This window comes from Paraburkholderia jirisanensis (genome assembly GCF_054782355.1).
The window spans coordinates 1,121,142-1,178,812 of sequence record NZ_BAAGSQ010000033.1; the positions used below are offsets into that span (position 1 = coordinate 1,121,142).

At 61.1% G+C, this 57,671-nt stretch carries 50 protein-coding genes (2 of these 50 cut by a window edge); 16 read left to right on the forward strand and 34 right to left on the reverse strand.

The features are described from left to right. The 14 genes from ACYVNQ_RS37020 to ACYVNQ_RS37085 all read right to left on the reverse strand — a co-directional run. Window positions 1-373 carry the start of an amidase gene (locus ACYVNQ_RS37020; RefSeq protein WP_460910648.1) on the reverse strand. It extends 1,178 nt beyond the left edge of the window, so only the first 373 of its 1,551 coding nucleotides appear in the window; it begins with the start codon at window positions 371-373; the stop codon falls past the left edge of the window. A 118-nt stretch (window positions 374-491) separates the two neighbouring features. Next, window positions 492-1,142, reverse strand: a complete 651-nt coding sequence (locus ACYVNQ_RS37025; protein ID WP_460910651.1) for an ANTAR domain-containing response regulator — start codon at window positions 1,140-1,142, stop codon at window positions 492-494. A 1-nt stretch (window position 1,143) separates the two neighbouring features. Further along, window positions 1,144-2,298 carry a transporter substrate-binding domain-containing protein gene (locus ACYVNQ_RS37030; RefSeq protein WP_460910654.1) on the reverse strand — a complete coding sequence of 385 codons (1,155 nt, stop codon included), beginning with the start codon at window positions 2,296-2,298 and terminating at the stop codon, window positions 1,144-1,146. A gap of 94 nt (window positions 2,299-2,392) precedes the next feature. Next, window positions 2,393-3,379 carry an acetamidase/formamidase family protein gene (locus ACYVNQ_RS37035; RefSeq protein ID WP_460910657.1) on the reverse strand — a complete coding sequence of 329 codons (987 nt, stop codon included), beginning with the start codon at window positions 3,377-3,379 and terminating at the stop codon, window positions 2,393-2,395. A 13-nt stretch (window positions 3,380-3,392) separates the two neighbouring features. Beyond that, window positions 3,393-4,100: an ABC transporter ATP-binding protein gene (locus tag ACYVNQ_RS37040; protein ID WP_460910660.1), complete on the reverse strand. Its 708-nt coding sequence runs from the start codon at window positions 4,098-4,100 to the stop codon at window positions 3,393-3,395. After that, window positions 4,097-4,807 (reverse strand): ATP-binding cassette domain-containing protein, encoded by a 711-nt coding sequence (locus ACYVNQ_RS37045; RefSeq protein ID WP_460910662.1) that lies wholly within the window; start codon window positions 4,805-4,807, stop codon window positions 4,097-4,099. Before ACYVNQ_RS37045 ends, ACYVNQ_RS37040 begins: the two co-directional genes overlap by 4 nt. Further along, window positions 4,804-5,880 (reverse strand): ABC transporter permease subunit, encoded by a 1,077-nt coding sequence (locus tag ACYVNQ_RS37050; protein ID WP_460910665.1) that lies wholly within the window; start codon window positions 5,878-5,880, stop codon window positions 4,804-4,806. The genes ACYVNQ_RS37045 and ACYVNQ_RS37050 overlap by 4 nt, the downstream gene beginning before the upstream one ends. Before the next feature lie 8 nt (window positions 5,881-5,888). Then, window positions 5,889-6,758, reverse strand: a complete 870-nt coding sequence (locus tag ACYVNQ_RS37055; RefSeq protein WP_460910668.1) for an ABC transporter permease subunit — start codon at window positions 6,756-6,758, stop codon at window positions 5,889-5,891. A 63-nt stretch (window positions 6,759-6,821) separates the two neighbouring features. Next, window positions 6,822-8,057 (reverse strand): urea ABC transporter substrate-binding protein, encoded by a 1,236-nt coding sequence (locus ACYVNQ_RS37060; RefSeq protein WP_460910671.1) that lies wholly within the window; start codon window positions 8,055-8,057, stop codon window positions 6,822-6,824. Window positions 8,058-8,318: 261 nt separating this feature from the next. Continuing rightward, window positions 8,319-9,125, reverse strand: coding sequence for a hypothetical protein (locus ACYVNQ_RS37065; protein WP_460910674.1), 807 nt, complete (start codon window positions 9,123-9,125; stop codon window positions 8,319-8,321). 69 nt (window positions 9,126-9,194) lie between these two features. Then, window positions 9,195-9,908: a DUF2894 domain-containing protein gene (locus ACYVNQ_RS37070; RefSeq protein WP_460910676.1), complete on the reverse strand. Its 714-nt coding sequence runs from the start codon at window positions 9,906-9,908 to the stop codon at window positions 9,195-9,197. Window positions 9,909-9,914: 6 nt separating this feature from the next. Then, on the reverse strand, window positions 9,915-10,562 hold the full coding sequence (locus ACYVNQ_RS37075; RefSeq protein ID WP_460910679.1) for an OmpA family protein: 648 nt from the start codon (window positions 10,560-10,562) through the stop codon (window positions 9,915-9,917). Then, entirely contained in the window at window positions 10,559-12,940 is a 2,382-nt protein-coding gene (locus ACYVNQ_RS37080; protein WP_460910682.1) for a DUF802 domain-containing protein, read from the reverse strand. Before ACYVNQ_RS37080 ends, ACYVNQ_RS37075 begins: the two co-directional genes overlap by 4 nt. A 21-nt stretch (window positions 12,941-12,961) precedes the next feature. Next, window positions 12,962-13,912: a DUF3348 family protein gene (locus ACYVNQ_RS37085; RefSeq protein WP_460911260.1), complete on the reverse strand. Its 951-nt coding sequence runs from the start codon at window positions 13,910-13,912 to the stop codon at window positions 12,962-12,964. A 168-nt stretch (window positions 13,913-14,080) separates the two neighbouring features. Here ACYVNQ_RS37085 and ACYVNQ_RS37090 point away from each other — a divergent pair, with 168 nt between their 5' ends. The 3 genes from ACYVNQ_RS37090 (at window position 14,081) to ACYVNQ_RS37100 (ending at window position 16,414) form a co-directional block, all read left to right on the forward strand. After that, on the forward strand, window positions 14,081-14,737 hold the full coding sequence (locus ACYVNQ_RS37090; RefSeq protein WP_460910686.1) for a cysteine hydrolase family protein: 657 nt from the start codon (window positions 14,081-14,083) through the stop codon (window positions 14,735-14,737). A 331-nt stretch (window positions 14,738-15,068) separates the two neighbouring features. Beyond that, window positions 15,069-15,821 (forward strand): SDR family oxidoreductase, encoded by a 753-nt coding sequence (locus ACYVNQ_RS37095; protein ID WP_460911262.1) that lies wholly within the window; start codon window positions 15,069-15,071, stop codon window positions 15,819-15,821. Window positions 15,822-15,964: 143 nt separating this feature from the next. Then, window positions 15,965-16,414, forward strand: coding sequence for an ester cyclase (locus ACYVNQ_RS37100; RefSeq protein ID WP_460910688.1), 450 nt, complete (start codon window positions 15,965-15,967; stop codon window positions 16,412-16,414). Between the two features lie 112 nt (window positions 16,415-16,526). Here the strand turns inward: ACYVNQ_RS37100 and ACYVNQ_RS37105 are convergent, their stop codons facing one another. Further along, a complete protein-coding gene (locus ACYVNQ_RS37105; protein ID WP_460911264.1) occupies window positions 16,527-16,784 on the reverse strand; it encodes an RNA-binding protein in 258 nt (85 codons plus the stop codon). Window positions 16,785-16,856: 72 nt separating this feature from the next. Beyond that, window positions 16,857-17,873 (reverse strand): BamA/TamA family outer membrane protein, encoded by a 1,017-nt coding sequence (locus ACYVNQ_RS37110; RefSeq protein ID WP_460910690.1) that lies wholly within the window; start codon window positions 17,871-17,873, stop codon window positions 16,857-16,859. 448 nt (window positions 17,874-18,321) lie between these two features. Between ACYVNQ_RS37110 and ACYVNQ_RS37115 the strand changes: the two genes are divergently transcribed. Both ACYVNQ_RS37115 and ACYVNQ_RS37120 read left to right on the forward strand, forming a co-directional pair. Beyond that, window positions 18,322-19,761 carry a DUF3300 domain-containing protein gene (locus ACYVNQ_RS37115; protein WP_460910692.1) on the forward strand — a complete coding sequence of 480 codons (1,440 nt, stop codon included), beginning with the start codon at window positions 18,322-18,324 and terminating at the stop codon, window positions 19,759-19,761. 11 nt (window positions 19,762-19,772) lie between these two features. Further along, window positions 19,773-20,690 (forward strand): DUF2950 domain-containing protein, encoded by a 918-nt coding sequence (locus ACYVNQ_RS37120; RefSeq protein WP_460910695.1) that lies wholly within the window; start codon window positions 19,773-19,775, stop codon window positions 20,688-20,690. A gap of 58 nt (window positions 20,691-20,748) precedes the next feature. Here the strand turns inward: ACYVNQ_RS37120 and arcC are convergent, their stop codons facing one another. The 4 genes from arcC to arcD all read right to left on the reverse strand — a co-directional run bounded on the left by arcC (window position 20,749) and on the right by arcD (window position 25,579). Continuing rightward, window positions 20,749-21,690: a carbamate kinase gene (gene arcC, locus ACYVNQ_RS37125; protein WP_460911266.1), complete on the reverse strand. Its 942-nt coding sequence runs from the start codon at window positions 21,688-21,690 to the stop codon at window positions 20,749-20,751. A gap of 89 nt (window positions 21,691-21,779) precedes the next feature. Beyond that, window positions 21,780-22,790 (reverse strand): ornithine carbamoyltransferase, encoded by a 1,011-nt coding sequence (locus ACYVNQ_RS37130; protein ID WP_460910698.1) that lies wholly within the window; start codon window positions 22,788-22,790, stop codon window positions 21,780-21,782. A gap of 57 nt (window positions 22,791-22,847) precedes the next feature. Continuing rightward, the gene (gene arcA / locus ACYVNQ_RS37135) at window positions 22,848-24,101 is read right to left on the reverse strand and encodes an arginine deiminase (protein ID WP_460910701.1); all 1,254 of its coding nucleotides are present in this window, start codon (window positions 24,099-24,101) and stop codon (window positions 22,848-22,850) included. A gap of 20 nt (window positions 24,102-24,121) precedes the next feature. Beyond that, window positions 24,122-25,579 (reverse strand): arginine-ornithine antiporter, encoded by a 1,458-nt coding sequence (gene arcD, locus ACYVNQ_RS37140; RefSeq protein ID WP_460911268.1) that lies wholly within the window; start codon window positions 25,577-25,579, stop codon window positions 24,122-24,124. A 693-nt stretch (window positions 25,580-26,272) separates the two neighbouring features. On the opposite strand from arcD, the gene ACYVNQ_RS37145 reads away from it, so the two are divergent. Continuing rightward, on the forward strand, window positions 26,273-26,857 hold the full coding sequence (locus tag ACYVNQ_RS37145; protein WP_460910703.1) for a BPSL1445 family SYLF domain-containing lipoprotein: 585 nt from the start codon (window positions 26,273-26,275) through the stop codon (window positions 26,855-26,857). A 74-nt stretch (window positions 26,858-26,931) separates the two neighbouring features. Here the strand turns inward: ACYVNQ_RS37145 and ACYVNQ_RS37150 are convergent, their stop codons facing one another. The 7 genes from ACYVNQ_RS37150 to ACYVNQ_RS37180 form a co-directional block, all read right to left on the reverse strand. Further along, window positions 26,932-27,180, reverse strand: coding sequence for a hypothetical protein (locus tag ACYVNQ_RS37150; protein WP_460910706.1), 249 nt, complete (start codon window positions 27,178-27,180; stop codon window positions 26,932-26,934). Between the two features lie 214 nt (window positions 27,181-27,394). Next, window positions 27,395-28,816, reverse strand: coding sequence for a DUF2252 domain-containing protein (locus ACYVNQ_RS37155; protein WP_460910709.1), 1,422 nt, complete (start codon window positions 28,814-28,816; stop codon window positions 27,395-27,397). A 43-nt stretch (window positions 28,817-28,859) separates the two neighbouring features. After that, window positions 28,860-30,602, reverse strand: a complete 1,743-nt coding sequence (locus ACYVNQ_RS37160; protein ID WP_460910712.1) for a SulP family inorganic anion transporter — start codon at window positions 30,600-30,602, stop codon at window positions 28,860-28,862. Between the two features lie 299 nt (window positions 30,603-30,901). After that, window positions 30,902-31,576, reverse strand: a complete 675-nt coding sequence (locus tag ACYVNQ_RS37165; RefSeq protein ID WP_460910714.1) for a VIT1/CCC1 transporter family protein — start codon at window positions 31,574-31,576, stop codon at window positions 30,902-30,904. Window positions 31,577-31,624: 48 nt separating this feature from the next. Further along, complete coding sequence (locus tag ACYVNQ_RS37170) at window positions 31,625-33,376, reverse strand: SulP family inorganic anion transporter (RefSeq protein ID WP_460910717.1); 1,752 nt, start codon at window positions 33,374-33,376, stop codon at window positions 31,625-31,627. Window positions 33,377-33,382: 6 nt separating this feature from the next. Then, window positions 33,383-33,772 carry a hypothetical protein gene (locus ACYVNQ_RS37175; protein ID WP_460910720.1) on the reverse strand — a complete coding sequence of 130 codons (390 nt, stop codon included), beginning with the start codon at window positions 33,770-33,772 and terminating at the stop codon, window positions 33,383-33,385. A 26-nt stretch (window positions 33,773-33,798) separates the two neighbouring features. Continuing rightward, the gene (locus ACYVNQ_RS37180; protein WP_460910723.1) at window positions 33,799-34,275 is read right to left on the reverse strand and encodes a YMGG-like glycine zipper-containing protein; all 477 of its coding nucleotides are present in this window, start codon (window positions 34,273-34,275) and stop codon (window positions 33,799-33,801) included. Window positions 34,276-34,558: 283 nt separating this feature from the next. Here ACYVNQ_RS37180 and ACYVNQ_RS37185 point away from each other — a divergent pair, with 283 nt between their 5' ends. The 6 genes from ACYVNQ_RS37185 (at window position 34,559) to ACYVNQ_RS37210 (ending at window position 40,864) form a co-directional block, all read left to right on the forward strand. Then, window positions 34,559-35,062, forward strand: a complete 504-nt coding sequence (locus ACYVNQ_RS37185) for a hypothetical protein (RefSeq protein ID WP_460910726.1) — start codon at window positions 34,559-34,561, stop codon at window positions 35,060-35,062. Window positions 35,063-35,235: 173 nt separating this feature from the next. Beyond that, window positions 35,236-36,339, forward strand: a complete 1,104-nt coding sequence (locus ACYVNQ_RS37190) for an AI-2E family transporter (RefSeq protein ID WP_460910728.1) — start codon at window positions 35,236-35,238, stop codon at window positions 36,337-36,339. A gap of 51 nt (window positions 36,340-36,390) precedes the next feature. Continuing rightward, window positions 36,391-37,929, forward strand: coding sequence for an efflux transporter outer membrane subunit (locus tag ACYVNQ_RS37195; RefSeq protein ID WP_460910731.1), 1,539 nt, complete (start codon window positions 36,391-36,393; stop codon window positions 37,927-37,929). After that, window positions 37,926-39,053, forward strand: a complete 1,128-nt coding sequence (locus ACYVNQ_RS37200) for an HlyD family secretion protein (protein WP_460910734.1) — start codon at window positions 37,926-37,928, stop codon at window positions 39,051-39,053. The genes ACYVNQ_RS37195 and ACYVNQ_RS37200 overlap by 4 nt, the downstream gene beginning before the upstream one ends. Window positions 39,054-39,063: 10 nt before the next feature. Beyond that, window positions 39,064-40,092 carry a DUF2955 domain-containing protein gene (locus ACYVNQ_RS37205; protein ID WP_460910736.1) on the forward strand — a complete coding sequence of 343 codons (1,029 nt, stop codon included), beginning with the start codon at window positions 39,064-39,066 and terminating at the stop codon, window positions 40,090-40,092. 184 nt (window positions 40,093-40,276) lie between these two features. Next, the gene (locus ACYVNQ_RS37210) at window positions 40,277-40,864 is read left to right on the forward strand and encodes a hypothetical protein (RefSeq protein WP_460910738.1); all 588 of its coding nucleotides are present in this window, start codon (window positions 40,277-40,279) and stop codon (window positions 40,862-40,864) included. 223 nt (window positions 40,865-41,087) lie between these two features. On the opposite strand, the gene ACYVNQ_RS37215 is transcribed toward ACYVNQ_RS37210, so the two are convergent. The 3 genes from ACYVNQ_RS37215 to ACYVNQ_RS37225 all read right to left on the reverse strand — a co-directional run bounded on the left by ACYVNQ_RS37215 (window position 41,088) and on the right by ACYVNQ_RS37225 (window position 46,282). Beyond that, complete coding sequence (locus ACYVNQ_RS37215; protein ID WP_460910741.1) at window positions 41,088-44,033, reverse strand: alkaline phosphatase family protein; 2,946 nt, start codon at window positions 44,031-44,033, stop codon at window positions 41,088-41,090. A gap of 268 nt (window positions 44,034-44,301) precedes the next feature. Further along, window positions 44,302-45,609 carry a sensor histidine kinase gene (locus ACYVNQ_RS37220; protein ID WP_460910745.1) on the reverse strand — a complete coding sequence of 436 codons (1,308 nt, stop codon included), beginning with the start codon at window positions 45,607-45,609 and terminating at the stop codon, window positions 44,302-44,304. Next, window positions 45,593-46,282, reverse strand: coding sequence for a response regulator transcription factor (locus ACYVNQ_RS37225; protein ID WP_460910748.1), 690 nt, complete (start codon window positions 46,280-46,282; stop codon window positions 45,593-45,595). Before ACYVNQ_RS37225 ends, ACYVNQ_RS37220 begins: the two co-directional genes overlap by 17 nt. 595 nt (window positions 46,283-46,877) lie before the next feature. Between ACYVNQ_RS37225 and ACYVNQ_RS37230 the strand changes: the two genes are divergently transcribed. Next, complete coding sequence (locus ACYVNQ_RS37230; protein ID WP_460910750.1) at window positions 46,878-47,318, forward strand: cupin domain-containing protein; 441 nt, start codon at window positions 46,878-46,880, stop codon at window positions 47,316-47,318. A 78-nt stretch (window positions 47,319-47,396) separates the two neighbouring features. Here the strand turns inward: ACYVNQ_RS37230 and chrA are convergent, their stop codons facing one another. Continuing rightward, window positions 47,397-48,626 (reverse strand): chromate efflux transporter, encoded by a 1,230-nt coding sequence (gene chrA, locus ACYVNQ_RS37235; protein ID WP_460910753.1) that lies wholly within the window; start codon window positions 48,624-48,626, stop codon window positions 47,397-47,399. A gap of 322 nt (window positions 48,627-48,948) precedes the next feature. Between chrA and ACYVNQ_RS37240 the strand changes: the two genes are divergently transcribed. After that, window positions 48,949-50,709: a phospholipase C gene (locus tag ACYVNQ_RS37240; RefSeq protein ID WP_460910756.1), complete on the forward strand. Its 1,761-nt coding sequence runs from the start codon at window positions 48,949-48,951 to the stop codon at window positions 50,707-50,709. Between the two features lie 159 nt (window positions 50,710-50,868). Then, window positions 50,869-52,314 (forward strand): cytochrome-c peroxidase, encoded by a 1,446-nt coding sequence (locus ACYVNQ_RS37245; protein WP_460910759.1) that lies wholly within the window; start codon window positions 50,869-50,871, stop codon window positions 52,312-52,314. An 82-nt stretch (window positions 52,315-52,396) separates the two neighbouring features. Here the strand turns inward: ACYVNQ_RS37245 and ACYVNQ_RS37250 are convergent, their stop codons facing one another. From ACYVNQ_RS37250 to ACYVNQ_RS37260, 3 genes are all read right to left on the reverse strand, one after another. Beyond that, window positions 52,397-52,714, reverse strand: a complete 318-nt coding sequence (locus ACYVNQ_RS37250; protein ID WP_460910762.1) for a hypothetical protein — start codon at window positions 52,712-52,714, stop codon at window positions 52,397-52,399. Between the two features lie 22 nt (window positions 52,715-52,736). Next, entirely contained in the window at window positions 52,737-53,054 is a 318-nt protein-coding gene (locus tag ACYVNQ_RS37255) for a hypothetical protein (protein WP_460910765.1), read from the reverse strand. 529 nt (window positions 53,055-53,583) lie between these two features. Beyond that, on the reverse strand, window positions 53,584-53,760 hold the full coding sequence (locus ACYVNQ_RS37260; RefSeq protein WP_460910768.1) for a hypothetical protein: 177 nt from the start codon (window positions 53,758-53,760) through the stop codon (window positions 53,584-53,586). 538 nt (window positions 53,761-54,298) lie between these two features. Here ACYVNQ_RS37260 and ACYVNQ_RS37265 point away from each other — a divergent pair. Next, window positions 54,299-57,671: the 5' portion of an SIR2 family protein gene (locus ACYVNQ_RS37265; protein ID WP_460910771.1), read on the forward strand. It continues 251 nt past the right edge of the window; 3,373 of the gene's 3,624 nt are visible here — the first part of the coding sequence; the start codon lies at window positions 54,299-54,301; the stop codon falls past the right edge of the window.

Genomic DNA, 57,671 nt, shown 5'->3' on the forward strand with positions numbered 1-57,671 from the left:
CCACCACGGGCGCATCGCGCTCCGGCATCAGGTCGACGCCGCCGGTCTTGCTATAGAGCTTTGCCCATCCCGCGGTAGTCGGAAACCCCACCATATCCATCGGGTCCTTGATCACTACCGGCATCCCGGCGAGCGGACCCAGTGTTTCGCCGGCCGCACGGCGCTCGTCGATCTTGCGCGCATCGTCGATCGCGTCCGGATTCAGGAAGATCAACGCGTTGTACTTCGTGTTGTAGCGTTCGATCCGCTCGAAGCACGCACGCGCCAGTTGCTCGGCCGTGAACGCGCCGCTTCGGAAACCCTGCTGAACCGCTTCGACGGTGAGCTCGCCCAGATCGAGATTCAGCTCAGCGTGACTGCTTTCCGTGTTCATCGCACCCGCTCCTTCCATTCGAAACCCCTGTTGAGTTGACGAGCGCAGCCGAGCTGCACGCGAGGCGTGAGCAGCTGCATCCCGATGCAATTACCGATGAAATAACTGTGTCGAAGCGCTAATCTTCTTCGCAGCCAACCGGCGGCGCCGCGCCGCGTTTGAGCTGCAATACCTCGCCCGCCTGAATGACCGAGTGACAGATATCGTCGATGGTTACGCGCTTTTCCATCGCTTGCGCGCGCAGCATGTCGTACGCCTCGCGTTCGCTGACGCGATGCATCGCCATCAGGATGCCCTTCGCTTCCTGCAGATGACGGCTGTCGAGCAGCTTCTGTTCGAGCTTGGCGATACGCTGCGCGTGCTGACGCGCACGCTTCGCGTGATGCAGGGCCATCACGACCGTGGACAGCAGCCCGGATGCGCGAATCGGTGTCGTCACGATGCCGTCCGAGCCCATCTTGATCGCCTGATCGATGAAGGTCGGATTCTCGTACGCGACCACGCAGATCACCGGCGGCGCATCCGGCCCGGACCACTCGCCGGTCGGCGCGCGCTCCTCCGGCAACAACGCGCGAAACACCAGGTCGGTGCGCTCGGGTAGCGTTTCGGTCGGCGGCCAGCAGCGTTCCACCTGGAAGCCCATGCGTCGCAGATGGTTGGTCAACGTCAGCCCGTCGTCGTCGTCCGGATGAAACACGACCACGCGCGGATTGCGCTCCAGGATCGAACTTGTCAGGCTGCGCTGGCCTCTTTCTCCTCGCGTGCTCACGTCAGTAATCCCGCGTGCTCAACTTCGTGACCCAATCCCCGAGCGTCTGCCGCGTCATATACGGATCGGGGCCGACGGCCACCTTCGATTCGCGCAGGATGCTGAACTGGCCATCCGCATTGGCCCGGCCGATGCGCGGATAGAGCGCCATATGATGGTTGACCGGATCGATGCGCACGCGGCCTTGCGGCGCGACGAATTCCGAACCGAGCAGATGAGGCATGATCGTCGCGATCTCGTCCGAGCCTGCACGCGCGCAGGCTTCCGCGAACATATGCATCTGGTAGTACGCGGCTTCCCAGTTCATGTCGGTGGTGCTGTCCGCACCGAAGCGCGCCTGATGATGCCGCACCGCGCGATGGTTCTCGGCCGTGTCGATGCTCTGGAAGTAAGGTGCCGCCGTGTAATGCCCTGCCGCGATACCGCGCTGCATCGCGTGGATCTCGGTTTCGGACGTGTTCAGGCTGCCGATCGGCATTCTGGCCGGATCGAGATCTGCATGCGCGTACGCGTCGTAGAGGTACGGTACGGTTGCCCCGATCACGGTGCAGAAGATCCAGTCCGGCGACTTGCGCTTGATATCCGCAACCACCTGCGTGAACTGCTCGCGCGTCGCGTCGAGCGGCACATAGCGCTCGCCGAGAATTGCTCCCTCCGGATGCTGAAGCAGCAGCTCCTGCATCGTGCGGTTGCATTCGTACGGATAGACGTAGCGCGAGCCGACAAAGTAGACACGCGCGCCGAAGGTCTCCGTCATGAAGTCGGCGAGCTGTACGCCGTTCTGATTCGGCGACGCGCCGCTATAAATGATGTTGTCCGAGTACTCGAAGCCCTCGTATTGCTGCGAGTAGATCAGCAGCCGGTTGTGCTTTTCGACCACCGGCAGCATTGCCTTGCGGCTGGTGGACGTGTATCCGCCAAAGATGACGTTCACGCCGTCCTTGACGATCAGCCGCTCGGCCAGCTCGCGAAACGCGGCCGGATCCGAGCTCGGATCGTAGTGAACGGGGACCAGCTCGCGTCCGTCGATGCCGCCGCGCGCATTGATCTCCTCGATCGCGAGGCACGCACCGCGCCATTGCGATTGTTCGAGCAACGCGGTCGACCCGCTCGTCGAACATAAAAGGCCCACTCGGACAGGATCGGACAAAGCCATGTGATGAAACGCTCTCGAGTGCGCGCGGGGCGAAGCCCCGCGCCTGGATCGTGCTGCTGCTCAGTGCTGCCTGCTCTGTGCTGCCTGATTCTTCCTACTTGAGGTAATGCTTGGCGACCATCGCGCCGACCGTATATTTTGGATCGACAAAATTGCCGAGGCGAACCTTGCCCACCTGGCTGAGCATCATGTACGCGTCCCATTTGTCGAAGCCGTAATCCGCGGCCATCCACAGTACCAGTTCGCGATACGCAATGCGCGTCGCGTCTTCCAGCGGGCGCGCGCTGCCGATGCTCATCAGCGCGTCCTCGTTCTCGAGCCGTGGCCAGTCGATCTTCCACTTCTTGATCAGGTCCACGCGCACCGTGGTCGTGCTCTGATACTCGACGGCCGTGCCGCACACTTCGCCGTCGCCCTGGCAAGCATGCGCATCGCCGATAAAGAGTCGCCCGCCCGGCGAGCGGACCGGCAGGTACGTGATGCTGCCCGGGCCCATATCGGGCACGTCCATATTGCCGCCATGCGAATCCGGCGTCAGCGAGTTGATCGAGTCGATCTCCGGCGAAAGGCTCAGCGTACCGATATGCGGCTTGTACGGCAGCGTGTTGCGTTTGCTCCAGTACACGTTCTCTTCGTCGATCTTGATCTTGCGTACGATTTCCGGCAAAGGCTCATTGAGCAGCGCCGTGTAGTCGGTGCCGGTCAGCCCGCCGAAGTTGGGGATCATGCAGCAGAAACCGTGCGGATCCGGCCCGCGCGGCGCCATTTTCTCGATGTAGACGGCGACCACGTCGCCCTTTTCCGCGCCTTCGATCATGATCGGGCCGTTCTGCGGATTCAGAAACGGCACCTGCAGCACCTTGGAAGGCAGGTCGGTTTCTTCCTTGATCTTGCCTTCGAACGCATCGCGCGTGTCGACTACCACGCGATCGCCCGGCTTTACGTGCAGAACCGGCTGCGAGTACGGCCCGATCGTGTAGTGAAAGGTCTTCTGCATCTCCTCGGTAAGATGATGCTCGACCGCCTCACGATCGGCACCGACGCCGCGCTTCATCATGATCGATTCTTCAAGCCATTTCATGTCTCGCTCTCCGTCACAGTGCCAGATACTGGCGAATCAGTTCTTCGTCTCCTAGCTGAGCGTGGCTCAACGTGTCGACGATACGCCCCTTGTCCATCACGCAGCAGCGCGTCGCGATGCGCTCGACCATCCCCATGTCCTGCTCGACCAGCACCACGCCGATGCCGGTTTCCTGCGCGATCTGCAGCAACGTCTCGCCGATCAGATCGACGATCGACGGTTGAATGCCTTCTGAAGGCTCGTCGAGCAGCAGCACTTTGGGCGAGCTGATCAGCGCGCGCGCGATCGCGAGCTGCTGTTGCTCGCCGCCGCTCATCGTGCCGGCTTTCTGTTCGTAGCGTTGCTTAAGGATAGGAAAGTAGCCGACCACTTTCTCTTTCATTTGCGCGGCCCGCGCGCGATTGGCCTGCGCGCCGACCTGCAGGTTTTCGGCCACCGTCAATGCGCCGAAGATCTCGCGGCCCTGCGGCACATAGCCGATGCCTTTTTGCGCACGCGCATAGGGCTTGGCCGCGCCGATCGACTCGCCGTCGAGTTTGATGTCGCCTGCATCGAGTTTGACGAGGCCGATCAGCGCGCGCATCAAGGTGGTTTTGCCCACCCCGTTGCGGCCGATCAGCGCGAGCACTTCGCCCTTCTCGATGCTGAACGACACGCCGTTGAGCACGCGCCCGCCGCCGTAGCCGGCTTCCACGCCCGACACTTCCAGCAACGAGCTCATTTCTTCTTCCCCAGATAGACTTCGGCGACGTCGTCGCGCGCGAGGATTTCGTCGAGCGGTCCATCTGCGAGCAGCGCGCCGCCATGCAGCACCGTCACGCGCGACGCGATCTGCTTGACGAAGGTCATGTCGTGCTCGACCACCATCATCGTCAAACCTGCCGCCGAAAGACGCTTGATCAGTTCGCCGGTCGCATGCGTCTCTTCGATGGACATGCCCGCCACCGGCTCGTCGAGAAACAGGAGTTTCGGGCGCAGCGACACCGCCATCGCGATTTCCAGCCATTGCTTCTTGCCGTGCGACAGATTGCGCGCGAGAACATGCTCCTCGTCCTCCAGCATGAAGCGCTGCAACAATTCGTCGAGGCTTTCGGGGCGGTCGTCCTTCGCGCGATGCAGCGACAACTGCAGATGCTGGCGCACGCTCAGATCCGGAAATACGCCGGGAATCTGGAACTTGATGCTCATGCCCATGCGGATGCGTTGATGCGGCAACACATGGCTCATGTCCTGACCGAGAAACAGCACGCTGCCCTCGGACGGCCGATGCTCGCCGGTAATCAGCTTGAAGAAGGTGCTCTTGCCGGCGCCGTTCGGCCCGATCACGCAACGGATCTCACCCGCATCGATCTTGAAGTCGATGCCGTTGATCACGTGTGCGCCGCCGAAATGCTTTTTGAGCCCGCGGGTTTCCAGCAGCGTGGTCATGATTTGCCCTCCTCCTGCTTGAAGCAGGCGCTACTGCTGCCGTGACGCGTTCCAGCGCCCGCGCGAGGCGCAAGACGCCGCAGCTGTCGCGTGACGAACGGCAGCAGCCCTTCCGGTGCGGCCAGCACGACGACCAGCAGGATCGCGCCGAGCAGGATCAACGCATACTGGCTGCCATACACCGCGAGGTTTTGCGAAAGCCACACCAGCAACGCGGTGCCGATGATGGTGCCGCCAATCGTCTTTTTGCCCGACGTCGCCACCCAGATCACCGGCATCGCGGCGGCGGTGAGGCCCATCGTCGACGGCGTGATGTAGGAACCCCAGATCGTGTACAGCGCCCCCGACAAACCACCCAGCGTGCAGCCCAATACGAATACGAGCCACTGATGGCGGCGGATATCGACGCCCAGCATCTCCGCGCGTTGCGGGTTCTCGCGAATCGCGATCAGCGTCAGGCCGAAGTTGCCGTCGAGCAATCTGCGCATCACCGCATAGACCACCAGCAGCAGGATCAGCACCAGGTAATAAAAGCTCTTGTTTTCCAGCGTGAGCGGACCGCCTGGCCACGGGATCGTCAGCTGCGGCATGCCGCCCATGCCGTTGTAGCCGTTCAGCCGCGCCTCGCCGATCGCCCATTGCGGCCCCGCGGTTTGCGACATGAAGGTTTCGAGCACGAGCGTTACCGATAACGTAACGATGCCGATGAACACGCCTTTGATACGCCCGAAGAAAATCATGTAGCCGATCAGCGCCGCGGCCACCACGCTTACCACCAGGCCCGCGCCGAGACCGAGCCACGAATCGAACCAGCTGTCGCCGTAGTTGAGCGTGAAAATGCCGTAGCTATAGCCTGACAGCCCGAAGAAGGCGGTCTGCCCAAACGACAGGATCCCGCCATAGCCCCACATCGCCGCGAGGCCGACCGCGCCAAACGCCCATAGCAGGCAGTACGCGAGATTGCCGCTGGTGGTCGCGTCGACGATCAACGGCAGACACAGCGCCACCAGCCATGGCAGGTAGCGCAATGTGCGCGTCGCGGCGCTGGTTGAAGGCAGATTGCTTTGCTTCACGTCGGCTCCTAGCGCAAGCGGGTGAAGAGATTGCCGAGCCCTTGCGGCATCAGCCTGATCACGACGATCACCGTCACCAGCAGGCCGATCTGCCCGAACAGCTGGCCATACGACGCCGTGAGCGCGGTCTGGATGATCGCGAGCACGCCCGCGGCCGGGGTGGTCCCTGCAATCACGTTGGCGCCGCCGACCACCACCGACACGAACGCCTGCACGATGAAGTTGCTGCCCATCGTGGGCACTGCCGTCATGGTCGGCGCATAGAGTGCGCCGGTGAGTCCGGCCAGTCCGGCACCGAGTGCGAAGGTCAGCGTATAGAGCCGGTCCGTGCGCAGCCCGAGGCACTGCGCGATGTTCGCGTTCTGGATCGTGGCACGCGCACAGACGCCGTAATCCGTCTTGAAGAACAGCAGATAAAGCCCGAACAGAATCAGCAACGCGATGATGGGCAGTACCGCGCGATACGTCGAGAACGAGTAATCGCCAATCGAGAAAGAGCTGAACGGCGTGCCGATACCCTCAAGCGACGGCCCGGCAACCAGCAGCATGGTCTGCTGCACGATCAGGCTGATCGCCCATGTCGCCACCACCGAATCGAACAGCCGGTCGTACAAATGACGAATCACCAGCCGTTCGATAATGACCCCGGCGATGGCCGCAGCCAGCGCGCCGAGCAGCATCGCGAGCGGCAGCGGCACGCCGTGCTTGGCCGTGATGATCGTCACATACGCGCCGCACATGATGAACTCGCCATGCGCGAGATTGATCACGCCCATCATGCCGAAGATCACCGCCAGCCCGAGCGCCGCGAGAACCAGATAGGCGAAGCTGTCGCCGAACTGATAGATGACCGAGTAAAGAACCGACAACGTGGCCATGCTTGCTCCACTTTCATGAAGCCGGCGCGCTGGCTGGCTGAGCCGGCAGCGCGCCGGCCTGGATCAGGATTTCTTGGGCAGACTCGACGGCGTGTACTGACGATGGTCCGGCTTGTTGGGCAGATCGCAGCCCACCTTGCCGAGCCAGTACGGCTGCACGTCGTCCCATACCTTCGGAATCTCGACCGAGTGATCTTCCTTCACATGCACGAGGAAAATCGTGTGGCTGGCATGATGGCTCTTCGGATCGATACAGACCTTGCCCTGCGCGCCTTCCGTGCAGATCCCACCGCTTTCGAGCGCCTTGCGCACGGCATCCTGATTGGTCGACTTCGCCTTTTCAGCCGCGGCCTTGTACAGATAGATCGCGTCGTAGGCGTTCGCTGCCTCCTGGTTGATGTACGGCTCGTTCGGGAACTTCGCGTGAAAGCGCTTCTTGAAGTCGTTGCTGGCCGGCGTATCGACCTCTTCGACGTAGTTCGCCGTCACGTACATGTCCTTCAGTGCTGGCGGTTTGAAGCGCTTGTGCTCATACGCCTGACCGACGTTCACCGAACTCGCCATCGGCAGATTCAGATGCGACGAAGCCTGCTGCTCGTAATACGAAGCCTGATTCGCGCCGACCAGCAGCGTCACCACGAAATCGGGCTTGGCTTTCTGGATGTTCTGGATGGTCTGGCCGAACTGCGACACGGACAGCGGAATGAATTCCTCGCCGACCATCGTGCCGCCGTTTTCCTTCACGATATTGCGCACCCATTCGGCGGAGATCTGGCCGAAGTTGTAGTCGGCGGCGATCGTGTACACCTTCTTGCCGTACTTCTGCATCATCCACGGAATCAGCGTCGAGAACTGCTGCTCCGGTACCGCGCCGGTGACGAAGGTGTTGCTGTCGCAGACGCCGCCTTCATACTGGTTGTCGTACCAGTAGAGCTGATGCGCGCGGTCCATGATCGGGCGAATCGCTTCGCGCGACGCGCTGGAGAAGGCGCCGAAGATCACATCGGGTTTGTCGGTCTGAACCAGGCGGCGGGCCAGTTCCTGAAACTTCGTGTTGTCCGATTGCGTGTCGTACGCGATCAGCGTCACGGGGCGGCCGAGAATGCCGCCCTTCGCGTTGATTTCGTCGACCGCGAGTTGGGTCGCGTGAATTTTCGGAATGGTTGCCAGTGCGAAGTTGCCGGAGGCGTCTTCCAGCAAGCCGATTTTCACGGGATCAGCGGCGCTGGCCGTGAACGAAGTGACTGCGAGTCCTGCGATGAGGGCCAGACGCATCCAGGCCGACGGCTTCAGCAACATGCGGAATCTCCAGAAGTGGGCGCTAGGTCAAGGGAAAAGCCAGGGGGAAGGTCAACGGGAAATACGGACAAAAAAAGCCCCCTGACGAAACAGATTCGTCAGGGGGCTTCTGTGCCGGGTCCCCACGCGGACATCATTGTCGGGCGATGAGGGATGGCTGGAGTCTAAGGCGCCGTATTTTTGCTTGTCAACTACGATCAAAAATCGGCGCTACAACGGTAGGGTTCCTATACGTTGCGCGTTGACGTTACTTTATAACGCTTACTGCGGCTTCGCGTCTTCCAGCTTCCAACCCTTGCTTGCGGCAAGTCGGGTTTGCACCGAGACGAGTTGATCATCGGTGGTCGCCACCAGCCATAGACGCGCATGATCCGCGATCTGGCGGTTGTGGTCCTTCAATGGGCCCATCGCGGCAGCGGCTTTCCAGACCACCGGGCCGATCTTGCTCTGCCTTCCCGACGGCCCGCCTACCAGCAAACAATAAGGCCCCAACGGCAGCGATACAAACGGCAGTGCCGGGCTCGCGCGCACGCGCCAGTCGATGAATGGCGTGTCGCTGATCACGAGCGGCGTCGGCAAACCGTAAAGCACGCTGAAATCGTACAGCGCCAGTTGCTCGCGCATGCCGACGTAAGTGCGCCGGATGTCGTCGACTACCGCTGCGCGGATCTCGTCGTCGAACATCGGCTCCTGCGCATAGCGAGCCAGTGCTTCGCGCGCCTCCGGTTGATAGGCGCTGAAGAGGCCGAGTTCCACGCAGTCTTGCACCGCCCGCTGAACCTCGGCGACCGAGCCGGCTTCCTCTGGCTTGCCCAGCTGCGCAGCCCGCAAAAAGCGCGCAAGTCCTGCTTCCTGGATCGCAGGGCCTTCTGCAGAGGCATCGGCTGTACCGTCCTTGTCGAGCGGCACGTAGGTATACGTCTCGGCGGCGAAACGCGATTTCTTGCCTTCATCGAACCTGAGTGCGCCATCGACGTAGTCGAGATAGCGCGTGCCAACCCGGCCGTGCTCCCAGACCCAGTTTTTCAGCAGTGGACGCAGTGGATGAAGTCTGTCTTGATCGGTCATTGAAACCTCCAGGTGCCCCAGTATAGTTCCACGTTGCCGATTATCCGGCATGCGTTTGCGCGCGCGCGTTCAGCTTCCCTTCGCCTTGCGCCTGATGGTTTGCTTTGCAGCTTTGGCGTTCTTCACGCGCGGCGTGTTGTCGGTGCCCGGCGTGCCGGATGTGCCCTGCTGCGCCCGGGGCGGCTGGATGCCGGCGCCCAGTTCGCCGAGTGCGGACAGCGTTTCGACATACACCAGAAAATGCTGCAGATACTCGGGCGACAGTTCGTTCATCAGCGACAGCGCGCGATGCACGAGGCGGCTTGAATTCAACGGCCCCGCGTTGCCCGGCACCTGCGCGAGCGACTGGCGCAATTGCCGGCCTGCGCTCAGCTTCGACCACATTGCGTGGAAGTACTGGAGGGTGTCGGCGAGCGTCTCGATGCGATCGGAGCGATCGGTGAGCGATGCGGCCAAGGTGGCGAGCGAGGTGCTACGGTGTGCGTTTGCCGATTCCGTTTGCGATCGCTGTGCGTCGACTTCATCGCGCTTCTTCTCTTCGACGTCGCGCGCATAGGCGGCGATCGACGCCGCGAGCCGTTCATCGAGCAGGCGCCGCGATTCGCCTTCCGATCGCAGCGTCGCGATGCGCCGCGCCAGCGCGTCGATCATCGCAAAGCGCAGCGGGTCGATGCGATCCGCGCCCGCCTTGCGCCATGCTTCGAGCGTCGCACGCGGGTCCTCGGATGCCGCATCGCCCGGCGCTGCAAGATAGACAGACGGCTGTTCGCGTTGATCGCTCATCGCATGTCACTCACGCTTGCCGCCGTTGCTCGCTGACTGACGCGGCACCGGCGCGATCTCGACGCGGCGGTTCTTCGCGCGGCCTTCGGCGTCTGCGTTCGAACTGACCGGCTGCTCGGAGCCGAACGCGGCCGCGAACACCGACGCGGCCGGCACGCCTTCGTCGATAAACGCGCGCGTCACGGTCAGTGCGCGCTGCGCCGATAGCTCCCAGTTATCCGCAAAACGCCGGTTGCCGGCGCGCACCTGCTGGTCGTCCGAGAAACCGCTGACCATCAGGATCTCGTCGTTGACGCGCAGATACGCGGCAAGCGGCCCCGCCAGCGACTTCAACAGTTCGCGCCCCTGCGGCTGCAACTGATCCGAGTTGAGCGCGAACAGCACATTGCCGCTGATGCCGATGCGCCCGTTGACCAAGGTCACGCGCCCCGCCGCGAGCGGCGCGGCGAGCGCCTGCTCCAGCGCCTGACGCCGATCTGCCTCGGCCTTGTGCTGCTGCACTTCCTTCTGCAGCCGGCTCGACAGTTCGAACTGCACGCCGATGATGCTCACCAGAATCAGCACGAACGCGCCGACCAGCACCGACATCAGATCGCCGAACGCAGCCCAGATCGGCGCGCCCGGCTCGACGCCGACATCGATGTCGTCGCTCATGACGCGCGCGCTCCGGCCAGTTGCTGCAGGTCTTCCATGATCTGCTTCTGCGACATCACGCTGAGGTCGATCACCTCGCGCGCCTGTGCGACGTAGTACGCGAGCTGCTCGTCGCTACGGGCGAGCGACTGGTCGAGCGCGCGTTCGATGCGCTCGAGATGCGTGATCAGCTTGCCGTTCGATTCGCCAAAGGATGCGACGGCCGCGCCGAATGCATCGCCCATGCTCGCCATTTCGATCGCGCTGGTTGTGACTTGCGCGGCAGCGATATCCAGCTTGCGGGCTTCGGTTTCGACCTTGCCAGAGAACTGCTCGCCGACGCGCGCGAGCAGATCGGCGGATGTCGACACGAGACCATCGATTGCCGCGCGCTGTTCGGTCGACGCGTGGTTGACCGCATCCAGCAGCGTTTCGAGCGTCTGCAGCAAACGTGTGCGCTCCTCCAGCATCGCGGTATCGCGAACCATGCTTTCGGACAGGCTCTTGCGCAATTCCACGATCACATCGGCGGCGGCCTTCGGCGCTTCTGCGGCCGCGTTCAGCAGACGGCCGATCTCGTCGAGCGTGCCGAGCGCCTCGGCCTGCGCGCGTTCGGCGATTTGACGTGCCGTGTCGGCGAGCGTGTCGCAGATCTTCTGCTGACGCGCGGCGTGCTGCGCGCCGCTTTCGGACCATTCGCGCGACAGCGCCGACGCGGTCTGTTCGAGCGTCGCAGCCCATGCGGCGAGGCGCTTTTCGTCGGCGGCGGCGAGGGTCGTCTGCAACGCGGTATGCGATGCATCGACGCGCTCGACGAGCACCGCCGCGCGCGCATCGATGCTCGCTGCCGCGGCGGCGGTCGCGGCCTCGAAGCCTGCGGTGGCCGCTTTCAACGCCGCTTCGTGACGCTCGGCCTGCACGTTCTGCGTCTGCCCGTGCTGCGCGAGCGCATCGGCCCATGTCAGCGATAGCTGCTGCGCCGACCCGGCGAGTTGCGCGGCAACGTCGTCGAGCAGCTTCGCGGCGCGCGTGTCGGCGCCTGCCGCGAAACGGTCGAGCGTCGCGCCCACACGTTCGGCGTGCGCGTCGTTCGATGCGCGCTGCGCGTCCAGCGTGGCGCTCATGTGCCCGGTTAGCGCGTCGTTCGTTGCGTGCTGTGCGCCGAGCGTCGTGCTTATGCGTTCTGCGAGCGCGTCGTTGGATGCGCGCTGTGCGTCGAGCGTCGCGCTCATGCGTTCGGCGAGCGTGTCGTTGGATGCGCGCTGTGCGTCGAGCGTCGCGCTCATGCGTTCGGCGAGCGTGTCGTTGGATGCGCGCTGTGCATCGAGCGTCGCGCTCATGCGTTCGGCGAGCGCCTCGTTGGATGCACGCTGCCCGTCGAGCGCGCCGCTCCACGTCGCCGCCACCTGTTCGGCGGTCGACGAGAAACCGCGCGACAGCCCTTCCATCTGCTGCTGCGTGCTCTGCGCGACGTGTTCGTACAACGCGGTCGTATCGCGTGACAGGCTGGCGAGCGTTGTCTCGATGGCGGGCTGGATCGCCGCGCTAACCGCGCGCGCATGTTCGCCGACGCTCTGCCGCAACGACTGTTCGACCGCGTTCGCGAGACGCGTGTACGCCAGTTCGGTCTTCGCGTGAAATGCCTGCTGGCTTGCCAGTTGCTGCTCGCTGGTGGTTGCACTGTGCTGTTCGAGCGTGCCCATCAGTGAGCGCAAACCGTCGATCAGCGCGGGTACGGCTTCGGCCTGGCGCTGCATCAGGCGAAAGGTTTCCTCACGCTGATGCGCGGGCGAAAACACGCGCAGCACGGTCGCGATTTTGGTGTCGAGCCGCTGGGCAATCTTGATGCGGTCGCGCCGGCACAGCGCGGACAACAGGCCGAGCATCGCGGAGGTCGCCACGCCCGCGATCGACGTGCCGAATGCGAAGCCCAGACCGCGCACCGGCGCCGCAAGCGACGCGCGCACCGCTTCGAGATCGGTCGCGCCGTCGAGCGCCGCGCCGGTGCCGCGCAGCGTGGCCGCCATGCCAAGCAGTGTGCCGAGCATGCCGAGCAGCACCAGCAGCCCCACCAGATACGGCGTGAGCGCGGGACCGGGCAGCCCGACCCGCTCGCCTTCGACGCGCAACCGCACCGCGCCGCGCACGCCCGGATGGACCCGCTCGAGCCACGCGCCGAGTTGCGGCGGGGTCGCTTCGAGTTGATCGACGGCGGTAATCAGCGTGTCGGTGGCCTGCTGGTAGCGGTACAGCTCGACGGCGCCCGTGACGTAGCACGCGCCGATCAGCAGCGCGATGACAAGCGCGAGCGGGTTGGTCGTCGCGTAGCTGATGGCGACCCACAGCACGGCTGCGAGGCCAACGACGAAGACGGCAAAATGGATTCGATGTCTGAACATGGTGTCCTGCAGAGGTCCGTGTTAGCGGGCGCGCAAGGCCGCAAGCAGCCCTTCGACCGGTTGAAAACGAACGTCGAGTTCGGCGAGCAGCACCGCGTGCATGTCTTCGCGGAATGCGTCGAGCCACGCGCTGGCGGGCGGCGCGGCCGCGGTGTTCTGGCCGCGGACGGTGGCTTTTTCCGCGGCTTTTTCTGTGACTTTTTCTGTGGCTTTGTTCGCAGCTTCGCTCATAGCTTCGTTTGCAGCTTCGTCGGCGCGTCCGTTTTCGGCTTCGTCGGCGCTTGGGTGTGCCGCTTCGTCGTCGCGCGCTTGCGTCGCGGCTTCTTCCGCCGCGATCGCCGTGTCGCGCAGTCGCACGAAATGCGCTTCGAGCATCGACGGTACCGTGCCGAGCAACGTACGCTCGCGGGCATCGAGCGCGCGCGCCATCGTCGCATCGACCAGCGCGAGGCGCGCGTGAGCCTCGCCTCGCGTGGCGAGCATCGCCCTCAGCCGGTTGCGCAATTCGTCGATGGCGGTTTCCATCGACTGCTGCTGTGCCTGGTATTGCTGGCCGAACGGCGCAAAACCGATCGCGCCGGCGTCTGCTTCGACGCCGGTTTCGATGCGGGTTTCGACGCGATTGCGCGTCGCGACGTCTCGCCCGCCGATCGATGCGCCGCCGCGCCGTATCTTCGCGCCGGGCCGGCAGGCGTCGATCGCGTCAGTCAGCGTGGCACGCGCGCGCGCGCACAGCGCCGCCTCCAGGGTGGCCACCGTGGCATCGCCGCGTGCTGTCTGAGCGCCGGCAGGCGCGCTCGCGCCCGCGTCGAGCGCGCTGGACAACGCAATGGCGTCGGTCCAGCCGAGCCACTGGCTCAGGCGGTCCGGCAAGGACACATCGGAAGCGGGCACGCCGGTCTGCGCCAGACGCGCCAGCACGCGGACGAGCGCCGCGCCGCTGTAAGGGCTGCGCTGCGGAAGCTGCATGATTTCCTTGCGCAAAAACCGGGTAGTTTACACCGGCGGCGGGCGTCGGCCGGGTGAGCGCGGCCGGCGAAAAGCGGGGCATGAAGCCGGAGGGTCATTCGAGGCCTGGCTGGATGGCGCCCGTGGTAGAGTCGACCATCTTTTTTGTCGCGTCGCCCTGGCGTCGCCCTCATGTCGCCACGCCTCGAATCTGCGCCGGCAGGCCCGGCCGAGCCGCCTCCGGACACGGCAAGCGCCGCCGCGCCGCAGCGCGTCAGCACACCGGTTCCAGCGCTCGTGCCGGCGCGGACCGCGCTGCTGGTCATGCATTATCAGACTGACATCGTCGGGCTCTTTCCATCCGTTGCGCCTACCTTGCTCGCGAATACGCGCAAGCTGTGCGACGCGGCCCGGGACAAAGGCGTCGGCGTCTATTTCGCGCAACTCCACTTCAGCCCAGGTTATCCGGAAGTCAGCCCGCGGAACAAGAACGGCCAGGGAATCAGGCAGCTCGGCCTGTTCATCGACGATGCGATCTCGCCGGAACTCGGCAGGCTCGACAGCGAACCGCTGATCCTCGCGCATCGCGCCAGTGTGTTCTTCGGCACCGGTCTGCAGGCGCGCCTCGCCGCAGAGGGCATCGACACGCTGCTCATGGTGGGTATCGCGTCGACGGGTGTCGTGCTGTCGTCGGTTGCCTACGCGAGCGACGCGGACTTCCGCCTGTTTACGGTCAAGGATTGCTGCTACGACCCGGATCCGGTCGTGCACGATCATCTCTTTTCGACAGCCTTCGATTCGCGCACCACGGTACTCTCGCTGGTCGACGCGTTGGCGTTGCTGGCGTAGCGCGCAGCTACGCGGCGTTCATGTGTGCCAACATCGCGCACCGGCAGCGGCATCGTGCTGCCTAACGGCGCGCAACCGGACGACACATACGGATGGCTCGCCGCCGAAGATCACGCTCCATGCAGCCGCGCCCGCTCACGGCAGCCTCACGGACACACAAAGCGGAAACGACGCGCACAAACGGATCGTACTCGTCGCACTCGCCATTCTTTGCTCTTATCGGCGCGGCATGATTCTTCCACAATAGTCCCACGCGATGCGACGGCGGCGCACACTTCCCCATGCGCGCTACGCATCCGCGTCAACTGTTTTTCTTTCTGGAGAATCTGCCATGAAGATCGTCGTAATCGGGGGTTCCGGCCTGATCGGGTCGCGTGTCGTCGCACTGCTCGGCGCGGCGGGACATGAGGCGCTTGCCGCGTCGCCACGTAGCGGTGTCAACGCCGTGACCGGCGAGGGACTGAGCAACGCGCTCGCCGGAGCGGACGCGGTTGTCGATGTGACGAATGCGCCGTCATGGGAGCCGCAGGCCGTGCTCGATTTCTTCCTCACCTCGGCACGCAACCTCGGCCAGGCAGAAATAGCCGCGGGGGTACGCCATCACGTTGCGCTATCGATCGTCGGATGCGATCGCTCGCCGGAGAACGCGTATTTCGTTGCCAAGGTCGCGCAGGAAAAGGCCATCGAAGCAGCGGGCGTACCGTATTCGATCGTGCGCGCGACCCAATTTATGGAGTTTATCGGCGGTATCGCCGATTTCAGCGTGGTCAACGGCACGGTGCGCCTCGGCGACGGATTGTTTCAGCCGATCGCGGCCGATGACGTTGCGGCGTCCCTCGCGCAGGTCGCGGCGGGCCCGGCGCTGAACCGCACCATCGATATCGCCGGCCCGGACCGTGCGCCCTTCGCGGAGATTGTCGGGCGTTATTTGAAGTCCGTGGGCGACGCGCGCCCGGTGGTGACGGATCGCGACGCGCGGTATTACGGTGGCCTCGTCGAGGAACGATCGCTCGTGCCGCTCGGCGACGCGCGGATTGGGCGCATCAGCCTCGACCAGTGGCTGGCGCAGGCCAGGAAAGCTTGATTTGGTGCTCCGATGTTCACGCAACGCTCTTCGAGTAACGCGGCAAGAAACGGGGGGCTGTCGACTGTTTGCGTCGATATTGTTCAGGCATGGAGCGGCGCTCGTGTTGCTCTTGTTTGACCACAGTCAATGAGGAATTCACCATGTCCAAAGAAGATGACAACAAGGCCATCGTAGGCCGCTGGTTCACCGATTTCTGGGGAAAGACCTGCAACCTTGACATTGTTGACGAACTTGCCACACCCGACATGCTTCTGCACTATTCGCTGCACGAGCCGCGCCGTGGCCGCGACGACATCAAGGCGTTCATGGCCGATTTCCGCGAAGCATTCCCGGACCTGAACTTCTGGGGTGCCGCCGATCTCATCGCCGAAGGAGATTATGTAGTCGGCCGTTGGGAAGGCGGCGGTACGCATAGCGGCGCGGCATTCGGCGATTTTCTTGCCGGATCGTTACCGGCTGCGACCGGCAGGAAGATGCACTTTACCGGCACGACGGTGCTTCGGCTCAAGGACGGCAAGATTGTCGAAGAAATCGGTCTGGATGACGGCGTGACCGCCTTGGGGCAACTCGGCCTCATCAAGGCGGCGTGATCGGAGGGGCGACGCTTTCAATGTTGCCTGGCCATGCTGAATAGATGTAGCGCCACGACGGGCCTGGGAGCAACCAGGCCCGCGTTATCAACGTGACGCTTTGACACAAGCGTCAGGACTCGTCGCGTTCGGGCATCACCTGGACCATCAGCGTGCGGTTTTTCCAGAACAGGTTGTGCACGCGCGGTTGCAGGTTGCGCAGCGCATACGCACCTACGTCGTCGAATCCGAGCAGCACGGCAGGGCGCGCGCCCGTTCCTTCGACGCGTTGAATCGAGTCGAATGGCGGAAAGCCGTAGCCGCACAGAAATGTCCTGATTTCTTCGTCGCTTGTTGCGCTTTCAATATTTCCCACCCAGAGCTCTGCCATCATGACCTCCTGCTGATCGACCGTCCGTCGGCCTGACTGACGTCATGCTTCGTTTCATTGTAGGACACGGGTTCATCGCCACGGACTGCCGATCTGGATATAGAGCGCATTCTGACTCGGCCCGCGCGCGATATCGATGCCCATCGTCAGTCCGATCTTGCGCACGAGCAGATAGCGAAAACCTGCGCCGAATCCATATGCGACAGGCGCCTCGGAAAACGAGTGAAGCTGGCCATACGCGCGGCCGACGCCGGCGAACCCGAGGACCGACCAGTCCGGCGTCGTATTCCAGCGTAATTCGGCCTCGGTGGTCAACTGATTGCGGTCCTGATACTTCGCGGCGGGCACACCGCGCAGTATCACGAACGGCTGCGCGAAGAACGGGATATCCCCTTGCGAAAAACCGCTGTCGACCCGCAGGCCCAGCACCCATCGCTCGCCGATCGGCATCCAGTGAAAGGCCTTGGCTGACTGCACTTCGAAGTCCGACGTACTGCCCAATCCACCGCGTGCGAATTCGGCGACGAATTGCGCATATGTGCCTGAAGACGGATAGAAATTGTTGTCGCGCGAATCGTAACTGGTGACGAAACCGCCTTTTGCCACGCGCTGTTCGGCGACGAAATTTCCTTGATCGGTCGGTATGCCGAAGTCGAATCGCGTATGCGAATCGAAAAACGTGTACCGCGGGCCAACGTACCACCTCGAATCGCCGATCCGAAACAGCAACTCATGGAACATCGCGAAGCCATCCAGCTGATACGAGCGCGCCTGTTGCTGAATGCCGTAATAAGTCAGATGCAGACTCATCTTGCCGATTACGCCGGTATAGCGGATCCGGTCGTCGTCCCATGAATGCGTATGAAGCGCCGCGGCGCCCCAACTATGGGTTCCGGTCGCAAAGCCGGCAATCCCGGTGATGTTCGGGCGGCTTGTCTTGTCGTCGCCCGATGCGGACGGGTCGCCGTCGGTGTTGTCGGGCAGGCTGAAATGCAGCAACGCGACGCCGAGTCCATAGCCTATCGCCGGCTCGGTGATGAAGATCGGGACCGGCAATACGCCATTGCCACGCAGCAGGAAGTTGCTCATGTCCCACCCGGCGCTGGCATGGGTGGCTTCGGGCAGGCTTTCGCCGGCAATGGCGACGCTCAAAGGCGAGAGCGAGGCCGCAAGCAACGCGATGGCGGCACGCTGATGGAGACAGGACGGACGGGAACGGCGTCGCGAGCTTCCGGCTGGCATCGCAATTCCTTTGGAGAGTTAAAGCCCACCATCGGATTGATACACCATGAAGTGATTCTGGAAAAGCGAGCTCATGGTCTTTCGATGCGCACCGCTGTCGAGTGTCGCCGGCTCGATGAATATCCGCTAATCAGGCGCTGCACGTTAAAAATTTTTAACGCATGTCTTTAGCAATTCACATCAATGTTTTAATCGCCATGTGTTGGCATTTTCATCTGCATGCGAAAATCGCATCACACAATCGCGGTGAATGATCTAACATCGTATTGAGTTGAAGCCCCACCAGGGAGCGGCTATGTCCTTGCGTAATCAACGAAGGGCCAAAGCCGTGCGCATGTGGCTGCTCGTCCTGGTGACATCAGCCGCGGGTATCACGCATGCGCAAACGCCGCCCGCAGGGTCTCAGCCCGCCCAGCCGCAGCCTGCGCCACTCGCTCAGCCCGGGCAAGCCCCACAGGCCAGCCAGCCGGCTCCGTTCAAGCCAGAAGAGATCGAAGCGCTGGTCGCGCCGATTGCACTTTATCCGGACTCCGTGCTTTCTCAAGTGCTGATGGCGTCGACTTATCCGCTTGAAATCGTCCACGCCGCACGCTGGGTCAAGGCCAACCCGAAGGTGAAGGGCGATGCCGCCGTCAAGGCTGTCGAGAGTCAGCCGTGGGACGTCAGCGTGAAATCGATGGTCGCGTTCCCGCAAATCCTCGAGCCGATGAACGACAAGCTCGACTGGACGCAAAAGCTCGGCGATGCGTTTCTGGCGCAGGAAAAAGACGTGTTCGCGGCGATTCAGCGACTGCGCGCGCGAGCGCAGGAGTCGGGCAATCTCAAATCGACGGAACAGCAAAAGGTGGTAGTCGAGCCTGCGCCGGCAAGCGGCGGCACCACCATCGTGCGCATCGAGCCGACCAATCCACAGGTGATTTACGTGCCGGCCTATAACCCGACTGTCGTCTATGGCACGTGGACCTATCCGACTCCACCGTACTATTGGCCGCCCTATCCGGCTTACTACCCAGGCGCTGCGCTCGCAACCGGCTTTGCATGGGGCGTGGGACTTGCCGCGGCAGGCGCGATTTTCAGCAACTGCAACTGGGGCGGCGGCGACGTCAATATCAATGTGAATAAAGCGGCCAATATCGATCGCAACTTCGATCGCACGAAGGTGCAAGGTAACGGCAATCGCTGGCAGCATGATGCGAGTCATCGTCAGGGTGTCGCGTATCGCGACAACGCAACGCGCAACAAGTACGCGGGCAACGTGCCAGGCGCCGAAGGACGGTCCGATTTTCGCGGCCGCAATAACGGCACCAATCAGCGTGCCAGCGCGACCGATCGTGCGGGCACGGGTAATCGCGCGGCGACAGCCGATCGTGCCGGAGCGGGTAACCGTGCGACTACCGCTGACCGCGCAGGCGCGGGTAATCGCGCAACCACTGCTGACCGCGCAGGCCGTAACAACAACGGTGCAACGGCAGCGAACCGTTCAGACTTCGGCGATCGCGGCGGCACGTCGAACCGCGGCAGCGCGGGCGCCGGCAACGTCAGCCGCGCGAGCGATCAGATCGGCGGCGGCGGTGGCGGACGCGACAACGCATTTCAAGGCGTGGGCGCCGGCAATTCCGCACAGCGCAGCGCCGATCGTGGACGCGCCAGCGCGCAAAGCTCTGGCTTTAACCGGCCAAGCGGCGGCGGCAGCATGCGTGGCGGTGGCGGTGGCATGCGCGGCGGCAGGCGCTAGGAGATAACGGCATGAAGCTCTGGTCACGGTTCCCGCCCGGCTTGCTTTCCGGCTTGTCTCACGTAGCCGCGGTCGTGTGTCTGTGCGGCGCCGCATCCCTGTCCACCGCTCATGCGGAGCAGAACTTCAGTACACCGCAAGCCGCAATGGACGCCTTCGGCGATGCCGTCATCAACAACCAGGAAGGCGCGTTGCAATCGATCTTCGGGCGCGACTTTCGCCAGCTGATTCCGCCAGTCGATGCGCAAGTGCGCAGTCGCTTCATTGACGAATGGGGGATATCGCACACGGTTCACACGGTTGACGCGACCCACGCCCGGATAGCGGTCGGCGACGACGGCTGGACACTGCCGATACCGCTAGTGAAAAGCGCACATGGTTGGCACTTCGATACGCACGCCGGCGTCGAGGAAATGCGGGTGCGCCGGATCGGGCGCAATGAACTCGCGGTGATCCAGGCGATGCTCGCGGTCTACGATGCGCAGCGCGAATATGCGTCGACCGATCACAACGGCGACGGGTTGCTAGCCTATGCATCGAAGCTATCGAGCTCGCCCGGCAAACAGGACGGCCTCTACTGGCCGACGCAGGCAGACGAACCGCCGAGTCCGCTAGGCGCGGCGTTTATCAAGGCGGGTACCCGCAAGACCGCAGACGCCGGCTATCACGGCTACCACTACAAACTGCTCACGTCGCAGGGCTCGCACGCGCCGGGTGGTGCCTATGACTATATGACGCACGGCCGTTTGTTCGGTGGCTTTGCGGTGATCGCGTGGCCGGTGCGATACGACGACACCGGCATCAAGACCTTTATGGTGAGCCATGCGGGCCAGGTCTATGAGCGAGACCTGGGCCCAGATGGCGCAGCCATTGCAAGCGCGATGAAGTCGTTCGATCCCGGACCGGGATGGACGAAAGTCGCGCCTTGATGCGAACCGTATGCAGCAGTGGAGCGTCCGCCATTCCCAGACCTGACCGGATAGCGCGTCAGGCCGGTGCGTAAAACTGCATCCCGCGCTCACGCATGCTGACCCGCGTGCCCGCCGCACGCCCGACGATTGCCACGATATCCGGTAGCGCGCCGATCACGGCGTCCTTTCCCGTGTTGCGCGCGAATTCGATCGCTGCCTGAACCTTCGGCCCCATCGATCCAGATGCAAAACCCAGCTTCTCGAGTTCATCCGGATGCGCGCAGGAAATCGCCTTCTGCGTCGGCGTGCCCCACTCGACATAAGCGGCGTTGACGTCGGTGACGATCACCAGCAGATCGGCTTCGAGCTCCTGCGCGAGCAACGCGGAGCACAGGTCCTTGTCGATCACGGCCTCCACGCCGCGCAACTGGCGGTTCTCCGCATAGCATGTTGGAATGCCACCGCCCCCGGCGCAGATCACAATCGTTCCCTTTTCGAGCAGCCATTTGACCGGCCGGATTTCGAAGATCCGCTGCGGCCGCGGGCTCGCTACCACGCGACGATACTTGTCGCCGTCCGGCGCAATGCTCCAGCCTTTTTCGCTGGCCAGACGCTGCGCTTCGTCCTTTGTATAAACCGGTCCGATCGGCTTGGTCGGATGCTTGAACGCGGGGTCGGCGGGATCGACTTCGACCTGCGTCAGCAGCGTGGCGAACGGTACCTCGAACGGCAGCAGGTTGCCCAGTTCCTGTTCGATCATATAGCCGATCATGCCCTCGGTCTGCGCGCCGAGCACATCCAGCGGATACGGCGAGACTTCCTTGTAAGCCGCGCTTTGCAACGCCAGCAAACCGACTTGCGGACCATTGCCGTGCGCAATCACCAGTTCGTTACCCGTCGCGATTTTCGCAATCTGCGCGGCGGCGACCTTGACGTTCTCGCGCTGCTGGCTTTCCGTCATGGGCTGGCCGCGCTGCAATAGCGCGTTACCGCCCAAAGCAATGACAAGGCGCACGATAGAACCCTCCCAAAGATAGCGCGGCCGCTGGTGTTAAAGCGCCGCGCGGCCTGCGCCGACGCGCGAGCCGGAGCGCACGCAATACACGATCAGAGGTCGCCCAAGGTCGACACAAGAATCGCCTTGATCGTATGCATCCGGTTTTCCGCCTGCTCGAACGCGATGTTGTAATCGGACTCGAATACCTCTTCCGTCACTTCGATGCCGTTCGCCAGATGCGGATAACGCTCGGCGATCTGCTTGCCGACCTTCGTGTCGCTGTTGTGAAACGCAGGCAGACAGTGCATGAACTTCGTGCGCGGGTTGCCGGTCGACTCGATCAACGCCAGGTTCACCTGGTACGGCAGCAATTCCTTGATGCGTTCGTCCCAGACTTCGACCGGTTCGCCCATCGAGACCCAGACATCGGTGTGGATGAAGTCCACCTGCTTGACCGCTTCTTTGGGATCTTCGGTCAGCATGATGCGTGCGCCGCTAGTGCTGGCGAATTCCCGGCATGCGGCGACATGCTCTTCGCTCGGCCAGAGCAGTTTCGGCGCTGCGATGCGCACGTCCATGCCGAGTTTCGCGCCGATCAGCAGCAGCGAATTGCCCATGTTGTTGCGCGCGTCGCCGAGGTAAGCGTAACTGATGTCGTGCAGCGGCTTGTCAGCGTGTTCACGCATCGTCAATACGTCGGCCAGCATTTGCGTCGGGTGGTATTCATCGGTCAGCCCGTTGAAAACCGGCACCCCCGCATAGTTCGCCAGTTCTTCGACGATCTCCTGGCTAAAACCCCGATACTCAATCGCATCGTACATGCGGCCGAGCACGCGAGCGGTGTCCTTCATGCTTTCCTTGTGGCCGATCTGGGACGACGCCGGGTCGATATAGGTGACATTCGCACCCTGGTCGTGCGCCGCGACTTCGAAAGCGCAACGGGTGCGCGTGGAGGTCTTCTCGAAGATCAGCGCGATCTCCTTGCGCGACAGGTGCTGCTGTTCCGTGCCCGCGTACTTCGCCCGCTTGAGGTCGCGCGACAGATCGAGTAGATAGCGCAAATCGCGCGTGCTGTGATGCATCAGGCTGAGAAGGCTACGATTTCGCAGATTGAAGGCCATGAGTGTCTCCGTTCTCGAATCGCCGCGTGAGAATGTCTTGCGCGCGGCACAAACCGGTCAGTAATCGACTACGTCACGCAAAATCGGGCAGGTCATGCAATGGCCGCCGCCGCGGCCGCGCCCCAGCTCGCTGGCCGTGATCGTGATCACTTCGATACCGGCCTTGCGCAACTGGGTGTTGGTGAACGTGTTGCGGTCGTAACCGACCACGACACCCGGTTCGATGCAGACCATATTGTTGCCGTCGTCCCATTGCTCCCGCTCCGCGGCAAACGTGTTTCCGCCCGTTTCGACGACGCGCAACTCCTTGAGACCCAACGCGTCGCCCACCGCCTGCACAAAAGGCTTGTCCTGCCGCTCGACGCTCATGCCGTAAACGTTCCTGTCGTCTGGCCTGAGCGAGAAGGTGACGATCTGCCCGACCACTTCCGGGAAAATCGTGACGAGATCACGGTCGCAGAAGCTGAAGACCGTATCGAGATGCATCGCCGCGCGTGACTTCGGCAACCCGGCGACCAGCACCTGCTGCGCGGCGCCTTTCGCAAACAGTGCACGCGCGAGCTGGCCGACCGCTTGGCGCGACGTGCGTTCGCCCATGCCGATCAGCACGATGCCTTTGCCGATCGGCATCACGTCGCCGCCTTCGAGCGTGGATGCGCCGTGGTCCCGATCGGGGTCGCCCCACCAGATTTCGAATTCCGCGTGGGTGAAGCTGGGGTGGAACTTGTAGATCGCCGTGGCGAGCAGCGTCTCTTGCCGCCGGGCCGGCCAATACATCGGGTTCAGCGTCACGCCACCGTAAATCCAGCAGGTTGTGTCGCGTGTAAACACCATGTTCGGTAGCGGTGCGACGAGAAAACTTGAGTAGCCCACGTATTCGCGAAACAGCTTGAGAAGCGGTACATCGCTGGCAGGAAGGTCTTCGATCGACACACCACCGATCAAAAACTCCGCCAGCCTGCGTGACTCGAGTGCATTTGCCCACGCGCGCACTTCGTTGCTAAGACCTACCCCGACGCTATCGTCATTGATCCTGCGGTCCAGCACCCACTCGCGGGCCTCGGGGCTCTCCAGCGTCTGCGTAAGAAGGTTATGCACGTCGAGCACCTCGACGCCGCGCTCGCGCATCTTGTTCACGAAGTCGAAATGGTCGCGCTTCGCCTGGCTCACCCAGATGACGTCGTCGTATAGCAGTTCGTCGCAGGTGCTCGGCGTCAGGCGCTGATGCGCGAGTCCCGGCGACGACACCATGACCTTGCGCAGCTTGCCTACCTCGGAATGGACTCCGAGCCTGGTGACCTCGGTACTCATGGTGTTCTCCCATATCGGAATCAGAGCGTCAGGAACCCCTGATAAAGCCCGACAGCTGCTGCGACCGCAGCGATCACGACGACGGCGAATATCACTTTCTCAATGGACGTAAAAACCTGTTTTTTCGCTTCCCGCCTGGCCTTGGCGAAAAGTATCGCGCCGGGCGCGTAGAGCAGTGCCGACAGCAGCAGATACTTGACACCCCCCGCGTAGAGCAGCCAGAGCGCGTAGAGCACCGCGATCGCCGCCACGACCAGATCCGCACGGCGCACCTGTGTGCGTGCCTGTTCATAGCTCTCGCCACGTATTGCCAGCAGCAGCGCATACGACACCGACCAGAAATACGGCACGAGAATCATCGATGTTGCGAGATAGATCAGCGATAGATAGGTGCTTTTTGAAAAGAGCGTGATGACGAGGAAGATCTGCACCATCGCGTTGGTCAGCCAAAGCGCATTGGCTGGCACGTTATTCGCATTTTCCTTGCGAAGAAACGCGGGCATGGTACGGTCCTTCGCTGCGGAAAAGAGAATCTCCGCGCATAGCAGAACCCACGAAAGCAACGCACCGGCCAGCGAAATCACAAGGCCCACGCTGATCAGCACGGCGCCCCAGTGTCCGACGACATGTTCGAGCACGCCGGCCATCGAGGGGTTCTGAAGCGCGGCGAGTTGCGGCTGCGTCATGATGCCGAGTGACAGCACATTGACCAGCACCAGCACGAGGAGCACCGTCACAAAGCCGATGACGGTTGCCTTACCCACGTCGCTGCGTCTTTCCGCGCGTGCCGAAAAGATGCTGGCGCCTTCGATGCCGACAAACACCCACACCGTGACCAGCATCATGTTACGAACCTGGTTCATCACGTCGCCGATCTTTGGGTTACTTTTCCCCCAGACGTCCGCCGTAAAAATATCCAGCTTGAAGGCGAAAAAGCAGATGACGATGAACAGGACAAGCGGCACGATCTTGGCAACGGTCGTGATCTGATTCACGAATGCGGCTTCCTTGATACCGCGCAGCACTAGCGCGTGCACGCACCAGAGCAGCACAGACGCGCAGGCGATCGCAAGCGGCGTGTTGCCCTCGCCGAAGACAGGAAAGAAATATCCTAGTGTGCTGAACAGCAGGACGAAGTATCCGACGTTTCCGAGCCACGCGCTGATCCAGTAGCCCCACGCGGACGAGAAGCCCATGTAGTTGCCGAACCCGGCCCGGGCATACGCGTAGACGCCACCGTCGAGATCGGGTTTGCGAATGGCCAGAGACTGAAAAACAAAAGCAAGCATCAGCATGCCGATGCCAGTAACAACCCAGCCTATCAGCACGGCCCCGACATCCGCGCTAGCCGCCATGTTTTGCGGCAAAGAGAATATTCCGCCACCAACCATGGAACCGATGACAAGCGCCGTCAGCGCGCCGAGCCTGAGCCGGTGGGTTGCAGGTTCCGCGTGACTGATTCCTGTTGCGTCATTCATATCTTCCCCTTGCATCAGGCGAGCTCCGGTTTGGCACCGGGCACCGGCCTTTAAGCTGCGTTCGGGCGAGAACAGGATTGATGAAGCGAGCGATTCAGTCTGTTAGATCCTTGAACAAGGTGCGTACACTATGGAAGTGCTTCACGGCCCGCATTGTCGTTTTTAATTCTATTTTAAAAAACTCTTTATATATATCAAAAATCAACATCGAGTAATTTACATTTTCATCCTGGTAGATTAAGTACAATTGTTCAAGGTTCGATATAAAAAATGAGCGCGTGGCGTGGAAGAGATCGCGACTTCTATATTCGAATGCTTAGTTATCCGTGACGGTCTCCGGCATGTTTATCCAGATTCTTTGCCAGGCCAATCTATCCTGTATGCGTGAAAAATCGGAGGGATAGGACCATGGTCTAATAGATTTCTGTCACGTCAAGGAACACTCTTCATGGGAGGATCGATTGTAGCCATAGTCCGAGTGCCGTCGCCAGGAGCGCTGCATCACAAACGCGGCCGAGCTCAACCATTCCCTGCTGCCCCCTATTCCAGATCAATATGGAAACGATGAAGTCGTCTGACGCGGCATCGTTCTGAAGTCGCTGCCATGGTCGAGTTAGATGAGAAGGCTCCGTGTCAGATGTCTATCGCGAATGCGCGGTTGATGCGGTCGAAATACGCGAACGGAGGATGACAATGAAAAGGCGATACTTTCTGGTGAATGCCGTTGCGGCGGCTGTTGCGGGCCTGTCGCTGGCCAGTTGCAGCACTTCTTCGGGAGGATCCGATAGTGCGACTTCGAATGCCGCAAAGCGTCAATCGATCGACGCGAGCGTAGATGGCACGATGTTGCGCCTGCTTTCTTCGGTAAAGGGTTCGCAGGAGCTGATATCGAAGGCGCAAGGCGTCCTCGTGTTCCCTTCGGTGTACCAGGCCGGCTTCATCGTTGGCGGACAGTACGGAGAAGGCGCATTGCGAGTCGGTACCGGAACCGTGGGCTACTACAGCACCGCGTCGGGATCGTTCGGGCTCACCGCCGGAGTGCAGTCGAAGGCACTCATCTTTCTGTTCATGACACAGGATGCGCTCAATCAGTTCCGCAATTCCAAGGGCTGGTCGGTGGCAGGGGACGCCTCTGTCGCACTTGTGAAGGTCGGCGCAAACGGAGCGATCGACACGACCACCGCAACAGCACCGGTCGAGGTAATCGTACTGACCAATGCAGGCTTGATGGCCGATGTGTCGTTGGCTGGCACGAAGGTAACCGCGCTCAACATCTGAGCAGCGATGCAAAGGTTTGCAAACGCGAAAACTAAAATATCCGCGGGCTTTAGCAACGATTATCCGCTTGCGCTTTAGTCGTGCGCATTGGCGTTTATACGTTCGTCCGACACCATGTTGTTGGCGGTGGCAGCAGAGCCTATTGAGGTTACGGTTCCTTTGTCAGCAAACTCAGGGCTTAGCGGCGCAAGCGCGGCCCTGCCTTCACTAGAGTGGGAAATGGAGACCGGCGCAATCGCTGCCGACGGAGTCGGCGATACCGCAGCGTTGACAAGAACGCCGGTCGAAGTGAGGAAGATCACCAATGACACTACGAAGCCCATGGAGTATGTCTCCCCGGTGCTGTGGTCGGTGCCGGCGAACGGGCCAGCATTCGCTTTCTGACTTCTACATCCTAGACTACAACGCGGCATCCGGTTCGGAATCGGACGCCTTCACCGATCGGAGAGACCACACACTTCTGCGCATCGCGCGAACGCACATGTTTGGCAAAATCGAAAAAGAGATGAAGAGAACCGCTATCGCGCAGCCACAACGCTAATTCTCGGCCTGCGCATCGATCCGCCCTGCCCGGATTGCCCGAACGAACGCCCGATAGTCGCTGCGATTCTGCGAGCTGTATTCGGTGGCGAATTCGCAGATCGCGTCGTCGAAGGTCTGCCCGGAACCCATGTAGCCCGCAATCATCGCGGCATCGCCCGAGCGCGCATGCGCGCGGCACAGCGCGTGTGCACACATGCGCGCGTATTGCCGCAGGATCGGCGTGTCCCAATCCTCGATGATCGCAGACAACTTCATATCGCGAAGCTGCCGCACGTAGAAATCGCGACCGTTTATGCCGCGAGTCCATCCAAGGAACAGATCGCTGGCCGCCTGCATCGCGCGCTGTCCCGCAATGACGCGCTGGCCATGATTACCATGCACGCTCTTTCCGACGTACGGCTCGAGCACCGAGGTTCGCGCTTCCTTTACCTGCAGAAATAGCGGGTCGTTGTCCGCTGCCATGAACAGGCATACCGAGCACATCGTCCCCACGCTGCCTACGCCGACGACCTTAACCGCCATATCGACGAAGTGAAAACGGTCGAACAGAATCCGGATATGCTCGGGCAGGCTGTCCCGATACGATGCGATCGCCGCCGCATATCCCGATTCGAGGCCGGGCGCCTGCTCGGCGGTCGGATGGAAGATCAGCGGGGGCTCGTCCTTGATCCTCGGCGTCACCCCATCCTGCGAAACCAGCTTCGGATACAAGTGGTCAGGCACCGACTTCTGTCGCTCCATCTCGATCCGTTCCGCAATGCGCTTGCGTACTGCAGATACGATGGCGGGGTCGCCGGCCCGGTCTTGATACTTCTGCAGATCGATTCTGTCGTACCAGACATCCAGCGCTCGCATCGCGCTGTAGTTGTGCATTCGTTCGCGATATTCGCGTACCAGGTCGATGACCACGCGGGCAGCGTCGCTGTCGGAGAGTTGCAGGTGTTGTGCAGCGATCACCACGCTTGCGGCAAGCCGCTTGAGATCCCATTCAAACGGCGCGGGCAGCGTTTCATCGAGATCGTTGATATCGAAGATCACGTTGCGCTCAGGTGTGGCGAAGCCGCCGAAATTCATCAGGTGGGCATCGCCGCACGCCTGCACGCGAATTCCGCTGGTCGGGGTCGCAGCGAGATCGGCGGCCATCAACGCGGCGGAGCCGCGGTAGAACGCAAACGGCGACGCGGACATCCGGCCGAAGCGGATCGGCACGAGCTCCGGTATCCGGCCCTCGTTGGATTCGCTCAGAAGCTCGATAGGGTCGCGGCGATGGCGGCCCGGCCTCCATCCCGCATGCGATACGCGCGGCACTGCATCGCGCAGCGCCCGCCCCTGGGCTGCGCGCTCATCGACGGTCAGCCAGGCAGTCTTTGCCTGAGGTGCAGCGCTGATACGCCGGCCACGAACGGTCTTGTTCACGTGCATTTCCCCTGGTTAGGTGGATCCTCGCGACCCGCGCCTGCTAACCCGCGCGCCTGGTACCGGTGTCGCGCAGGAACTCATCGATCACGTCGTCCGCTGCGGTGCGACGGCTCAAGTGGCCGACATGCTCTTCGAGTCCTTCGGCGCGCAGCAAGTCTCGTGCGTCCGCGTGCGCGGCAATGATCCGCAGCCGTATGCCGGCTGCCGATAGCGCGGATACCAACATCGACAGCATGCGCGCGCCGGCCAGATCAACTACAGGCGAGGCGGACAGGTCGCATATCAGCAGCTTGACGGGGGCGGCGCACGTGCGGATTTTCGACCATATGGTCGCGCGCACATGCTCGGCGTTGAAGTAAAGCAGCGATGCTTCGACGCGGAATATCAGTACGCCCGGCGTCACCTCGTTGTCGGGGTGGCGTTCGATATCCGAGTAGCGGGACGTACCTGGAATACGGCCGAGAATGGCTATGTGCGGGTGCGCAGCGTGCCGGATCAGCAATAACACCGAGACCACCACTGCCACGATCACGCCTTTGAGAATACCGAGCAGCAGAACCGCGGCCAATGCCACCATCGACACGGCGAACTCGTAGCGACTGACCCGCCACACGTGACGCAGCTCGCGGATGTCGATCAAGCCCTTGACCGCCACCAGCACGATCGCGGCAAGCACCACGTTGGGCAGGTTTGTCAGCAGGCTGGTCAGGAACATCAGGCACAGCGCAATCGTGACCGAAGCGAACACCAGCGCGAGCGGCGTTTTTGCACCGGCTTTGTCATTGACCGAGGACTGCGACAGGCCGCCCGCGACCGGGTATCCCTGAAAGAGGCCTGCGGCCAGATTGGCCGCACCAAGCCCCAGTAGCTCCTGACGAGGGTCGATTTCATAGCCGTTCGCCCGCGCAATCGCACGTGCAGCGGAAACGCTTTCGACATAGGACAACAGCAGACACGCGAACGCCAGCGGAATCACGCCGTCCACGTCGCGTACCCGAAGCGCGGGCAGATTGAATTCGGGCAGGCCGCTCGGCAACGCGCCGACAACCTTGAAACCTAGCGCACCCAATGGCGTAACCGACAGGAGGACGATCGACGCCACGACGACCAACAACGCGACCGGGCGCCCCGGCAGAAATTTTTCCCCTGACAGCAGCAGGATCAAGGTCCCCACGCCGAACGCGAGCACGGCCCAGTTGGTTTCGGGAAGTTGGCCAGCGAGCACGGCAATGCGCTCGAAGAATTGTTCGCCGCCCCCCTTCACGCCGAACAGCTTGGGCAATTGCGTCAGTGCGATCGTAAGTGCAGCGCCTGCCTTGAAGCCAAGCAGGATGGTCTCGCTGATGAAGTTGACCAGCGAACTGAGCCGCAGAATCCATGCGAATACGCACATTACCGCGATCAGAATCGCAGTGAGCGCGGCAATGGCGGCGAACCGTGTGGGGTCGCCTCCCGCCATGCCGGCAATCGTCACGCCGACGAGCATCGAGATCGCCGACGTGGGGCCGATTGCGAGTTGACGCGAAGATCCGAATAGCGCATAGGCGAGGCCGCCCACCAGATAGCAGTAGATGCCGTATTGCGGCGGCAGGCCCGCGAGCGTCGCATAGGCGAGCGACACCGGTATGCCGTAGGCCGCGAGGGTAACCCCGGCGATCGCGTCGCGCGCCAGCCAACGAGGCCGATAGGTGGGAAGCCACTGCGCGGGTGGAAATACTGCGCGCCAGCCGGTAACCGGAGCCATGCTCGATACTTCGCCGGCAAGGCGAGATTCTTCGATCATCGAGCGCCTCCTTTCCTTCAGCTGATTCAGCACGGAATCGGGGCAAACGTAGCATCCAGTGATGGGCGCTTTCACGCCACCAACGGTGCTACCTATCCAGTGTAGGCCGCGGACCGGCAATGAACACGGATTTTGGGTACCCGAACGCGATCTACCCAATACGCCTATGTGCGCGAATTCCGTTGTCCAGGCCGGCTTGACCTCGCAATGTACATCGACTTCTAAACGGATGCGTCGGATACTTCGGATTGCGATTCGTCGATGCGCCGCCAAATCCGCCGTTGACATGTGCGTTAAGCTCAACCTCCCAGCGCGATGATGGCTATCGTCAGCAGCACGCCAAAGACCATCATCGCAACCCCTGCCTTCCATGGCCCCCAGCCGGCATAACGGCCGAGAGCCAGCCCACAGCCAAACAGCATCACCAGCGTAAGAACACGTGACACCAGCAACGCAGTCGGTACATCGCGGAAGATGATGAACGGCAGCGCCACCGGAAACGTCGACAGCACGATGATGATGAAAATGCAGAGTGCCCCAAGGAAATCGCGTTGCACGAAGCGCGGGCGATCCGGTAGGCCTGCCATCGAAGCGATCCTGAGCCGGATGGGCTCCAGGTTGTCATCCGCCACCAGCGGGCGCATGAAGCTCGGCAACGCGTCGTGTAGCACGCGGCGCCCGGCGTCGGCGTCGGGCGCACTCCGGATGGCGAGCGCGAGCATCAGCCGCCTGCCGCGGTTGGTCAACGTGCGGACCAGAAACATCAGCGCGTCGGCGAGTCCCCAGGCGAGATTGCAGCCAAGCGCGGTATAGAGCATTTTCTGCCCGGCATTCGCACCGGCCGTAGCCGCCGACACCGTGCCGACGAAAGTCAGCGCCATGAACAGACCAAAGCACAGCTCCGAGACCCGGTCGACGGTATCGAGAACCGGCTCGTGCGCGTCGACATCGCGTTCATCGGTAAGTGCGTTCACGAGAATGTCTCCGGTCGTTGGGCAACTGGCGCAGCAGTCAATCAACGCTTATCGGCTTTGCTGCGTGTCGGCGCCCGTGTTGTCGAGATAGTCATCGACAGCGCTATCCACGGTGGGATGAAATCGTTCGCTACCGATCAACGGCATCAGTTCGAAACGCATCAGCTTGTCGCGGACCGGATCCTTCAATTCAGCGAAATGCAGCGCGATGCCGCGCTCGCGCAGCAGTCGAACCAGTTCGCGCAGCATGTCGGCAGAGGTCACATCCACACTGGTGACCGGTTCGGCGGCCACGACAACCCTGCGCACCGGCGTGGGCGACGCATCGATGGCCTGAAACATGCGCTCCTGGAAAAACTCCGCGTTGGCAAAGAACAATGGCGCATCCCACCGGAAAAGCAGCAGCCCGGGAATGCGCACGGCCTGTGGGTAGCGTGTGATGTCATGGTAGCCGCGCACCCCCTCCACTCTGCCAAGCACCGCATGGTGAGGCCTCCAGCCATCCCATAGAAATTCGATGATCGCGAATACGATGGCGAGGCAGATGCCGGGAATCGCACCGAAAACCGCGACGCCCGCAAAGCACAACATCGAGAGCCAGAATTCCCACTGCTGGATGCGATAGATCCGCTTGAGGTCGGCAATTTCGAACAGGCCGATGGCCGCCGCAATCACCACGGCTGCCAGCGCGCTGTTGGGCAGGTAGCGCAGCAGATTCGGTGCCGCTAACAGCAGCGCAGCGACGGCCAATGCGCCGACGACGCCCGTCAATTGCGTCTTGGCGCCGGCGGCTTCCGCCACCGGCGTACGCGACGAACTGCTGCTGATCGGAAAGCCTTGAAAAAACCCCGCCGCCAGGTTGGCGACGCCCAGGCCGACCATCTCCTGATTGGGGTCGACGCGGCTATGAAACCGTGCTGCGAAGGTTCGCGACAGCACGCTCGTATCCGCGAAAGCGATCAGCGCAACGGCGCAGCCGCCAAGGACGATCTTCAGCAGATCCGCTCCGCTCGCCCAGGGCATCGCAAAAGAGGGCAAGCCCTGCGGAATCTTGCCGAGCACTTTGACGCCGAGGCTATCGAGATTGAATGCGCTGACGCACAGCGTCGCCACTACAACGGCAATCAGAATGCCTGGAATTTTTTCGAAGCGCTTAAGGACGAGTATCAGCACAAGGCTTCCCGCTCCCACGGCAAAGCTGTACCAGTTAGTCTTGCCGGCCCAGATAGCGTCAGCGAGGCTCGCCAGATCTCGTATCGGACCCGCTTCGTCGATGGAAATGGCGAACAGTTTCGGCAACTGGCTGATCAGAACGGCGGCCGCAATGCCGTTCATATAGCCGTATCGAATCGGCTTCGACAGCAGTTCGGTGATGAAGCCCAGACGCAGCAGCCCCATCAGGATGCAGAACGCGCCGGAAACCACCGCCATCATGCTGGCAATCGCAATGGAGCGAGACGGATCGCCTGCCGCAACTGCGATGACCACGGCCAGGATCGGCGCCGCCAGAGCCGAGTCGGGGCCCAGCACGAGAATCCGGCTGGGCCCGAACACCGCATACGCGAGCAACGGAACGATGGTCGCGTAGAGCCCGTAGACACCGGGCACGCCTGAGGCCTCGGCATAGGCGATGCCGACCGGCACCAGCATGGTGGTCAGGACCAGCCCGGCGGCGATGTCTTTCGGTAGCCAGCTGGGCTGATACGCCCGCAACATCACGACGCCCGGCAACCACCGCAACCACCGTTGAGCGGGCTTTACCTCGGGCCCGTCGTCGGGGATCGACGTGTCAGGTCGCATGGCCAGTCACTTCGGCGTGCACGCGCCGAACATGATGTAAGCATGATCGCTGTTTACAACCGACGAGGTCATCTCGCCGGTCGCGGTGTCAATCACGAGCGTCCATGCATAGCCAAGCTCCATACCCTGCATCAGCAACTGAGTCGGACTCTTGTCGAACGAAACGATGGGCGTCGAGCGAGACGTTCCCTCAATGGTCTTCTTCGCGAAGTCGATTCGCATAAACTGCGGCAAGCCGATGTCGGCCGGCAGCGAGCGATCGCAGATCACACCGGGATCGCACGAGTGCGCATCGACGCTCGCGCAGATCAACGACGTCTTGCCGTCGAAATCCGCTGCGAGAAGCGGTGGCATGCCGGCAATAGCGCACAGTATTGCTGCGATTACTTTCTTCACGGTCGTCATCTTCCGTCGCCTCGACACTAGTTGATCGTGTAGCCTCGCCCTGACATGCACGCCGACATGGCACGGTTATACGTAGCCATTTGTTGCGAACTGTCTTGCGCGACGTATTGCTGCTGCTCCTGAGCCGCTCTTGCATTACGGCGCTGCCGTATGCCACCGCCGACCGTTCCCGTTACCGCACCGATCGCCGCTCCCTTGCCTGCATCGCCCGCGATCGCACCGATCGCCGCACCCATCGCAGCGCCGCCCGCCGCGCCACGTACACGCTCGCCTTGCGGCCCCGGTGGTGGCGGTTGGCTGGCGGAGCGTTGCGCGAGTGCCGCAGGATCGACACCTGTGGTTTGGCGGGCCCACGCTTCGCACTGACCCGTATCGCTCGCCTGTTGCTGCGCGCTTTGACCTTTTGCCGGATAGATGATCGGTTGCTGACTGTACGCGTCGCCCGCTAGCAGGGCGATTGCCAAAGCCGAGCCAATTCGCACTATTCGTGTCATGGATCGTGCCTTAAGAGGTTTGCGCTGAATTGAGCACGCCGCCCGTTCGAAGCGTGGATGTGATGGCGACAGTGCCGGCCGACAGGTTCTGCAAAGGCAGAGAGGGTTGCTCGCGTTTCGTTTTTTTATTGTTAAAGCGAATTACCACCGATGATCGAGTATTGGGCAGGTAAGGCCGAAAAGATATTGGACTTTGATCCAATAGAAGATGTCTCTTGCGTGTACTACTCTTGTCGATCACCAAGTGTTTGAATTTGCCTTCGCCGTAAGTGGGAGAGGGATCATGAAAACACGGTCTGCGTGGTTGCGCGCATGCGCTGCAACATGGTTGCTTGCGGCGTGCGCACAGCCCCATCAGCAAGTCGAAGTCGGCGCGAACGAATCCGCGGCGATAGCGAAACTGGGAACACCTAAAGAAACCTACGATTTGCCGGATGGTGGAAAACGCCTGATGTGGCCGACCCAGCCGATGGGCACGACCACCACGGTCGCCGATCTCGACGCCGCCGGCAAGGTAGTGAGCATGCGCCAGGTGCTGCAGGAGAACGAGTTCTACCGCGCACAGGTCGATAAGTGGACGCGAGACGACGTGCTGATCAACTTCGGCCGCCCGTTCGAAAAATCGTACTTCAAGCGGATGAAACGCGAGGTATGGTCGTATCGCTATCAGGAAAACAACATTAATTACATGATCTTCAACTTCTACTTCGACGACCAGGGTGTGCTGCGCCTTACCCAGAAAACGCCGGACATGGAGCGCGACCCAAGCATGCGAGGCCGCTTCTGACGCGATGCATTGCGTTCGCGACGGCGGGCGCGAGTGAGACCTTGGTCCAATTGGCTGAGCAGGACCGCGGAACCTAACATGTTCGCAGCGGGCGCATTGATCGCCGGGTTTGTGCGAACCCATCCAGGGCTGTTGGCCAATCTCTCGCTCGAAGCGCCGGGAGGAGACAATCGATGCTGCCTATGCCGACTAGCCGCAGGGTATTGTCCAAAGAGTTGCTCGACGTATTGATCCGGGCCGGACTGGTGGGTGTGCTGGCGGTCTTCTGCTTCCGGATTTTCGTGCCCTTTCTCAACCTGATGGTCTGGGCGCTGATTCTCGCAGTCACCCTCTATCCGCTACAGACAAAACTGCGCGCCCTGCTCGGCGGAAAGGACGGTCTGATCGCCACGCTGATTATCCTCGTCGCGTTTGCCGTGATACTTGTTCCGACCTATCTGCTGGGCGTCGCGGTCGGCGTGTCGATCGAGCGCGCGATGGGCGTGTTCAAAAGCGGGAGTTTCCGCATTCCTGCGCCTGCTGCATCGGTGGCCGACTGGCCCGTGGTGGGCCAGCGGCTGTACGACTTCTGGGCTCAGGCCTCGACCGATCTCACCGGACTCGCGCAAAAGTTTGCGCCGCAGCTGAGGGAAACCGGTCTTGCGCTGCTCGGCACGGTCACGGGCCTCGGCGCGGGCCTGCTCGTATTCTTCCTCGCGCTGATCGTCGCGGGCATTCTGATGGCGTACGGCGAGAAGGGCTATCGTAGCGCGGTGCAGATTGCGTCGCGAATCTCGGGGCCCGAGAACGGACCGCAGATCACCGATCTGTGCACCGCCACCATTCGTGCGGTCGCACAGGGGGTGGTGGGAATCGCGTTCATCCAGATGTTGCTGATCGGCATCGCGTTTATCGTCATGGGCATTCCCGGCGCGGGACTGCTCGCGCTTGCCGTGCTGCTGATCGGCATCATGCAATTACCTGCAACATTGATCACGATCCCCGTCATCATCTTCGTGATGCTGACCGAGGGCGTGAACATCGGGACGATTGTCTTCTCGGTCTATGTTTTCATCGCGGGGCTCGCCGACAACGTGCTCAAGCCACTGCTGCTCGGGCGCGGCGTCGCCGTACCGATGCCTGTCGTCCTGATCGGAGCGCTGGGCGGCATGGTGACCGGTGGAGTGATCGGCCTGTTCATCGGTCCCGTGATGCTTGCGGTGGGTTACCAGCTGTTCTGGCGGTGGGTGAACGACCAGCCGCAACCCGCGCCGAGCCAGCAACAGAACCCGCCTTGACGCGGCGGGGACGACGCCGTGCCGCCTTCAATGCGCTCATACGGAATGGCCATGCCGCGCGGAGCAGCGGCCTTCATTATGTCGGTGCTGGTCGCGCTGAACGGCTGCATGCGCGTCGGACCGGATTTTCGCCCGCCACACGAGACCGCTACCGAGCACTGGAGCAGCACATCGCTCGAGCAGGTCACGCTGCAGCGCGCGCAACCCGACGTGCGGCAATGGTGGCAGATATTCGACGACGAGAACCTCGAGCATCTGATCGCACAAGCCGAGATCGGCAATGGCGATCTGCAGATTGCCGGTCTGCGCGTGCTCGAAGCCCGCGCGCAACTCGGCATCGCGCTCGCGGGACGCTACCCGCAGATTCAGCAGGTCAACGCGGACGTGCTTTATTCGGCGCGCAAGCGCTCGGATGGCTTCAACCCGCGCTCGGGTGCTTACTGGCAGTACGGTGCGGGTTTCAGCCTCGGCTGGGAACTCGACTTCTGGGGGCGCTTTGCCCGCGCAATCGAATCGGCCGATGCCGCCTTCCTTGCCGCGCAAGCCAACCGCGATGCGATGCTGGTGCTGCTGCACGCGCAGGTTGCGGACACCTATTTCACGCTGCGCACGGCCGAGGCGCGGCTGCGCATCGCGCGCGACAACGCCCGGCTGCAAAAACGCAGCTACGACATTGCGCAAAAGCTCTTCAAGAGCGGCCAGACCGATGAGCTGGATTTCCAGCAAGCCAGAACGCAGTATCTCGGCACGCTCAGCAGCATTCCCGAATTCGAAAGCCAGATCGTGCTCGCGCGTCACGCGTTGTCCGTGCTGATGGGGCGTCCACCCGGCCCGCTGCCGGAACTCGAGGTTCAGTCCGGCAAGGAAGGCGTGGTCCCGCTCGTGCAGCGCGCAGTGCTGCAGGATGTGCCGGCCGACCTGCTGTTGCGCCGCCCCGACGTGCGCGCCGCCGAGTATCAGATGGCTGCGCAGTCGGCGCTGATCGGTGTGGCGCAAGCCGATCTCTACCCTTCCGTCTCGCTGCTGGGTTCGCTGGTCTGGAGCGCGAGTTCGCTCACCGGCTCACCGAACACGTTGGCGATCGTAGCGGGGCCGAGCGTCACATGGAACGTGTTCGATCACGGCAGGATCACGAATAACGTGCGCGTGCAGGACGCCCGCCTGCAACAGTTGAGCGTCGCCTACCAGAACGTGGTGCGCGAAGCGGCGCGCGAGGCCGATGATGCCGCGACGGCAATGAGCGCCGCGCTGCAGCGGGACATCATCCTGCACGACGCGCAGGGGGCCGCGCAGCGCTCCCTGAAGCTTGCCAATACGATCTACCGCGAGGGGTATTCGGACTTCGAGCGCGTGCTCGATGCGCAGCGCGCGCTGTTCGCGCAACAGGACGCGTATGTCGTCAACCGCAGCAATGCGGTGGGCAGTCTGGTCGCGCTTTACAAGGCGCTTGGCGGCGGCTGGCATTCGGAGCAGCCGCTGATCGATCCCGCGACGCGCCAGCAGATGCAGCAGCGCACCGACTGGGGCGACTTGCTGAACGAGGCAGGCGCGCCACCGGCCGCCGCCGGTTCCGAAGGGCAGCCCCGATGAACGACAAGTCCGAGCCGTCCGGGTCCGCACCGACACCGTCGCCTGAGCCGACGGCCGATCCTTCGGGCAAGGCGATCAGGTGGGTGGTCTTGCTGATCGTCGTCAGCCTGACCTGGTACCTGCTCGCCGACCGCTTTACGCCGTACACCCAACAGGCGCGGGTACAGGCCTACGTCGTGCCGGTGGCCGCGGAAGTGTCGGGACGGGTGACGCGGGTCCTCGTGCACAACAACCAGTCAGTCGATGCAGGCGACGTGCTGTTCGAAATCGATGACGCGCAATATCGCATTGCGGCCGAGCGTGCGCGAGCCGACCTCGAGTCGACGCGCCGTCAGGTCGGCGCCAGCACGGCCGGCATCGATTCGGCGCGCGCCTCGTTGCGGGCGGCCATTGCGAACGAGATCAAGGCGCGCCAGGACAGCGAGCGCCTCGAACGGCTATATCGCGAAGACGAGGGCACGGTCTCGCTGCGACGCCTGGAAGTGGCGCGCGCGACGCACGAACAGGCCGTCAGCCAGGTTGCCGCAGCGCGTGCCGAAGTGGAGCGCGCGCGTGAACAGCAAGGCGGCGGCGAAGAAAAGAACGCGCAGTTGCGCAGCGCGGCCGCAGCAGTGGAAAAAGCCGAACTCGATCTGGCCAACACGCGGATAAGAGCTCGCACCGGAGGTGTCGTCACCGATCTGCGCACGGAAGTCGGCCAGTTCACCGCGGCCGGCACGCCGGTGATGACGCTGATCGCGATCCGCGACGTGTGGGTCAGTGCCGAGATGACCGAGAACAACCTGGGCCACCTGCAGCCGGGAACGCCCGTGTCCATCGCCTTGGACGCACTGCCGGGCGAAGTCTTCGAAGGACGGATTCGTAGCATTGGCTATGGCGTGAGCGTAGGCCAGAGCGCGCCGCCCGGCGGACTGCCGACGGTGCAGAACAGCCGCGACTGGCTACGCCCTGCACAACGCTTTCCGGTGATCGTCGAGTTCGACGAGCGCGAGCGCGCGGGTTTGCGCAATCTGCGTGTGGGTGGACAGGCCGAGGTGATGGCGTTTCCGAATCCGGGCAATCCGCTCAATCTGCCCGGTCGTGTGTTTCTGCGTGTGATGAGCTGGGTCTCCTACCTTTACTGAACAACCCCTTATGGCAACCACGAAAAACAGGCTCGTGCTTCCCGGCCAGCGTGCACTGCGGCTTGCTGCAGGGACCGCGCTTTGCCTCGCGATCAGCTTCGCACTCGACCTGTCGGTTCCGATCATCGCGCCGGTGTTCGCGGTGTTTCTTCTCGGCACGCAGAATCGGCCGCTGTCGTTCAAGGCAGGTGCAGCTTTCGCACTGATCGTGGCGTTAACCACAGGCAGCGGCCTGCTGCTCGTTCCGTTGCTGCGCCATTACGCGTTAGCTGGCGTGATGATAGTGGGACTGCTGCTGTTCCTCGCTTTTCGCTATGGCCTGCGCAGCGGGAACAACCTGGTCGCGACTTTTCTGGTGGCCGGACTGACGATGATCTCCGCAGCCGGCACCGCCGACTTCCATCTCGGCGCGACGATGGTCGGCGCGCTGGTGAAAGGCCTGGTGCTCGCGGTTCTGGTCACGGCGCTGACTCACCAGTTGTTCCCCGAACCGTCGGGCGCGCCGCCACCGCCCGCCGCACCGGCCCTCTCCCACGCACAGGCTGCGCAGATCGCGCTACGCGCCGCGCTGGTGGTCATGCCGGCCTATCTGCTCGCGATGACCGATCCGGCCAGCTACATGCCGGTCATCATGAAGTCCGTCAGCCTCGGCAGGCAGAGCTGCACCACCACGGCTCGCGGCGCGGCGCGCGAACTCATCGGTTCCACGCTGCTCGGCGGCCTGCTTGCCATCGCATTGTGGTTCGCACTCAGGCTCTTTGTGCACCTGTGGATGTTCGCGCTGTGGATGCTGTTATGCGGCCTGCTGGTCGGACGCAAGCTCGATCGCATCAGCCCCACGAGGTACTCGCCGGGCTTCTGGCTCAATGGCTTTGTCACCATGATCATTCTGCTCGGCCAGTCGGTGCAGGACAGCATGGCGGGAAAAGATGTCTATGCCGCGTTCGCCGTGCGGATGGGACTGTTTCTGGCTGTAGCGCTTTACGCATGCGTGATGCTGCTGATGCTTGATCGCCATCGCCTTGCTCGAGACGTCTGACGGTGCGCTGTCATGCCTGTGACTTCGATATGCCGCGGATTTGCGACGAGTCTCCAGGACCAAGGTCCAATATCGCCCGCTTGACGCAACGAGTAGGCTGCAGTCGAGTGCGTCGACAACAGATGGCAGAACGCGAGGCAGCCCTCGTGAAAGAACGTGGACCGCCTATTTCAGGAGCGCATAGATGAAGATCCGGACTATGTTGTTCACGGTTATCGTCGCGATGACGGCATCCGTTGCATCGGCTCAGCCGCAAACCTCGGTCGACGTTTCCAAGGCGCCTGGCAAGGCGAATGTAGCGGCAACCGCCACCGTCACCGCGACCGTCCAGGCGATCGATCCAGCTACGCGGATCGTGACGCTGAAGGACAAGAATGGCAAGATCGTCGAGGTCGAGGTGGGCGAGGAAGCGCGCAATTTCGACCAGCTCAAGGTGGGCGATATCGTCACGACTGAATATAGGCAAGCGCTGTCGCTGAGCCTCGAAAAAGCGAGTGGCCCGCGCTCCGAAACGCAGCAGACGATAGAAGAACGGTCGGCGCCCGGTGCCAAGCCCGGCGGCACGATTGGACGGGTGGTTACGGTGATCGCGGATGTCGTCTCCGTCGATGCGAAGGCGAAATCCGTCAGGTTGAAGGGCCCCAAGGGTAACGCAGTAGACGTGATCGTCGAAGATCCGGAGCAGTTGAAGAATATCCGGAAGGGGGATCAGGTGAAGGTCGTCTACACGGAAGCGCTTGCCATATCGGTGAAACCTGGCGCCAGCCAGTAGGCCGACACCTTGGCCCATCAGCGCACGGAACAGAGCGCGATACGGCACTCACGAAGTAAGCTGAAGTACGATGCGCCCCCTGTGTGGGGTTCGTCGCATTGCGGCGCTGTCGCGATCATGCCGTTTGTGCGCATGCGTTCGACCATAAAAAACGGGCAAACCCGATGCGCTGGGCCCGCCCGTCAAAGTTACTCCCTCGCCCAACTACTACTCACTACTACTTTTACAACCCATCATCATCGTCGTCGTCGCGCGTAGCCACCTGGTGCACGACACCGTGCAGCGCCGGATACGGCGTGTTGCCCTTCAGGCCTTGCCACAGCACGCGGTTGAACTGATCCGCCGGCACCTGGTCGGCATGCGAGAAGTCGAACTTCTCGGTCGCTTTCGCCCAATACTGCGCGTCATGCTGCGGCACCAGGTCCGGGCCGCCGGCAAACGTCATGCCCTGCAGCGACAGCGTGGTGGTCTTCAGCACCGTCGATGCCACCGACGTATAGCGCCACGACGGCGCCGAGCGAATGTTGAACACATCCGCCATCGGACGTTGGTACGACGTGTTCAGGTTGATGTGCGGCGCGCCGAGAATATCCTCGATCGTGCGCAGCACGTTCACCTGGCTATAGCGCGTGCTGACCACTTCCCCCTGCTTCACGTACGGACCGACCATATACGTCGTCGCGCGGTGCGAGTCGACGTGGTCGGGACCGTCCTGCACGTCGTCCTCGGTGACGATGATCAGCGTGTCGTCTGCGAACGGGCTGTTGGCCACGGCCTCGACCAGCTTGCCTACCGACAGGTCGTCGTCGGCCTGCTGCGTTTCCGGCGTGTTGATCGCGGCAAGCGCGGTGCCGAACGAACCCATATGGTCGTGGCTCAGACGCACCAGCGAAAGATTCGGCAGGTTGCCGCTCGCCACGTACTTGTCGAACTCGCGCTTCCATTCCTGATAACGCCACAGGTCCGGATAGTTCTGGTCGAAGCCGCGGAAATACGTGTCCGTCAACGGCGCAAGCGCGCGATCCAGCGGCGCGACCTGCACGATGCCCGCGCTGAACGGATCGATCACCGGCGCGTTCATCGTACCGATGCTGCCGATGTTGTTGACGAGGAAACCGTAGTTGCGCACCGTCCCGCCGGCTTTCAGCACCGCGTCGAAGATGTAGCCCTTCTGCTCGCCGAACGGCGAATCGGACGATGCGTGGTTGCCGGTTCCCGGCAGCACGTTTTCAGTGCCGCCAGGAAGGCTTGCGGTGGCCGCACTGTAGTTCGTCGTGCCCGCCGGGCCGCCCGCCGCGTCGCGCTGCGCAACCGTCGGCAGGTTGACCGGCACGCTGCGGTTCGCACCCTCGGATTCATATGAGAGCCCGCGGTTCACCGCTGCATAGTTGATCTGCTGCGTGATGGTTTCGGTGTTGGTCACGCGGCCTTGCAGTGCCCACGACCAACCGTCCATGCTGCCGTCACCCGGATCCATGAAATTGTCGAGCGTGACGAACTGGCGCGCGAGACGGTGGAAGTTCGGCGTGATGCCCTGGCCGAACTGCACCAGCGACGGGTCGCCGTTCGAACCGTGGCCAAGATCGCCGAGCATCTGGTCATACGTGCGGTTCTCCTTCACCACGTAGATCACGTGCTTGATGCGGTGATGCAGGAAGTCCATCACATCGCGGTCGTGGTCGCTTTCTTCGTCGCGATAGAAATTGTTGCGTGCGACCTGCTCGGTCAGCTGATCGAGTGAGTGCTCGTTCGGCACCGGTGCGCTGACGAGCGACGCGCGCTCGAGCTGGAATTGGTACTGGTTCGACGCACGCGCCTGCGCAGCGGCCGCCGCATTGCCGCCCGGATACTGGATCGCGGTGATATTGGCGGTATTGCCGGCAAGGTGCCCCGGGTTCGGGCCGGTGATGCTCTTGCCGTTGATGATGAACATGCGGTCGCCGTCCTTGCTGAACGTGACGTCATGCGGCTCGAAGGCAGTGGGAATCAGGCCCGCGACGCGATAGGCCTGGTTGCCGGACAACGGGATCACGGCAATGTTGTTGGCGCCTGCGTTGACCGCATACAGCGTGCGATTATCCGGCGACAGCGTCACGGCGAAGGTGGCCGCACCGGTGGCCTGATTGCGGCGCAGCAGATCGCCTGGCGCGCGTGCGTCGATCTTTGCGATCACCGCGTTGCGGTTCGTGTCGACTACCGCGACCTGGTCGGCGTTGTCCTGCGCGACGAACAGCATCGACTGCGCATCGTTCAACGTCATGCCCAGCCCGTTGCCGTCAAGCGCGATACGCTTGATCAGACGCGCACTGCCCGGCTTCGAGATGTCGAGTGCGACCACTTCGCGATCCCGATCGGACGACACGTAGGCCACGTTGTTGCCCTTCACCACCACGGCGAACGGGAAGGTACCGCCCACGCCGCCGCTCTTGCCTTCGTTGTTCGCGTTGAATGCGCGCAGGTCGTACTCGTAGCGCACCGAAGCGCTCGCGGTATCGATCACGCTAACCGAGTCGTTGTAGTTGTTGGCCACGACCAGCGTCTTGCCGTCCTTCGAAATACCGAGGCCGCCCGCGTTAGGTTGCACGCCGATGCCGACACCCTGACCGTTGTGGCCGAGCGCGATCTTCGCAGACTGCGTCCACGCGCCGCCGCGATTGCTGTACGCATAGACTGCGTCGTCGTTGCCGCCCGCTGCGTAGAGCGTCTTGCCGTCCGGCGAGAACACGAGACCGACATACGCGTTCGGCTGCTGGATAACCTGCTTGAGTTCCGGATGTTGCGCATCGTGGCCGCCGACGTCGTACAGGAAAATGTACTGCGTCGAGTTCGCGGTATCGACCGTGCCATCCGGCTTGTACAGCGAATTCTCGCCGGCGCAGATGATGGCGAGCGTGCGCCCGTCGGGGCTCAATTGCGAGCGCACCGCTTCGCCCGCGACGAAATCCGGGTGGCCGGGCAGGCCCGGGTTGAGGAATTGCTGGTCGCTGCCGTGCACGGCCTTGGGCGTCACGTACTGGCCGCTCGGCACCTGCGCGCTGTCACTGCTGTTGTTGCCATTGCCATTGCCGTTGCCATGTCCGTCGCGATCCGCATAGACGTTGGTGGCAATCAATACTGCAGAAGCTATCGCTCCGAGGCGGAGCACATTCTTGAAGCGGGGGGTCTTCATGGTGTTCCTTAACGAGAAAATCGCCAGCAGACTGTTGGCGGCCAGGCGGGTCTCGACAACCCGCCTCAAAAAAATCGACAAGCAGCATGTCGCAGCCGTGTGCAGCAAACGGCAGCGAGTTCGTTGAGCATCGCGAGAGGAAGTCGACCGGCAGGCAGGGAGCAGCAGTCGGCGCGCATATCGGCATCCATGGTCGTGGGCCATCTGACGAGATGGAGACAGACCTGGATCCTACTCAAGCGCTTGTGAAGTTTTCGTCAAGGACGCGTCAGTTTGGCCTGACGTCTTGCTGATTTGTGTTTGCGAGTGGCAGTCCGAGAGAGACCCGGGTGCCCGTATCTGGACCACTATCCAATTGGACCGGCCAGCCATACCAGTCGCATATTTTTTTCACGATCGATAGCCCGATGCCAAAACCACGCGAGGATGCGATGGCGGAGTCGGCCCGGTAAAAACGCTCGAAAACGTGGGGCAAGGCGTCGGTAGGAATGCCCGGACCGGAGTCCTCGATAATCAGCGATCCGCCGGCGTAGGAGAAGCGAATATTGCCGCGGTTGGTGTAGCGCGTGGCATTGTCGATCAGGTTCGACAGCACGATCGCCAGAGCGGAACGGTTGACATCGACCTGCAGATCTCGCTTCACGTCGATCGTCACCGACACGCCCTTGTGCGCCGCGCGTTCGGCGAATGGCGCAAGCGCGGTATCGATCAGATGCGCGAGGTGGACGGGCCCGACATCCACGGTCGATTCCTCTCTTGCAAGCAGCAGCAGCGCGTTGATCAGCTCGATCATGTTTTCTGCGGCGCGACTGATCTGGCTGAGTCGTGCATGGGACTTCGGGCTGATCGAAGCATCTTCTTCGAGCAATTCGATGCTCGTCTTGATCGCGGTGAGCGGCGTACGCAGTTCATGACTGACGTTGCCCGTGAACTCCTTCTCGCGCTCGATCATGTCTGTGATACGGCTGTGATAGTCGTTGAACGCTGCGACCAGTTCGATCACTTCGGCTTCGTCGTATCTGCCTGGATTGATGGGTGCGGATCTCCCCAGCCTCAGCGCTTCGACCTGGCGTGCGAAACCCGCCACCTGGCGTACCAGCAGACCCGATAGACCGAACGCGAGCCAGATGGTCAGCAGCGCAAAGGCACCGGTGCCGGTCATCAGCTCATCGACTATCCGTTTGAATCGTCGTTCGTAGCGGTTGAAGTTATAGACCCGAAAAACCTTCGTCCCATCGAACGACGCGACCGCTACGTGGATCTCCTGGTCGTCGATGATGATTTCATGCGCACCTTCCCGCAGATTCCTGACCGACATCGGCAAGTCGACAGGCACCGCTGCGGCGACAGACACGTAGGCGCCCAACCGTGGATCGAGCGGCGGAATCAGTTTCGGGTCGATCCTGAAGCTGCGGATCAGGCTTGCCATGTCGTCTTCGATCAGCGCGTCGATCAGCCGCTCTTCCTGGGCTTCGGCGAGCGCTTTCACACCCAGTGCCTGGGCCACGAGCAGCAGGATTGTCAGCGCGGAAAAGACCAGCGCCACCTTCAGGCGCAGGCTACGACGCGTCGGCATCGCTCGTCACGAACCGGTAGCCCTGGCCATGTACCGTCTCGATCACGTCGTCTTCACCATGCGCGGTCAACGCGCGTCGCAACGTATAGACGTGTGTGCGCAGCGTGTCGCTGTCCTGCAAGTGCTCGCCCCATATGTCCGCTTCCAGCTCGGCCCGGACAAACACCTTGTTGGGCGCCTGCATCAGGATGCGCAGCAGTTGCAGGCACTTGGGCGGCAATTTGACCGGCCGCCCGGCGCGCTCGACGGCGAGCGTCGCAAGGTCAAAGCGCACATCGGCGCAATCCAGGACGGGTTGCGTCACCTGCCCTCTGTAGCGCTTGATCAGCGCCGCGAGGCGTGCACCGACCTCCTTGAGTGAGAACGGCTTGACGAGGTAGTCGTCGGCGCCCTGGACGAAGCCCTGCAGTTTATCGTCGAGCGTATCCCTGGCCGTCAACATCAGGACAGGCGTGTCGCGACGCGCTTCCTCTCTCAGCTTCCGGCAAATGGTCAAGCCATCGACGCCGGGCAAAGCCAGGTCCAGCAGGATGGCATCCCAATGCTGCGTGATGGCCAGACACAGCCCCATCGTCCCTTCCGACGCGACGTCGACCTCGTAGCTCTCGCTTTCCAGATAGTCGTAGAGGTTCGTTGCAATCGCAGCGTCGTCTTCGATAATCAAAACTCTCATGGAGCGGCCTCCGGCAAGTGGGCGGTATTCCAAGGCACGCTTTGAATGCGCAGCCGGCATGGTACCGCCGGTTCATGACCGTTTCGGTAGCGCGGGGTTTTTGTGGAGGCGGACGTGCACTCCATGCGAAACGGGTGGATTCGCCGCTGCGCCGTCACGCGGGTGTCATGGGAATGGCTGCCACTTTATTCGTCATCTTACGCTGCAGCCTTGCCAACCTGACAAAGCCCCCAGGCGAACCTATCAAACGTTAGAAGCGACCGGAGACTGCCACTAGATTCGCAGCGCTCATCATGATTTTGCCCTCTCGTCTCAGCACCGCCAGACGACAGCGCCCCTAAGTAAAACGATGGAATAAAGCAGACGGGTCGCCTGTTTAAGCGTTGTCGAGCAAAAGCACGGCGTACCGCGCGAGCAGCAATCACTGACGCAAAGCGGTAACGGTCATGTATGGGTTATGTATTGTTCGTCGAAGTTATTCGACTGCATCTGCAGCGCCCGCGCATTCCGGCACGTTTCGTTGCCGGCATCCTTTCAATGGCTCCAGACAAGCCCGGTGTCCAGCAACACACTGTTTTTTGGAGATTGACGAATCATGGGTATTCCTTATTTCATCGTGAAGCCCGCTGAGCGCGAGCGCGCGCTCAGTGTTGTCGGCACGAAGGTGACTGTTCTTGCATCGAATGCCACAACGCAGAGTCTTGGAATCACCTTTCAGCAAGGTGATGAAGGAACGGGACCGCCGCCACATCGTCATGATTGGGACGAATGCTTCTATGTCTTGAAGGGAGAAATGGAGTTTTTCTGCGAAGGCAGCACCCACAAGTGCGTGCCGGGGACGCTTGTGTACCTGCCGCGAGGGACGCTGCATGGGTTTCGTTTCGGTGTCGACGGGCAGGTGCTCGAAATCACCGGGAGCGGCGCCCTGGCCGCGCAGATGTTCACCGACATTGACGGTGAAATTCCCGAAGGCCCGCCTGACATCCCGAAGCTATTGGAAGTGTTGACACGATATCGCGTAACCGTCGAAGCCTAGCGCATCAGGTACATCCAGGCCCGACGTCCCCTTAAGACTCGGGCTCGTTTGATCGCTGTGTCAATCATCCAGCACACGTCAATTGAGGAGCGTCTCGACGATTCCAGCAACCGCACAGATTGCGACGATGGCCAGAGGAGGAGTCTTCCATCGGATCAGCAGCAAGAACGCAATCGTCGCAATTGCAAAGTCGGGTGTGGAACGCACTGCCCCCGTCCACACGGGCGAGTAAAGCGCTGTTGCAAGCAATCCGACGACAGCAGCGTTGACACCCGAAAGCATCGCGATCATCGATGCGCGTGCGCGTAACGCCTGCCAGTAAGGCAGAGCGGCAATGACGAGCAACAGACCCGGCAGAAAAATTCCTCCAGTCGCAAGAAGCGCCCCATACCATCGATGTGGCTCCGCACTTAACGACCAGCCGAGAAACGCCGCAAAAGTGAACAGCGGGCCAGGCACTGCCTGCGCGGCACCGTAGCCCGCCAGAAAGTCATTCGGCGATACCCAGCCGGTCGCGACCGTTTGCCGCTGCAAAAGCGGCAGCACCACATGGCCACCGCCGAAGACCAACGCACCGGAGCGGTAAAACGCGTCAAACACGCGGATCGCGTGGCTGCCCCTGTCGGCAAGCGCGGGCAGTCCAAACAGCAGTACACAAAACACTCCCAACGCAACTGCACCGGCAACACGCGGGACGCGAAATTCACTTGCCTGTGTCGCGCGAGTCGTCGCGATGGGCGTGTCCGCCTTGCACAACAGAACACCAAGAACCGCGCCAAGAACAATTACGATCAGTTGCGCGTACAGCGTGGTCAGCACACTGAGCACAGCGATCGCAACAAGCGCAATCGCGGTACGCACACGATCCGGGCACAGACGCCGTGCCATGTCCCACACTGCCTGCGCGACAACCGCAACCGCGACCAGCTTGAGCCCGTGGATGAGCCCCTGACCGACTGGTCCACCTAGCGTTGGCGAGATAGCAGCAAAGGCGAGCAGCAACGCGACCGATGGAAGTGTGAATCCACACCACGCAGCGAGCCCGCCCAACCACCCTGCTCTCAGAAGCCCCACCGAGAATCCGACCTGGCTACTGGCTGGGCCCGGAAGAAATTGACACAGGCCGACCAGATCCGAGAACGATTCGTCGTCGAGCCACCGGCGTCGCTCGACAAACTCGCGGCGGAAATAGCCAATGTGCGCAATCGGCCCACCAAAGCACGTCAGCCCGAGCTTGAGAAAAATCGCGAAGACCTCGAGCGCGTATCTAGCTCGAGCTGGACGCGACGACGGCATGCCCGTTCTCATGGATTTGCGGTTCCGATTGCTTACATGCGGGCTCGCATCGTACGGCGCTGCGCATACGCAGTCAACGCTCGAGGTACGGTGCGATGCCCTGTCTTGCCGTCCGTTTCAGGCAACGGCCCGGTGTCGGCGCGTGAAAAAACATCCGCCAAGTTTACCGACCGTAATCGCACTGTCGCTAAACCTTAATAGCACCATGTTTCAATTCGCCCCGCATCAAAGTTGACTCTTCACTAAGAATTTCATAAGTCCCCATCTTCGCTTACTCCCCCCTTTCGCTTAAGCAAAGCGTGGAACAGCACGGTTGAATCTGGAGTAAAAATACATGTTTCGTAACGCCCTTTTGCCCATTCCCCTAGCCGCGATGGCGCTGGCACTGGCGGCATGCGGCAGCGATGACAACAACAGCACCCCTGCTGCCACGCCGCCTGCCGCGGCCGTTTCGGTGCAGGATGCTGCGGTCACCGCCACGCCGATCAAGCACGTGGTCGTGATCTTCGGCGAGAACCGTTCGTTCGACCACTACTTCGGCACGTACCCGAACGCAGCGAACCCGCCGGGCGAAACGCCGGTGTTCACGGCGCTGCCGAACACCCCCAAGGTGAACAACCTGCTCGGCGCCACGCCTTCGCTGCAGACGGCCAACCCGAACATGATCAACCCGTCGAATCTGGCGATCGTAGTGACGCCGGCGATTCCGGCCTCGGGCACGCAGGCTGCCGTGCCTGCCGTGACGATTTCGCCGTCGCTGCTGAACCCGTTCCGTCTTGACCGTGCTCAGGTGAACACGGCCGATCAGAGCCACTCGTATGGTCCGGAGCAAAGCGCGTACGACAACGGCGCGATGGACGCCTTCCCGGCCAACACCGGCAAGGCGACGACCGGCGGCGCTGGCCAGTTCGGCACGAAGGCACAGGTGCTGGGCTACTTCGATGGCAATACCGTCACCGCGATGTGGAACTACGCGCAGAACTTCGCGATGAGCCAGAACGCGTACACGGACACGTTCGGCCCGTCGACGCCGGGCGCGATCTCGGTCATCTCCGGCCAGAACAACGGCGTGGTGCCGGTGGTCGGCACCGCATCGACGGTGGCCGACGGCCAGGGCGGCCTGAGCCTGATCGGCGATACGGACCCGGCAGGCGACACGTGCTCGTCGAAAACCAGCACGATGCACATGACGTCGAAGAACATCGGCGACCTGCTGAACGCGAAGGGCATCACGTGGGGCGGCTTCATGGGCGGCTTCAACCTGCAGACCGTCAACGCCAACGGCTCGACGGGCTGCAGCCGCACGACGTTCTCGAGCGTGCTGGGCGGCAATGTGCCGGACTACGTTCCGCACCACATTTTCTTCCAGTACTACCCGTCGACGGCCAACCCGACGCACGCCCGCCCGAGCACGATCGCAGCGATCGGTTCGTCGGTCGAAGCGGACGGCGTGACTGCTGAACCGGCCAACCACAACTACGACACCGACGACTTCTTCGCAGCGGTTTCGGCAGGCAACTATCCGTCGGTCAGCTACCTGAAGGCTCCGGCAATCGGCGACGGTCACCCGGGCAACTCCGATCCGATCGACGAACAGGCGTTCGTCGTGAAGGTGGTCAACTTCCTGCAGCAGCAGCCGGACTGGAAGAACACCGCCGTGATCATCACGTACGACGACTCGGATGGCTGGTACGACCATCGTTATCAACCGCCGAAGACCGCTTCGTTCTCGGGTTCGGATTCGTTGAATGGTCCGAGCACCTGTAACGTTGCCGGCACGTCGGTGCAAGGCGTGGGCGTCAATGGCACGGCAGTGCAAGGCCGTTGCGGCCCGGGCACGCGCGTTCCGTTCCTCGTGATCTCGCCGTACGCGAAGGCCAACTACGTGGACGACGTGCAGATCAACCAGTCATCGGTGGTGAAGTTCATCGAAGACAACTGGCTCGGCGGTCAACGCATCGGCCAGGGTTCGAACGACGCGAACGACGGCAGCATCATGGGCATGTTCGACTTCACGCAAAGCGTGACCACGCCGCGCACCCTGTTCCTCGATCCGAACATGGGCACGAAGCTGGCGGCGGCTCCGACGAACTAAGGAAGAAGGTTGTTTCATCTGTCCCGGGTCCGGTGTGCGAGCGTCGCGCGCGTGCCGGCCGGGGATGAAGACGATCAGCGTATTTCGTGTCGAGCCTGGCTCTCCGCCGGCTCGACTTTTTGCTTTTTTGCTGTTGTGCTTTTGTCTCTCTGATTTCACATGAACCAGCGATCCAATACCGCTTCGCCGACGGGTCTCTCCGCCGGCGGCGCCCCCGCACCCGATGCCGCTCGCCGGAACTCGCGTCGCACCGTGTTGTGGAGCCTCGCGGTTATCGTGCTTGCCGCGCTTGTCGTGAGCGGCTATGCGCTTGTCTATCCGCAGCGGATGCCGGAACCGGTGGGACAACTGGTCGAAGACCTGACCGGTGCGAATCCTCATCCGATCGTGCTCAAGCGGCCGGTGGTGCAGCCGTTGAGCGGGCTCGCGCAACTTGGCAAACAGATATTCAACGACCCGTCGCTGTCGGCGTCGGGCAAGCAGTCTTGCGCGTCGTGCCACAGTGCGCAGAATTCATATGGGCCGCCGAATGCGTTCCCGGTGCAGCTTGGCGGTGCGCATATGACGCTCGCCGGCTACCGGTCGCCGCCGTCGCTGGCGTATCTGTATCGGCAACTGGGTTTCAGCATCGGGCCTGAAGCAGCGGAAACGGATGTTCCGCCGGATCTGACTGCGCTTGCCTCGCAGGCGGCGGGCACGACGCGCGCGGTGAAGACCGCCGGCGTTGCTCCCGCGGCACCGGCGATGGTGCCGCAGGGTGGGCTGTTCTGGGACGGACGCGCGGATACATTGCAGGATCAGGCGTTGGGGCCGCTGCTCAACCCGGTGGAGATGGCTAACACCAGTGAGGCCGACGTGGCGCATAAGCTGATGGCGGCGAAGTATGCGGATTCCTTCAAGGCGTTCTTTGGGCCGAATGTGCTCAATACGACGGGGCTGCTGGTGGCGGAGGCGATGTCGGCGGTGAGCCGGTACGAGTTTGAGGACCAGTCGTTCCATGAATTCAGCAGCAAGTACGATTACTGGCTGGAAGGCAAGGCGCGGCTAACGCAGGCTGAACTGCACGGCATGCGGCTTTTTAATGACCAGAACAAGGCGAACTGCGCGGGATGCCATTTGAGCCAGCCGAGCAAGGATGGCTTGCCGCCGTTGTTTACGGATACGCAATATGAGGCGCTGGGCGCGCCGCGTAATCCGGAGATTGCGGCTAACAAGGATCCGAAGTTCTATGATCTGGGCGTATGCGGGCCGTTTCGCCATGACCTCGCGAACCAGACGCAGTACTGTGGGATGTTCCTGACGCCGACGTTGCGCAATTCGGCGAATCGGCCGGTGTACTTCCACAATGGCGTGTACCACACGCTTGAGCAGGTGATGGATTTCTATAATTTCCGCAACACGAATCCGGACAAGATCTATCCGCGTGATGCTTCGGGGAAGGTGGCGAAGTACAACGATATTCCGCCGCAGTTCCAGGCGAATGTGGATGTGGTGGATGCGCCGTTTGACCGGAAGTTCGGGGATAAACCTGCGATGACGGATAGTGAGGTGCGGGACATCATTGCGTTTGTTAAGACGCTAAACGACGGGTTTAAACCTAACTAGGGGTATGGCGCGCGACAACAGACCATCAGCCGTTTTTGCGAAGGGTTGATGGTCCGGTTGTCTGACTCATCTCTTGCGGCGCTCAAGCCTGCGGCTTGCGCTTCTTGAACGCTTTCCAGTGGGACGTATGCCTCATCTGCGCGATGCTCATATGCTCCATGTCCATACGAGCCTCCGACGCATAGTGCCGCGCGAGCGTTTCGAGCCCTTGGAACAGCACCTTTTGTTCACTGGAAAGCTGCTCGTCGCGCGCGATCGTGCCTGTCAACGCACTGAGTTGCGCGAGTTGGTCGCTGATGCGAATGGCATGCTCGACAGCGTTGAGACTGAAACGCTCGAGATGTTCGTAGCGTTTCTTTTGACGTTTCGACGACGTCGATTGTTCGATCTGCTTGTTCATGGCGATTACCTCACAATACGTTTCAATGCAGCGTGTGCGTGGGAGTGGCTAAGGATTCGCCGATACCGCAGCCACGCAGCAAGTTGGCTACGATCAGCACGATCTCTCCATCAACCTCAAGCGTCGCGGCATCGACCGCGTCGTTGAGTGCGCCAATCATTTGCGCCCGGTCCGGTTCGAGCGTATCCATGCATGCGATCGAGCGTGCAAGCGCACCGATCTTCTTCAGGTTGGACTGGTAGCGGTTGACGGTTTCGAGCGCGATCCTTCCGGCGTCGTGCAATGACTCGTTGCGAAGCTTCAGCTCTTCGTACGATTTGCCTTTGGGGTTACTAGTCATTCTGCGTCCTCCACTGTCAAGGGGAAGCCCGCATCACACAAAGGATGGTGAGCGGGCACATGACAGGGCTGGCGGACCGGGACAGACCCATTACCGGCAGACCCGAAGGTCTCCCTGCCAAGGCCCGCCCATTGACAATAGACGTGCAGAGGCAAAGCACGACCTGCCTGACGCAGGCGTGCGTGGTGGATCATAGTCGGTCAGGCCGCCAGGCCTGAGCCGCCGATGTTTTGGCGGGCATCGAAAGTATAGGGTGCCGTGGGGGTGAGCAGATCAACCAAGCGTGCTAGGTTTTAGCTTAGATTGTTTCAGAGTTCTATCTATGGCGGAGAGTTGGGGACGAGTGCTGTGAGGGCGTGAGATGACGTCTTTTCTCATGACACCGGCTTCCAATCGAGGTACCGCCATTTTGAGCGCGCCGCCCGATCATCGGATGCCTTCCGAAGGTCACAAGCATCATCAATCTATGTCGCGTTACTCGACTTCGTGTCGCACGATCGGCGTAGAGAGTCACTGCATCTCTCGAGTTTCAGTGGTCCTCGGAAAACGCACCTCGATCTGGAACGGTGATCAGTTCGCTTACCGACACGTAATCACCTTGGTAGTCCATCTCGGCTTTGACCCAGAGTTCGCTATTTAACGGCACAACAACGCTGGTCGCATCGTCGAGGTCGGCCTTTGGCAAGATGGCATAGCCATCCTTCAATTCAACTGGTCGATGCAGATGGCGGAAACCGACCCTTTGCCGTCATTCGCTTATCGGCTCTGATCAGGCGCATACATGATGCTTTCCAGACATTCGCACGTCGACGGTCGTGAATGACCGGTCTCATTGAAACCGAATATGCATCTACGACCCTCCATGGCTGCTCGAAGGCCTGACGGCCGAGTGTCGGATATCTCGCTTGAAGACTGCTTTTGAGATGCGGTCGGGCTAACAGCGGGTACGGGTTCGATTTATCCCATTGCAGGATACGCGTGCTCGTAGGCGTGCAGCGTTGGTCGAGCGACACAATGCGGCCGATAGGGTCCATCAGCCGGAAACTCTTGCCTTGCCGATGGTGTGCAATCTCTTCGAGTCTTCGACATAAACCAATACCGCTTTGTATGGTCGATGACCCCAACGCCTCGTGGTTCTTGATCATTTCGCTACAGCCTTATTGGCATGCGTCTCATAAGCGCTATAATCATTAATCTCCGAGGTTTGTTATTGTCACACGAAAATCAATAAGAGGAGTTACGCGATGGGGCCATCTTCTGAGCAAGGACGCGTAGGTGCAGTGAAAGCAGTTCTCGCGCGCGAGGACACTGTCCTATTCATCGGGTCGGGCGTTTCGCTTTGGGCAGGACTTCCATCATGGTCACGGCTTATCGAAGAACTCGCACAGTTCATGGAGCATAACGGCATCAATGCTGACTTAGTAAGACGGGAAGCAGCACGAGGTGATCTTTTACAGGCGGCGAGCTATGCGTTTGACCGCCTAACGAAGCAGCAAGCTGGGGATTTTATTCGTTTCGCTTGCCGATACGGGAGCGCAAAACCTCACGAGATCCATAGAAAAATCGTGAATCTAGGACCTCGCTGCTTCGTTACGACCAACTACGACGATTTGATTGAACAAAGTCTCCGTATCTGGCAACCCGATCGTTTTTACCGGCCTCCTGTTACGAATCGACACCTAACGGAAACAGCCGAAATTATCCATGCTCGTGCGACCGATTTTATTTTTAAACCTCACGGAGATGCAGGAGATAGTGAAAGCATAATCCTGACGCGTGAACAATACAGGCTTTTGATGGCTAATGGAGAGCGCCACGCTGCCTTGGACTCACTGAAAATGTTGCTTGCGAGTCGTCCTGTCGTGTACGTCGGATTTGGTCTGAGAGATCCAGATTTCATGTATTTACGCGATCTTCTCGCGAATACGTACCGGGGAGGGAGTCGTGACCATTACGCGATTATGGCTGACGTCCAGGAACAGGAAGACGATTATTGGCGTCGGAATTTCGGCATTCATCTCATCGGGTATGAGACGCAGCCAGGTCCGGATAACTCAATAGATCACTCTGCACTCCTCGCGCTGCTCGATCAACTGCTTAGTATAAATATAGCGACGCAACAACCCGACAACTTTAACCCCGATTCAGCAGACGTGCTCTTGGCCTTGGCGCGGCACGCGGCGGCACTCAGTCGCGCTCCGAAATTGACACGCGAATACTCGATTCGGGTTAGCGCCGAAATGACGCGAGGTAGAGGTGTATTCGCGAAGCCAGCTATGTTCAATCACGTTGCGGTCGACACTTTTTTGATCGATGGACCTAGGCGAGTCGCATTGACGGGCTTGCCCGGGGCTGGAAAGTCGTATTCAATGCGGCGTGCGGCCGCAACGCTAGCTGATCGGCTACACGAAGTATGTTTATCGGAATCTGACGCCCGAAGCATTGTAGTGCCCCTTTTCGCAGATCTGAAACTCTACCGCGGTGATCTGCAATCTTTGATAAACCAGACCTTACCTTCTGGATTGCGACTTGAAGATCTGCTCAAATCGTTCCGGGTGAAAATATTTCTCGATTCATTCAACGAACTGCCCCGAGAGTACTGGGAAACCGGGGTATATGAGAGTGATTTTCAGCGATTTTTCGCCAAGGCTAGTGACGCGTCAATTGTGGTTGGTTCTCGCACATCGGATGGGCTGAGCAAGCTTGAGCTTTTCGTCTATGGTTTGGATCACATTGACGATTCCATAGTCGAGGAAGAGCTTAATAGGTTGTGCATCACTATCGACGGGCGATTCCGTGATGAAATGGTGAGATTATTGCAGCGACCATTTTATTTTCAATATGTGGTTAGCGGATCGATCAATCTCCCTAAAGAGCCACATCCGCGCGATTTTTACAAGGCTTTGCTAGGCAATGTCAGCAACTCCTTTTTGTCTCGGTTCGGAGTTACTTTAGACGTTGAGGCCGCGCTTTCTGCAGTCGCTTACGATGCACTGAACCGTGGCGAAGAGGCGTTTCCGCTTAGCGTATTTATGACCGTTTTGGAGGTGAGCCGCGTTTCCGATGACCTCGATCAAGCAGGTTTGTCGGTCGCCGACTTTGCTAACTGGTTGGTTTCAGTTTCGCTGCTAACTCCATACAGTGGAGGGAGAATTGCATTTATACACCAATCGGTCACAGAGTATCTTGCCTCAATGGAGTTGGCGAAGCGTTATATCGTAACGCCTTCGATCCTCCTCGAGAAAATGACGCTTAAAAGATGGGACCAAGCGCTATTTTTGACATTGAGTCTATTGCCTAGCGATAGATCTCAAGAATTTCTCCGGGAAGTGATTGAATGCGATTTCGAACTAGCACTGGATGCTTCTAAATATATGGAATTTCAGCGCGATTCTGTAATATCGACCCTCCTTGATGAAATTCCGGCTCGACTATCTGAAAAAAGCATTGAAGAATGGAATATCGCCTGGATTATGGAGAGACTTCCAATTACCAAATATCACGAATCGCAATTGCGTCGACTTATTGATCTGCGTGGCAGTGTTGGCGGCACTGCGGTTGAAAAATTAATGCTCATTAAGGGTTTCGATTTCAAAGAGGAAGCTTTTTCTTTATTATTTAAGCATTACGACGATTTTAATTTCTGCCGCAATGGAGTTGCGCCTGCGCTCGCACCGTATGTCTCGGAAGACGACTTGGCCAGCCTAGTACAATTCTCCGACGAACTCGATCAAATACTTGATTACGAAGCAGACAACGATGCAGCGGCGGGTTTCACTTGGAGCACAGACGTCCTGTTGGGTGATATTGAGCTTGCGTTAATTAAACAAGCGTTTTTCCCCGCTTCTGTCGATATGGCGTTCCCACGGACGCGAGGTTTAGTGTTATGCAATCTGCTTCGAGATCGTCATACGACGGAATCGTTGAACATAGTGGCAGATTTGCTAGTCAGGGGCGTCGATGAGGCGGTAACTGCCATCACGTTTATCGGGAAATTCGCCGAGCCCGCTGCGAATGTTTCTTGGGACGTGTTCACCACTGACCACCTCGCAAGACTAGAAGCGTTGCTTGAGAACGGTGATGCTTGGGCGGTCGATGCTCTTCGGCAAGTTTGCTCAAGACGTCATGACCTTGCTAGTCTTGTAATTGATAGGGCGCAGAGGGCCGGCGCGCTGCGAAAAGGGGTGATGTTGTATTGTGCGAATCCGGGGAACTTATCCCCAATTTTTGAGGCGCTAGACGAACTGGCCACCCTGACAGCGGAAGAGCGGCAGACGCTAAACGTCAAGGCACTGCGTCGTATTGAGTTCGACTGGCTCGGGAAGGACGCTCTGTTCACGAAACTTCTTAAACTTCGTGATAGTCGTCTTGTATCTGCGTTACTACGGGGAGGGAGTCACCCCCAACTGCGAGGTTTACACCGCATTGACGTGGGTGACATCGAGTGGTGGCTGTTTTGGCTGTCAGAGCTTGAGAATGATCGTGAAACGAAAATACTTGTGGGGGCTATGGGTTCTGTTCTCGTTGAGTATGGAGGCGCAGTCACCTCGCGACTGCTGCTGACAGAATTTCAGCGAGTCGATTCTCCGTTCAGAAGCGTGTTATTTAAAGTGATTT

Coding starts and splice junctions, on each gene's coding strand:
- ACYVNQ_RS37030 (WP_460910654.1), bottom strand. CDS start 2,298: ATGGCTTTGTCCGATCCTGTCCGAGTGGGCCTTTTATGTTCGACGAGC.
- ACYVNQ_RS37035 (WP_460910657.1), bottom strand. CDS start 3,379: ATGAAATGGCTTGAAGAATCGATCATGATGAAGCGCGGCGTCGGTGCC.
- ACYVNQ_RS37040 (WP_460910660.1), bottom strand. CDS start 4,100: ATGAGCTCGTTGCTGGAAGTGTCGGGCGTGGAAGCCGGCTACGGCGGC.
- ACYVNQ_RS37045 (WP_460910662.1), bottom strand. CDS start 4,807: ATGACCACGCTGCTGGAAACCCGCGGGCTCAAAAAGCATTTCGGCGGC.
- ACYVNQ_RS37055 (WP_460910668.1), bottom strand. CDS start 6,758: ATGGCCACGTTGTCGGTTCTTTACTCGGTCATCTATCAGTTCGGCGAC.
- ACYVNQ_RS37060 (WP_460910671.1), bottom strand. CDS start 8,057: ATGTTGCTGAAGCCGTCGGCCTGGATGCGTCTGGCCCTCATCGCAGGA.
- ACYVNQ_RS37065 (WP_460910674.1), bottom strand. CDS start 9,125: ATGACCGATCAAGACAGACTTCATCCACTGCGTCCACTGCTGAAAAAC.
- ACYVNQ_RS37070 (WP_460910676.1), bottom strand. CDS start 9,908: ATGAGCGATCAACGCGAACAGCCGTCTGTCTATCTTGCAGCGCCGGGC.
- ACYVNQ_RS37075 (WP_460910679.1), bottom strand. CDS start 10,562: ATGAGCGACGACATCGATGTCGGCGTCGAGCCGGGCGCGCCGATCTGG.
- ACYVNQ_RS37080 (WP_460910682.1), bottom strand. CDS start 12,940: ATGTTCAGACATCGAATCCATTTTGCCGTCTTCGTCGTTGGCCTCGCA.
- ACYVNQ_RS37090 (WP_460910686.1), top strand. CDS start 14,081: ATGTCGCCACGCCTCGAATCTGCGCCGGCAGGCCCGGCCGAGCCGCCT.
- ACYVNQ_RS37095 (WP_460911262.1), top strand. CDS start 15,069: ATGAAGATCGTCGTAATCGGGGGTTCCGGCCTGATCGGGTCGCGTGTC.
- ACYVNQ_RS37100 (WP_460910688.1), top strand. CDS start 15,965: ATGTCCAAAGAAGATGACAACAAGGCCATCGTAGGCCGCTGGTTCACC.
- ACYVNQ_RS37105 (WP_460911264.1), bottom strand. CDS start 16,784: ATGGCAGAGCTCTGGGTGGGAAATATTGAAAGCGCAACAAGCGACGAA.
- ACYVNQ_RS37110 (WP_460910690.1), bottom strand. CDS start 17,873: ATGAGCAACTTCCTGCTGCGTGGCAATGGCGTATTGCCGGTCCCGATC.
- ACYVNQ_RS37115 (WP_460910692.1), top strand. CDS start 18,322: ATGTCCTTGCGTAATCAACGAAGGGCCAAAGCCGTGCGCATGTGGCTG.
- ACYVNQ_RS37120 (WP_460910695.1), top strand. CDS start 19,773: ATGAAGCTCTGGTCACGGTTCCCGCCCGGCTTGCTTTCCGGCTTGTCT.
- ACYVNQ_RS37130 (WP_460910698.1), bottom strand. CDS start 22,790: ATGGCCTTCAATCTGCGAAATCGTAGCCTTCTCAGCCTGATGCATCAC.
- arcA (WP_460910701.1), bottom strand. CDS start 24,101: ATGAGTACCGAGGTCACCAGGCTCGGAGTCCATTCCGAGGTAGGCAAG.
- arcD (WP_460911268.1), bottom strand. CDS start 25,579: ATGAATGACGCAACAGGAATCAGTCACGCGGAACCTGCAACCCACCGG.
- ACYVNQ_RS37145 (WP_460910703.1), top strand. CDS start 26,273: ATGAAAAGGCGATACTTTCTGGTGAATGCCGTTGCGGCGGCTGTTGCG.
- ACYVNQ_RS37150 (WP_460910706.1), bottom strand. CDS start 27,180: ATGGGCTTCGTAGTGTCATTGGTGATCTTCCTCACTTCGACCGGCGTT.
- ACYVNQ_RS37160 (WP_460910712.1), bottom strand. CDS start 30,602: ATGATCGAAGAATCTCGCCTTGCCGGCGAAGTATCGAGCATGGCTCCG.
- ACYVNQ_RS37170 (WP_460910717.1), bottom strand. CDS start 33,376: ATGCGACCTGACACGTCGATCCCCGACGACGGGCCCGAGGTAAAGCCC.
- ACYVNQ_RS37180 (WP_460910723.1), bottom strand. CDS start 34,275: ATGACACGAATAGTGCGAATTGGCTCGGCTTTGGCAATCGCCCTGCTA.
- ACYVNQ_RS37185 (WP_460910726.1), top strand. CDS start 34,559: ATGAAAACACGGTCTGCGTGGTTGCGCGCATGCGCTGCAACATGGTTG.
- ACYVNQ_RS37190 (WP_460910728.1), top strand. CDS start 35,236: ATGCTGCCTATGCCGACTAGCCGCAGGGTATTGTCCAAAGAGTTGCTC.
- ACYVNQ_RS37195 (WP_460910731.1), top strand. CDS start 36,391: ATGCCGCGCGGAGCAGCGGCCTTCATTATGTCGGTGCTGGTCGCGCTG.
- ACYVNQ_RS37200 (WP_460910734.1), top strand. CDS start 37,926: ATGAACGACAAGTCCGAGCCGTCCGGGTCCGCACCGACACCGTCGCCT.
- ACYVNQ_RS37205 (WP_460910736.1), top strand. CDS start 39,064: ATGGCAACCACGAAAAACAGGCTCGTGCTTCCCGGCCAGCGTGCACTG.
- ACYVNQ_RS37210 (WP_460910738.1), top strand. CDS start 40,277: ATGAAGATCCGGACTATGTTGTTCACGGTTATCGTCGCGATGACGGCA.
- ACYVNQ_RS37215 (WP_460910741.1), bottom strand. CDS start 44,033: ATGAAGACCCCCCGCTTCAAGAATGTGCTCCGCCTCGGAGCGATAGCT.
- ACYVNQ_RS37220 (WP_460910745.1), bottom strand. CDS start 45,609: ATGCCGACGCGTCGTAGCCTGCGCCTGAAGGTGGCGCTGGTCTTTTCC.
- ACYVNQ_RS37225 (WP_460910748.1), bottom strand. CDS start 46,282: ATGAGAGTTTTGATTATCGAAGACGACGCTGCGATTGCAACGAACCTC.
- ACYVNQ_RS37230 (WP_460910750.1), top strand. CDS start 46,878: ATGGGTATTCCTTATTTCATCGTGAAGCCCGCTGAGCGCGAGCGCGCG.
- chrA (WP_460910753.1), bottom strand. CDS start 48,626: ATGAGAACGGGCATGCCGTCGTCGCGTCCAGCTCGAGCTAGATACGCG.
- ACYVNQ_RS37240 (WP_460910756.1), top strand. CDS start 48,949: ATGTTTCGTAACGCCCTTTTGCCCATTCCCCTAGCCGCGATGGCGCTG.
- ACYVNQ_RS37245 (WP_460910759.1), top strand. CDS start 50,869: ATGAACCAGCGATCCAATACCGCTTCGCCGACGGGTCTCTCCGCCGGC.
- ACYVNQ_RS37250 (WP_460910762.1), bottom strand. CDS start 52,714: ATGAACAAGCAGATCGAACAATCGACGTCGTCGAAACGTCAAAAGAAA.
- ACYVNQ_RS37255 (WP_460910765.1), bottom strand. CDS start 53,054: ATGACTAGTAACCCCAAAGGCAAATCGTACGAAGAGCTGAAGCTTCGC.